Raw genomic sequence first — 46551 nt, forward strand, 5'->3', positions numbered from 1 at the left:
GGTGAGGGCTGATAATCAGTGGGGATGAACACCCCCCCCACTGATTAAAGTTTCACTTTATCTTTGGAAATATAAATTTAATGTAATATTCTCATTGACAATGATAATGATATTCATTATCATTTATTTGTGATTAATTGATAAATGTTATCAATTATGAAAATTATATATGATAGGGGACATTATTTTGAAAAAAAAATATATGAAGGCGTTAGTAGTAGCAACAACATTAGCGATTCCATTTGCTGCATACTCTACTCCAGCATTAGCAGCACTAAAAGCTGAAGCAAATCAGTCGGTCGTAGCAGCGAGTGAACGTTCATACGATACTGAGATTAAAATATATAAGGACCAAAAAGACGAGCCATCTATGGTTTCTCAATATATAAAGGATCCTAAAGTAACGATTGCAGACGGGAAAAAAATTGTTACTGTAACAATGCAAGATAGCGATTATTTTCAATATCTTAGAATAGAAGATAGAAGCCAGCCGGGTGTATTTCATGATGTGAAAGTTTTGTCAGAAGATAAGAGGAAGAATGGAACGAAAGTAGTTCAATTTGAAATTGGCGAGTTTGAGAAGAAGCACAATATGCAAATGCATATACTTATTCCGGCTATTGGATATGATCACAAATATCAAGTTCAATTTGAAATGAAAGATCCAACTGTAGGTGACAAAGAAACAGAGAAACCAGGTGATAACTCTAATTCAGGCAATACGGAAACGGATAATCCAGTTGATAATCAAAATATGATAACAGATAACAAATTAAGAGAACTTGTTAATAAAAAAGTATTTAATAGAAAAGATTTAAATACACCTATTACGAAAGAAGAGTTATTACAAGTAAAGAATTTGTTTTTAAATACGAATGAGATTCTTGATTATAGTGCATTAAAATATATGCCAAATTTAAAATCTTTAACAGTTGCGAATGCGAAGATAAAAGATCCGTCGTTCTTTGCAAACTTAAAGCAATTAAATCATTTAGCTTTGCGTGGTAATGAATTTTCAGATGTAACGCCACTTGTTAAGATGGAGAATTTAGAATCTCTTGATTTAAGTAATAATAAAATTACAAACGTTGCACCATTAGTTGAAATGAAAAATGTAAAAAGTTTATATCTATCAGGCAACCAAATAGAAGATGTAACAGCATTATCGAAAATGGAACAACTAGATTACTTGAATTTAGCAAATAATAAAATTACAAATATTGTTCCATTAAGCGCGTTGAAAAATGTAACATACTTAACTTTAGCGGGTAATCAAATTGAAGATATTAAACCGTTATATTCATTACCTTTAAAGGACTTAGTATTAACGCGTAATAAAGTTAAAGATTTATCGGGTATTGAACAAATGAATCAATTAAATAAATTATTTATCGGGAAAAACAAAATAGAAGATGTGACACCACTTGCTAAAATGGCTCAGCTTACAGAATTAGATTTGCCTAATAATGAGTTAAAGGATATTACGCCATTAGCAAGTCTAGTAAACTTACAAAAGCTTGATTTAGAAGCAAATTATATTTCAGACTTATCGCCAGTTAGTAAGTTGAATAAGTTAGTATATTTAAGTTTTGTTGCAAATGAAATCCGCGATGTTAGACCAGTAATAGAGTTAAGTAAGAAAGCGTATATTAATGTTCAAAACCAAAAAGTCTTTCTAGAGGATACAGAAGTAAATAAAGAAGTGAAAGTACCTGTATATGAAAAAAATGGTAAAATTTCTACAAAAATTCGTTTGAAGAGCGAAGGGGGTACGTATAGTAACGATGCAGTTACGTGGAGTACACCAGGTGAGAAAGTATATGAATTTGGAGTGAAAGACCCATTTGCGGATACAGGAATCTTCTTTACAGGATCGGTAATTCAAAATGTGGTAGAAGGTAAAGAGGGGAATACTACTAAAGAGGATGAAAAAATAGAAGTAGTAGCATTCAAAGATGTACCAAAAGGACATTGGTCAGAAGAAGCAATTCATTATTTAGCGAAAGAGAATATTTTTAAGGGATATGGAAATGGGAAATTTGGATTTGGTGACAATATTACGCGCGGACAAGTTGCGGCTTTAGTACAAAGGTACTTGAAATTAGAAAATAAAGTAGAGCAGAAAGAACGATTTACAGATACGAAAGGGCATATGTTTGAGCAAGATATTGCTACAGTTGCGCAAGCTGGAATTATGCAAGGGGATGGTACTGGGGAGTTTCGTCCAGATGGAATATTAACTCGATACGAAATGTCTGTAGTATTATATAAAGCATTTCAGTTAAAAGAAGATGGAAATAATAAAGAGAGCTTTAAAGATGTACCAACTGGCCATTGGGCAGAAGGATATGTGAAAGCGTTAGCGGATCATAATATATCAAAAGGTGATGGAAACGGAAAGTTTTTAGGTGATGATTTCGTAACACGTGAACAATATGCGCAGTTTTTATATAATGCAATAACTAAATAATTAGTGAAAAAATACGTTATTTTCCATAAGGAGAATAACGTATTTTTTATTGCGAAATCAAGTAAAGAATAGATAGGAGTATTGACATATGAATAGCCTATTTTAAAGAGGAATGATGAAACCATATTGACAAAAAAGCGTTCTCATGTGATAATTCAATTAAATTTTTAGAATAATCAAAAAATATTCCTTTTACATAGAAAGGATTCGAACATTATATGAATATTACGCCGGGGGTGACGAAATGTTATTTTTTCTAAAGAAATGGAATGAATTAAAAGATGTGAAATCTGAATTGGCACTTCGTGATTGGTTTTATGGTACAAAAATTAGTTTATCACTCTGTACGTCAAAAGAGCCGTTAACTTTTTTAGTGAACGTTGAGGGAAGAGATAAAGGGTTATTTTCAGAAGAGGACTTTATTGTTGTAAATTGTATGTGTGAGCCAGTATTTGAAAATGAAGAAAAACCAGCTGCCGAATCATTTATGCATGCGGATATTTATAAAAAAAGTAGTGCAGAATGTATTTTACAAGTGCAAACTGTAGATAGTCATTTAATATCAGAGTTGTATGGAGAAACTGGGGAAGTAACATTTGATAAGCGTAGCGTGGAACGTGTTTTTGGAAAAGAAGGTATAACAGAAATGACCATTCCTATTGTAGAAGACGAGAAAAAATTCGCTAATTTATTAGAAAATAATGTACCTAATTTTATTGAAGGCGGAGGCGTAGTTCTCGTTCATAATTATGGCATGATCGTGTGGGGGAAAACGCCAGAAGAAGCGAAAAAATGGCTAGAGGGTATAGAGTATTTAATGAATTATCATGTGAAATTGTTAATGATAAAAGGTGCTAAGAGCTCTGTTATATAAAATGCTTGTAATGTTGTTACGAGTTAATAAATAAATGAAAGCGTTTTAAAAATAAATTTACTCATAAAATATAGGTCTCCTTATTATATATAGATTACATGTTGACATGTAAGGAGGAACATATTTTGCGAGTTAAATATCATTTTCTGCCAAAACCGCAAGTAACGTTTTGCAAAATGAACGATTCAGGTGAAAAGGCTCTGCAAATTATGAATGAAACGGGATATCGAGCAATCCCAGTATTAGCAGAAGATGAAAAGAAATTCAAAGGGATTATTTATAAAGTAGATCTTCTAGAAAAGAAGTGTAATGGCGGATTAGAGAAATTAAGTATGGATCATATGCTGGAAGATTCCTCTGCTTTTATTTTTGAAAAGGATTCTTTTTTTAGGGCATTTTATGCTATTCGTCGCCTTCCATTTTTAGCTGTGCTAAATGATTATAATGAATTTGTTGGTATCTTAACCCATTCCAATATATTTGATGTTATTGAAGATTCATTCGGTATGCGGACGGGGGGGTATATATTAACAATTGCAACACAAGATTGTAAGGGAACGATTAAAGAACTTGGAACACTGTTGAAAGCATTTCATATCGGTGGACTATTTACGCTAGATAATGGCGATCAATATATTCGCCGCGTTATTGTAAATATAACAGATGAGTTAAATGAAAAAAGATTAAAGCAATTAATCGAAAAAATAGAGAAAAAAGGATTCAGGGTGAGTCATGTAGATTATATTTAAGGTGAAAAGGAAAGGGAGCAATTTGCTATATGCAGATTGCTCCTTTTTTAGTTAGAGTAATGAATCTTATTTTGAAACAGGAGGCGGAGATAATGCTAAATCGGATAAAAAGATAAAATCTGCATGTTGGCGAATTTTAGGAATAGAAGTTTCTATAACACGGGATGTAATTTTACCAGGAGGCCCAACATGTCCGATAGCTACCATAATCGGTTTTTCTTGAAGTTTTTTAATGAGTAATTGGGCTTGTTTTGAAATATGTGCCGCTGTGTATACGTCATCGAAAAATAATTGATTTTCAATAATTGGTACTCCTAATTCTTTCCCGATTTTTGGAACAACACTTTTAGGATTTGTTTTGCTATCTAAATAAAATAAACCATGTTTTTTACAAGCTGCAAGTATAAGTCGTACAATCCTTTCGTCCGCGGTCACTTTCGATCCCATATGATTGTTCATCCCAATTGCATGTGGTACTTCTTGAATCGCTTGTTCGAGTCGGTTATTTATTTCTTCGTCGCTTAAATCAGTTGTAATTGCTTTTGGTCCAAGCCATTCTTTTTTACCTTTAATAGGTTCCATTGGCATATGTATAATAACTTCGTGCCCTTTCTTATGAGCTGCTATTGCATCTTCCTTTGTGGAAGGGAGAAAAGGCATAACGGCAACAGTAAGTGGAATAGGAAGTGATAACATTTTATCAGTCCCCTTCATATTATTGCCGAAGTCATCAATGACAATAGCTACTTTGTTTGTATGAGCCTTTGCTTGAACAGGAAACAACAAGGATGGTAAGAACATAGTAAACATAAGCAATGCAATCGTATATTTGCGCATATAAATATTTCCTTTCTATATTATCAATCACCATTATGTTTTGCGTTTTTGTATAAATTAAACAAAAAATGTCGAAGAAAAGTATAGAGAAAATAGAGAATCCGCTATTTAATTGGTGTTTGTAAAAAAAGAAGATGAAAAAAATGTCTATTATTGCGAATGTATTTACAAAGATAGAATAATTTGTAATAATTCTCAAAGTGAGGGTAAAGATTTGTAAATTACAGGGAGAAAATGTTAAATTTTCTGATTCTTCAAATTCAAATATGATTAAGTAGTTAAAAGGCCAATGGAGAAGTGAAGTAGAGAGCATGGAAGTATAATAAGGGGGATATGAATGTTTACTGTAAAAAGGAAGTACACATTAGAAAAGCTTTCACGTGATATTCATATGAAACGTGAAGAGATGATTCAATTAGGTTTAACGAGCGGATTAAATAGTATGGAGACAATTCAAGTGAGTCAAGAATTGGACAAGCTTATTTTACAGTACCAATGTTATAAAGAAAAACAAACACCAAAATGGTTATCTATTATAAAGGTACCTATTTTTCAAATTGGGTATGAAGGGAAATCGAGTAATTTTTGGCGAATGCTTGTGGCTGGTTTTATGAAATAAGTATAATTACCCTTTTGGGAAAAGGATAATTATACTATGTGTAACGGAATTTCGATATGAACTGTCGTTCCTTCATTTTCTAGACTGTCGATAAAAATATGCCCATTGTACATCTCTACAATTCGTTTACATATGACAAGTCCAAGACCTGTTCCAGTATCTTTATTAGTAAAGAACGGATGAAAGAGGTGTTTTTGAATATGTTTTGGAATCCCTTTACCAGTATCTGTGATTCGCAATTGTGCATGTGTGTCATTGTTTGTTACGAAAATAGTTAGTGCATCACCAGAAGCCATGGCTTCAATTGCATTTTTTGTAATGTTTAAAACCACTTGTTTCATATGGTCTTTTGAGCAACGGATATGAACAGGATGGTCTGGCAAATGTAAATTGAATATAATGTTATGTAGATTCGCCTCAGATTGAATAATTAATGCTACCTCATTTAGAATAGTTCTCACATCATATGTTTGTTCAATGATAGCAGTTGGCTTTCCAAGAATAAGAAATTCGCTGACAATTTCATTAATCCGTTCTACTTCTTGTTCAATGATGGAAAAATAGAACTGATCTTGTTCATCTTTATATTTCTCTTTTAATAGAGCGACAAGCCCTTTAATTCCAGTAAGAGGATTACGGATTTCGTGGGCTGTACTAGCTGCAAAAGTTCCAACTAATTCAATTTTTTGTAGTTCATTTTGTTGTCTTTCCAGTTTTGTTTGCCGTTTTAACAATATATATTGAGCCAGTAAAAATAAAATAGATATTAAAAATAAAGTAGCTATACACTCTATTGCAACCCACTGGTATAAAGTTTTTTGATGGATAGGTAATGGAGAAACAGAGACCTTCCAATTTAACCTTTGGAGTGGGGTAGTAAGCATATTAGAATGCGCATCACTTGTTTCGTTATTATCATCACTTAAAAAAACTACATCATGTTTATCAGTTACTTCAAAATGGTATTGTGGTTTAATGGAATTTAAAGATGATGAAATGTAATCAAAGCGTAAACTTGCTAACAATAAGCCTGATAGCTCCTTCTGTTTATTAAAGATGGGAGAAGCAATCATAATAGCTTGATGTCCAAGAACACGATCTGTAATGACTGATGATACAGTTGTCTTCTTTGTTTGTAACGCCTCTTGAATATATTTACGATCAGAGACATCAACAGGTGGGCGGTCACCTTCGGATGCGATCGTAATGATGCCTTTTGGTGTAGTGTAATATAGACCAGAAAAACGTGCATCGTTTCCATCTGTATCATGTACAATTTCTTTAACTCCATTTATATTTCCAGTCTCGGTTCCTACGACCTTTGAGAGCATTTCTAATGCAGAAATTGCTTCGCCAAGGTGATGATCTAAATAGTCTCTATATAGGAAGAGAACCGTGTGAGCAGATAGTTTGTTTTCCTGTTTCATTTTATACGAATGATATGAATAAAATGTAGCGCCAATCCCTATCGTTGGTAGGATAACAAGTAATATATATAAAACTATGCTGTGGAATTTGACTTTCAAATTTGGTACTCCTTCTTTTTTATTATCATTATATATAAACTATGTTAAAATTGTCATGTTTTTATTCAAGAATCATTCATAATATATTTGGGGAAAGGTAATGAATGAGTGAATACTCATTCGGAATTCACATGAAGTACTATTTTTTTCTTTTTATTACTGAGAATTTAAGTGAAGGGTTGAAAGTTGTATGACATCAAATAATGGACGAGAAGAAATTTCTCAATCTTTAAAAGTATTTATTGCATTATCTCGTGTACATCGTTCTGTTATGGATACTACAAACAAATCTATACAAAGTAACGGGTTAAATCCAACTGAATTTGCTGTATTAGAACTGCTATATCATAAAGGCGGTCAACCACTTCAGCAAATTGGTGAGCGTATTTTAATAGCTAGTGGCAGCATTACATATGTTGTGGATAAGCTAGAGAAAAAGGGACTAGTAAAAAGAATTCCGTGCCCGAATGACAGACGTGTTATTTATGCACAATTAACTGAGGCTGGAGAGAACTTTATTGCTTCTATTTTTCCAGGGCATGAACAAGTTATACATCAGTCTTTTGAAATGTTAACGAAAGAGGAAAAGGACGAATTACTGGATCTATTAAAAAAGATTGGAAAGTATGAAAAGTAATAATATGTTCCAAAGGAGCTTTGGATAAAGAAATCCAAAGCTTTTTTGTTTACATGTAATGATGGCAGTATATGCCGTATTTTGCTGAAGAATAAGAGGAGATTTGTAAGTAAGCATTGAATTATAGTAAGGATGCATATAATGGAGAGGAGGCTCGTTCATGTCATTTAAAGACTATGAATATAAACGGCCAAATATTGAAGAATTAAAAGAGAAGTTTACTGTTGCTTTAGAGAAGTTTGATAACGCGAAAACTGCGGAAGAACAAAAACAAGTTATTCATTCAATTAACGAAATTCGCAACGATTTTGGTACAATGGGGAATCTTTGTTACATTCGTCATTCTGTCGATACGACAGATGCTTTTTATAAGGAAGAACAAGATTTCTTTGATGAATTCTCTCCAGTTGTACAAGGGTATGGTACAAAGTATTATAATGCGTTAATTCATTCTCCATTCCGTGAAGAATTAGAGGCGTATTATGGGAAGCAATTATTTGCTCTTGCGGAGTGTGATTTAAAAACATATTCTGATGAAGTCATGAAAGATTTACAATTAGAGAATAAATTGTCTTCACAATATACACAATTATTAGCATCTGCAAAGATTGACTTTGCAGGGGAAGAAAGAACATTATCACAGCTTATTCCATTTATGCAAGGAAAAGAAAGAAGTGAACGTAAAGCAGCGAGTGAAGCATATTACGGATTTTTAGCTGAGAATGAAGAAGAATTAGATCGTATTTATGACGAGCTTGTTAAAGTGAGAACGAAAATCGCAAAATCTTTAGGTTTCAAAAACTTTGTTGAACTTGGATATGCACGAATGTACCGTACAGATTATAATGCGGAAATGGTGGCGAATTATCGTCAGCAAGTACTAGATTATATCGTTCCTGTTACAACGGAATTAAGAAAACGACAACAAGCACGTATCGGTGTAGAGAAGTTAGCATATTACGACGAAAACTTTGAATTCCCTACAGGTAATCCAACTCCAAAAGGAGATGCGGATTGGATTGTTAATCATGGAAAAACGATGTATAAAGAGTTATCGGCTGAAACAGATGAATTTTTCAATTTCATGTTAGATAATGATTTATTAGATTTAGTTGCGAAAAAAGGAAAAGCTGGCGGTGGATATTGTACATATATTGAGAATTATAAAGCGCCGTTTATCTTCTCGAATTTTAACGGAACGTCTGGTGATATTGACGTATTAACACATGAAGCGGGCCACGCTTTCCAAGTATACGAAAGTCGTAAATTTGAAATTCCAGAATATAATTGGCCAACATATGAAGCGTGTGAAATTCACTCTATGAGTATGGAATTCTTCACATGGCCATGGATGAAGCTATTCTTTGAAGAAGATGCAGATAAATATTACTTCTCTCACTTAAGTTCAGCACTTCTGTTTTTACCGTATGGTGTATCTGTTGATGAGTATCAACATTATGTATATGAAAATCCTGAAGCAACACCAGAAGAGCGTAAGACCGCATGGCGTAATATAGAGAAAAAGTATTTACCGCATCGCGATTATGAAGATAATGATTATTTAGAGCGCGGTGGATTCTGGCAACGTCAAGGGCATATATATAGCTCACCGTTCTACTATATCGACTACACGTTAGCTCAAATCTGTGCACTGCAATTTTGGAAACGTGCAAGAGATAATAGACAAGAGGCGTGGGAAGATTATGTGAACCTGTGCCAACAAGGTGGAAGTAAATCATTCTTGGAATTAGTAGAAGTTGCAAATTTAACATCTCCATTTGCTGAAGGCTGTGTGAAAAGTGTTATTACAGAAATTGAAGCATGGCTACATGCAATTGACGACACAAAATTGTAAAAAACATGCGCTTTTTTTCACATGTTTAACATCGACATAAAGAGAAAATAATGAGATAATAAAAGAAAATTCAGAATACTAAAGAGGTGTTTCTAATAAGGAGCACCTCTTTTCACCAACAAAAAGGGGGGAAAGAAGTATGCTTCAATCTAATATGGATGTGAGTTTAGAAAGTTTGGTGAACTCATTACAGTCTACCCGAAGCACGCTATTATCAGAAATTGAAATGTTAAATGATACAGAAGTGAATGTAAAGCCACGCCGTGATAAATGGAGTATTATTCAAATTTTGCATCACTTGCATTTAGTTGAACAATCTGTCACGTCTGCCCTTGTATATGCTTTACAAAAAAACGAAAGAAACACGACTCCATTTAAAGACCTCCAACTTACACTTGATCGCACACATAAACGAGAAGCTCCTCAGCAGATGAAACCAACAGAAACGTTAATGAAAAAACAGCAAGGAATTCAATTACTAGAACATTCACGACAAGAACTATTACATGCGCTTCATAGTGTGATAGATGAAAAAGATTTATTTGAAAATGGATTAAAGCATCCTATTTTTAATGATTTGAATTTGTATCAGTGGGTTCAATTTCTTGATTTGCATGAACAAAGACATCTTACGCAGTTAAAAGAGGCGAAACATGCAATTTTACAGCGATAATTAGGAAGAAGTGGGAGACCACTTCTTTTTCATATGTGCATAGTTTTTCTTCTTATTTTGGAATACTACAGAGAGAAAGAAAAGAAGGAGTTGAAAAGTATGTCCAAGAAAAAGAAAGAAGAAGAGCGCGCTTGGAAAGCACGTAAAGAAAATCAAAAACCACATGGAAAAGTGAAAGCTTTTGCTGAATTAGTTGAAGGAACAGAAAAAACGTGATGAGTATTTCATCACGTTTTTTGTATGAGTGGAAAAGTTAATAAGAAAGTTGTACCTGTACCTTTTTCACTTATAATATCAATTTTTCCGTTCATAGCTTGCACAACACTGAATACGACCATCATTCCAAGACCAGTACCTTTTTCTTTTGTTGAATAGAAAGGGGATCCAAGGCGTTTTACTTGTTCTTGATCCATGCCAACTCCTGTATCTTTTATATATAATTGAATATGCTTATGATCAGGAACTAATGTGAAATAAAGATCACCGCCTTTTGGCATGGCCTCAATGCAGTTTTTTAAAATATTTAACAAACATTGATTTAGTTTTTGTTTTTCTCCCGCGATAAAAAAAGAAGTGCTTTGCTTTATATAATGTGTACGCACATTTGTTAAATTAGCAAGCGGTGTAATTAACGATAATGCATGCAGTAGTTCTTCTTCTAACTGTAATGTTTGTACTTTTTCAATACTTGGTTTTGCAAAGGTTAAATAATCTGTAAGAACGTGATTTGCTTGTTCGATTCCGTTGATGGCTATGTCGATATATAATTTTCGCTCTTGCTCAGTGCATGTATCTGATTGTAAAAGTTGTAAAAATCCTTTTGTTGAAGTTAATGGATTGCGAATTTCATGAGAGATAGATGCTGCCATTTCGCCAATTAAATGAAATTTTTCAGCATTCATAAGTTCGTTTTGGAGACGAATTTGAGTTTGTAATATGTGTAGTAAATATAAAATAAGAATCGTACCAAGAATCGTACATAACTCATACACAACAATATGTGGTATATAATCAGTCTTATTTGTAACCATTGAAAGGAAGAAAGGTATCCAACTAAATCCGTATGTCAGACTGTAGATAATAGCGAGTATTATTTTTATACGATTAGAAGTTCGATTGAAAAATTTGTATGTAAATAGTAGAACAATAAATAGAAGGATAGAACCGATAAGCGATGGGAAAACACCTATTCCTCCTAATAAGAAGCGATATATATTTAATACAACTAATATTGATCCACCAGCAATAGGACCTCCGGTTAATGTACCGACAACTAATACGATATGGCGCATATCAAATTGAAATCCATAATTTGTTTTTGCTGCGAAAGTGATACATAGTATAGTAACGAGGCAGCATAATACAATAAATATAGCTGAATTTAATTTAGGAGAGCGTTTCCCTTTTTGATTCCAAAATAAATGGTATACGAGCATTGTAACAAGGATGAATAATATATTTAGAAAGAGATAAATAATAAAGGATTTCAGGGGGATGCCTCCTCTCTTCTTATATTAAATTAATCATACTATAAAATGAAAGAAATGAAATGAGAAATAGCGGAAAAATCAGAAATTTTTTCTGGTAGTATACAATATGTTACAATAAGCTTTGTCAATGAAAGAAGGAATTCCGTGCAATGCGCGGGAGAGGTTCGCGAACTCCCTCTATAAAAAACTATGGAAACAACAATATCTTTAGGTATTGTTTTGTTTTTTTATTGTGACAGTTCAAGAACGTTCTTTCTTCTTATTCGTAGTAGAGAAGGAGAATGAGTGAAATGAAAAAAGAAAAGGCAGTTGTTGTTTTTAGTGGAGGACAAGATAGTACGACATGTTTATTTTGGGCAATAGAGCAGTTTGCAGAAGTAGAGGCTGTAACGTTTAATTACAATCAACGTCATAAGCTAGAAATTGATTGTGCAGCGGAAATTGCAAAAGAGCTAGGAATTAAACATACAGTACTAGATATGAGTCTATTAAATCAACTTGCTCCAAATGCGTTAACGAGAACGGATATGGAGATTACACATGAAGAAGGTGAATTGCCATCGACGTTTGTAGATGGACGAAATTTACTATTCTTATCATTTGCTGCTGTATTAGCAAAACAAGTTGGAGCACGTCATATTGTAACGGGTGTATGTGAAACTGATTTTAGTGGTTATCCAGATTGCCGTGACGTGTTTGTGAAATCGTTAAACGTTACTTTAAATTTATCTATGGATTATCCGTTTGTAATTCATACACCACTTATGTGGATTGATAAAGCGGAAACATGGAAATTATCAGATGAACTTGGAGCATTCGAGTTTGTTCGAGAAAAAACATTAACATGTTATAACGGAATCATTGGTGATGGTTGCGGTGAATGTCCAGCATGCCAACTTCGTAAAGCAGGATTAGATACGTATCTACAAGAACGCGAAGGAGCGAGTAACTAATGGAGAATTTCTTTGGATTTCGCATCGTAGAAAATTTGCAAAAAATGGACAAGGATATTCAGCGTAAACAGCTCAAATATCATAATAAACGAGTAATGGTCAGCAAGGAATTTACTTTTGATGCAGCACACCATTTACACTGTTATGAAGGAAAATGTAAAAACTTACATGGTCACACATATAAAGTGGTATTTGGGATTAGTGGATATGTAAATGAAATAGGTCTTGCAATTGACTTTGGAGATATAAAAGAAATTTGGAAGAATGAAATAGAAATTTATTTAGACCATCGTTATTTAAACGAAACGTTACCAGCGATGAATACAACTGCTGAAAATATGGTCGTTTGGATTTATGAAAAGATGGCAGAAGCGTTAACAAAAGATAATCGTGTGAACGAATATAAAGGAGCTCGTGTTGAATTTGTTCGTCTATTTGAGACTCCGACTAGTTATGCAGAAGTAAGACGGGAGTGGATGCTCGATGAGTAAAATCCCTGTCTTAGAAATATTTGGTCCGACTATTCAAGGTGAAGGAATGGTTGTAGGACAAAAGACGATGTTTATCCGTACAGCTGGTTGTGATTATAGCTGCGCTTGGTGTGATTCTGCTTTTACGTGGGATGGATCTGCTAAAGATCAAATTAGACAGATGACAGCAGAAGACGTTTGGAATGAGCTTGTAGAAATTGGTGGCGAAAATTTTTCTCATGTTACGATTTCAGGTGGAAATCCGGCATTGCTGAAAAATATTGAGTTTCTTCTTTCTATATTAAAAGAGAATGGAATGCGAACGGCAATCGAAACGCAAGGGAGCAAATGGCAAGATTGGTTACTTGAAATTGATGAAATAACGATTTCTCCAAAACCACCGAGTTCGACGATGAATACTGATTTTCAGAAGTTAGATGATGTGATTCAGAAGCTAGCAGGAAAAGACATTAGCTTAAAGGTAGTAGTATTTGACGATTATGACTTTGAGTATGCAGTTAAGATGCACGAACGTTATCCAGATGTACCATTTTTCTTACAAGTAGGAAATGATGATACAAAAACTGTGGATGATGCGATGTTGATTAAAAAGCTATTAGATAAGTATGAATGGCTTATTGAAAAAGCGGTTAACTGCAAAGAAATGAATAATGCAAAAGTATTGCCGCAGCTTCATGCGTTAGTATGGGGAAATAAACGCGGAGTATAATGAGAAGGGATGTTTAAAATGGCAGGAAGATTAGATGAAGATTTAAAAGATGTAACATTATTAGGAAATCAAAATACAAAATATTTATTTGAATATAGCCCAGAAATTTTAGAGGTTTTTGATAATAATCATCCAAACCGTGATTATTTTGTAAAATTCAATTGTCCTGAATTTACAAGCTTATGTCCGAAAACAGGCCAACCAGATTTTGCGACAATTTATATTAGCTACATTCCAGAACAAAGAATGGTAGAAAGTAAATCTTTAAAGCTATATTTATTTAGTTTCCGCAATCATGGTGACTTCCACGAAGATTGCATGAACGTTATTATGAATGACTTAATTAAATTAATGGATCCACGTTACATTGAGGTATGGGGTAAATTCACACCACGTGGAGGGATTTCAATTGATCCTTACTGCAACTACGGTCGCCCAGGAACGAAGTATGAACAAATGGCGGACTACCGCATGATGAACCATGATCTATATCCAGAAACAATTGATAATCGTTAATATATAATAGAAAGAAAGGATNNATCCTTTCTTTCTATTATATTATGCATTTTGATTAATGACAGTATAGTTTTTATGACTTACAACTGTAAGAGGTTCCATATCTAGTTCTCTAAAATTTTCCATAATTGTTATATCTACAATAACGGAGTTTTGATTTACTTTTTGAACACGGCCTTGCATTCCACCTTTAAATTCAATGATATCTCCAGTTTCTGCGATCTGCATAAGCAACTCTCCTTGTTACAGTTTTCCCAAAAAAGAATAATTTTGGTTTTTTTATTTCCTCTTATTTTGAACCATATTGTCCACTTTGTAAATGTTTCCAAAGTAAAAAATCGAAAAATATTCACTTTTTGTAAGAAAATATGAAAAAATGTCATGTTATTAGAAAAAAAGGTTTAAATGCAGACATCTTTATATAGGGGTATAATAAAAATGGACAATAACCTACTAAAGTAGGAGAAATTAGAGGCGGTAAAATGATGTTTGAATTTGTGGGGAGTGTTATAGCATTAACTTTATTTGTATTTTCTTATATAAATTTAAAAAAGATTCGTCATCATGAAACGACTACATATTTTGATGGGATGCATGCTTCGATTTCACATGAGATTGACGGGGATATGTAAAGGTGTACACCTTTCTTTTTTGCGTGGTATGATATTAAAAAATAGTACATAATAGAGTTCATAAGTGATGAATGGAGAGTGGAAAGAATGAAGATTTCTTTTATTCGTCATGGTCGCTTAAATCGTACTATAGAACCAATGACGGTTACATCCTTTCATGAATGGATGAAAGGATATGACTTACATACTATAACAGAAAAAGCACCTATACCAATGGAAACAAGAGAAGCGGTTGAGGCAGCAAAATTGATTGTATCAAGTGATCAAAGGTGTGCTATACAATCAGCAGCTGAATTAGTGGATTCTTTATCTTTTATCCAAAATTCTCTTTTTAGGGAAGCTGAAATTCCGACGAGTTTTTATGCTCCAAAATGGTTGAAGTGTAAACCTAACGTATGGATGTTTATCGGACGAACAGTATGGATACTTGGTTACCATAAAGATGTTGAGTCTTATAAGGAAGCAAGAGAGAGGGCAAAGCAAGCGGCTTACGTATTACACCGTTACGCTCTCGTACATGGAAGTGTTGCTCTTGTAGGTCATAATTATGTGAATGTAATGATTGGCGCGGAACTGAGAGCGATAGGATGGTCTGGTACGCCTATTTTGCACAGAGAGCCATGGGGATGTACAACATATACGTTCCACGAAGCGATGAATGGAAATGTATTGAATACGAATTTAACATAAAAGCACACGATTTATATAAATCGTGTGCTTTTTTTAAGATATAGAAATTTTGATGTTTAATGGCTTTATGAGATGTGCATAAGGTTCGCCTACAAGCATGACGATTTGATCTTTTTTATAACCTAGTTTTTCGTATAGTGAATAGGCGCGTTTGTTTTCTAAATTAACAAGTAATGCGATTTTTTCATACTCCTTTTCAGTTGCATGGATTTCAGCAGCTTCAATTAATTTAGAACCAATTCCTTTTCCCCCATGTGCACTTGAAACGGATAAAGTATCAATGTAATATTCATCAAGCTCGGCTTCTTTTTCTAACGTAATCGATTCATCTTTATGTAATTCTCTTAAGTGACGTACAATTGGTTCATCAAGCTTTGTTGCTTCGCTACCGTGATAAGCGACAATAACTCCAACTGCACCCCCGTCTTGCTCATATACAAAACAGTTTTCATAGCTCAGTCGATTTCTCTCTTTTGAGAACCATGTTTCAAGTCCTAGTAATACTTCTGTCTCAACTGTGCTACCTGTAATTTTTTCAGCAATTTCGTGCAGAGCGTTATATAATAAAGGCGCTACTAGCTTCGCGTCTGTCTTTTTTGCTTTCCGAATCATAGTATCCCTCCTAGTTCTATTTATATATTGTAGCATAGTGTTATGGAACTTTGCATAATGGAATGATGAAATGATTGATATAGAGAAGTAGCTATGTTAGTATATGATATTTAGTGGACATATACTAAAGAGATCTTTTTTGAAAAATAATGAAAATGAAATAAAGGTATAGTACCTGGATAATTTTACAGTTGTTGACTTATAAAATATACGATAAAATAAAATATTGCATAGAGGTGAAATACATGGATAAAGAATTAGCAAATACAATTTTGGATCAGCTGAAAAATGGTGAAATAAAGGAGTATGTTGTTACGAAAGATGTATTTTATACGTTCAGAGAAGTTTTAGTAAGTCGAGAAGACTTTAAACATTTCATTGGTAACGCACAGCGCGGCGGACAAGTAATTTATACATATTCAGAAACGCCACGTTCGTAACTAGAAGAATATAGGGAGGAGAATTATGGGCGATTTTAAACAAGGCATATTACCGCATTGGGATTATATGTGGAAAGATAGAGCCGGTAATAGGTTTATGGGGATGGTCATGTATCCAGAGAAACGAAAGTGTTCGGCAAAAATGCTTCAGAAAATAAAAAGAGCATATGAAGAGGCTGTAGAAATTAAAGTAACGGTACAAGTCCAACATACATATCAGTACGTAGAAGGAATGATTGTATACTTTGATGAAGAAGCTCCAGTATGTACAATGATTGATAAAGATGAAAATCCGCATCATATATTTGTAAAAGATATTTTGCGTATTGAGCACTCTGCATAATCTTTTCATAAATAAGTTGAATTTCCATAATAATAATCTTTTTCTATAATAATTATCTTTTAGTATGTAACGCGAACCGAAAGCATATGTATAATATTTAATAAAGTAAAACTGATAAATGTAATCGTTTTTTAGAACAGATTATCGTTTCATGTCTGTTCTTTTTTGCGTGATGCTGGAGAAATATATTCCTCCAGCATTTGCCGTTTTATGACAAAATATATTGTTAACTTTTTTTAAAATAAGGTTAAATTCGTTGACAACTTTTTTGAAAAGCACTTTATTGACATGAGTTTTAGAATGTTGTTTCATAGTCATTGTATTGAAAAAAAACGACTGTCTTGTCGAAAAGTAAAAGTTAAAAAAAGAAAGAATTTATACATATATCTTGTGTCTTATTTTGAAACGTAATACAATATATAGAGAAATCAAGAAACAACATACAGAGAGTATAGATTGAAAAGGGAGGGTCGGAAATGTTAGTTGCATATGATTCTATGACAGGAAACGTGAAGCGTTTCATTCACAAATTAAATATGCCGGCCGTTCAAATTGGTGAAGATCTAGTAATAGATGAAGACTTTATTTTAATTACGTATACAACAGGTTTTGGCAATGTACCAGAACGTGTTTTAGAATTTTTAGAGCGCAATAATGAAAAATTAAAAGGCGTATCTGCAAGCGGCAATCGTAACTGGGGAGACATGTTCGGTGCAAGTGCTGACAAAATTTCTGCTAAATATGAAGTGCCTATTGTATCAAAATTTGAGTTATCAGGAACAAATAACGATGTAGAATATTTTAAGGAAAGGGTGCGGGAGATTGCGACACATTGAACTGAATAATGAAATCACGCAAATGCAGGACGGTTTTTATCAGCTTCATAAAGATAAAGAGGCATTAGAAGTCTTTATGGAAGAAGCTAGAGAGAATACCGTTCATTTTAATAGCGTGGCAGAGCGAATGGAGTATATGAAAGAACATGATTACTATTACAACGTTCTGGACGAGTATAACTTGGAGGAAGTAGAAGAGGTATATAACATCGCTTATGGTGAAAACTTCGAGTTCCAATCTTATATGGCAGCATCTAAGTTCTACAAAGATTATGCGTTAAAAACAAATGATCAAAAACAATACTTAGAAAGCTATGAAGATCGTGTAGCAATTGTGTCATTATACTTAGGACGCGGTGATGTTGCGAAGGCAAAACAATTCGCAAGCATGATTGTCAAACAAAACTACCAACCAGCGACACCAACCTTTTTAAATGCGGGAAGAAGCAGAAGAGGAGAAATGGTGTCTTGTTTCTTGTTAGAGATGGATGATAGCTTAAATTCAATCGGCTTTAACATTAATACTGCAATGCAATTATCGAAAATCGGCGGTGGAGTAGCTTTAAACTTATCTAAGCTACGCGCACGCGGTGAGCAAATTAAAGGTATCGATAATGCAGCAAGTGGTGTAGTACCTGTTATGAAATTACTTGAAGATTCGTTTTCATATGCAAATCAGCTTGGCCAACGAAAAGGTGCCGGCGCAGTATATTTAAACATTTTCCATTGGGATATTATTGAATTCTTGGATTAATTGGTAGTCCCTCTATACAGTAATGTGTATGAGAAAACCTTGTGAACCTAACCAATAGGGTGTCGCATTAGCGGCTAACGGTATCAGTTGAATAAGGGGTAAAAGAAAAAGAACCCGCGAAGAAGCTGACTAAGAGAGCCTACGGTCCATGTATGTGGATAGCAGGTAATACCGTGCCAAGCTTGAAAGAAATGCTATTTGGGTGAAGTGGAATCTTATATTCACCGGAGGCGAGATTCCATGAATTGTGGAATTTATTTGATAATTAATAAGGAAAATAGGAAGTTTTATATTGGCAGTTCTAATAATCTTCCTAATTATCAATACTTTCAAGAAGGTGTAGAGACTATCGAACGCACGTCATTAGACGAAAGCTAGTAGAGTAGGCTGGAAATAGGTACCAGTCGAAGTGCAAGGCAACCAGTTACAGGTTGATGATATAGTCCAACCTTCATAGAAATATGAAGACGAGTTGACCAAAAAAATAAATGCCGACGAGAAGAGCCGTATTCAGTCTCTATCAATCGGAATTATCGTTCCAAGTAAGTTCTTTGAGCTTGCTGAGAAAAACGAACCTTTCCATGTTTTCGCGCCTTATACGGTGTATAAAGAATATGGCAAGCATTTAGATGATATTGATATCGATGAAATGTACGATGAATTAATGAGCAATCCGAAAGTGAAGAAGAAGCCGCTAGATATTAGTGCGCGTGATATGCTTATTAAAATTGCTATGATTCAGCTTGAGTCAGGTTATCCGTACTTAATGTTTAAATCAAATGCAAATAACCAACATCCACTGAAGGATATTGGAACTGTGAAGATGTCGAACTTGTGTACAGAAATCTTCCAGCTACAAGAAACTTCTGAAATAAATGATTACGGTACAGATGACATTATCCGTCGTGATATTAACTGTAACTTAGGATCGTTAAATATCGTAAATGTAATGGAAAACAAAGAAATTCGTGAAGCCGTTCATGCGGGAATGGAAGCTTTAACAGCTGTTTCTGATATGACGATTATTCCGAATGCACCAACTGTAAAAAAAGCTAATGATGAGCTTCATTCAGTTGGACTTGGCGCAATGAACTTACACGGATACTTAGCAAAAAATAAAATCGCTTATGAAAGTGCAGAAGCGAAAGAGTTTGCTCGTACATTCTTTATGATGTTAAATTACTACTCTATTGAGAAAAGTATGGAAATCGCTAAAGAAAAAGGCGAAACATTTAAAGACTTTGATAAGTCTGATTATGCGAACGGCACATACTTTGAAAAGTATGAAACGACAGATTATAGCCCAGTAACTGAAAAAGTTCAGGAATTATTTGAAGGAATTCATATTCCAACAAAAGAAGATTGGACAAGTTTAAAAGAGCAAGTACAGAAGAATGGTTTATACAACTCATATCGTCTTGCTATCGCTCCTACGCAATCAATCAGTTACGTTCAAAATGCAACTTCAAGCGTAATGCCAATCGTAAGTCAAATCGAATCAAGAACATATGCAAATGCGACAACATATTATCCAATGCCGTATTTATCAAAAGATACGTTCTGGTACTATAAATCTTCTTACGATATGAATCAGTTTAAATTAATTGATTTAATTGCAGAAATTCAAGAACATATTGACCAAGGAATTAGTACAATTCTTTACGTTAATAGTGATATTTCAACGCGTGAATTAGCACGTTACTACATCTATGCACATAAAAAAGGCTTAAAGAGTCTGTATTATACGAGAACACGTAAGTTAAGCGTGGAAGAGTGTGTGGCTTGTACCGTTTAATATAAAAAGTAAGACATGATGAGCAGGGTTTTTCTGAACCCTGCTCATGCTCAGTTATTAATTTTTCATGTTTATTTAGAGAAGGGGCGATTGAATGCGTGCGGTAAACTGGAACAAAAAAGAAGATGATTTTAGTTTAATGTTTTGGAAGCAAAACATCGCTCAGTTTTGGACAGAAGAAGAAATCGCAGTGTCTTCTGACAAAAATACTTGGGTGCAATTATCAAAAGAAGAGCAAATTGCTTATAAGCGTGTATTAGGTGGTTTAACACTGTTAGATACGAAACAAGGCGGCGAAGGGATGCCTCTTGTACTTGTTCATCTTGAAAATTTACAAGCGAAAAGTGTATTAGCTTTCATGGGTGCTATGGAAGAAGTACATGCAAAGAGTTACAGTCATATTTTCACAACGTTAGCTACTGAAGAAGAAATCGATGATATTTTTGACTGGGTAGATAATCATCCGTTACTTGAGAAAAAGGCTGGTATTATTACGAGTTACTATCGTCGTTTATTAAAGCCTGAAGTAACGAAAAAAGAGTTATATATGGCAATGGTAGCAAGTGTGTTCCTAGAAAGTTACTTATTCTATAGTGGATTCTTCTATCCGCTTTACTTAGCTGGTCAAGGAAAACTAACAGCAAGTGGTGAGATTATTAACTTAATAATTCGTGATGAGTCAATTCACGGCGTATTCGTCGGTATTTTAGCACAACAAATCTTCGCGGAACTTTCTGCAGAAGATCAACAAGAAGTGCAAAAAGAAACGCAAGAGTTATTAATGGAACTATATGAAATTGAAATGGCATACACAGAAGAAATTTACACTTCTATCGGTCTTGTAGAGGATGTAAATCGTTTCGTTCGTTACAATGCGAATAAAGGACTTATGAACTTAGGACTTGAGCCGAAGTTTGAAGAAGAAGAAATTAACCCAATCGTTTTAAATGGTTTGCGTACAGATACGAAAAACCATGATTTCTTCTCTGTAAAAGGAAATGGTTACGTAAAAGCGACGAATGTTGAAAAGTTATCTGATGATGACTTCGTGTTTAATTTTTAATATATGATCATAAAGAAAAGCTGTCTNNAGACAGCTTTTCTTTATGATTTTGTTTACATAACACTATTATTTTCATATAACGATTTCTGTTTGAAAAATTCTATCCAGCTAACGGATAGAATTTTTTTGTAAGTAAATGGGTATTTACAATCCTTTTGTATCAGTGTATTATTTAACTAGTACACCGATACAAAAGGAGGGAAGAAATGAAAATAGAGTTTTCTCCAAATACACCAATTTACATTCAGGTAATGGAATACATAAAAAAAGAAATCGTAACAGGACATTTATTGCCTGGTGATAAAATTCCCTCTGTACGTGAATTAGCAAGTGAATTACAAGTAAATCCAAATACGATTCAGCGTACATTTCAAGAGCTAGAACGGGATGGAGTTGTTGTAACGCGTAGAGGAATGGGACGATATGTAACGAATGAAGGGGAGAAAATTATGGAGCTGCGAAAAGAGATGGCGAAAGAATTACTTCATTCTTTTATAGATGGAATGGACAATTTAGGTTTTTCAGAAGAAGAAATTCTTACAATCCTTCGTTCTTCATTACATGAGAAGAGGGAGGAGAGCGAATGACAGAGTTATTAAAAATAGAAAACTTATGGAAGAGATATGGGTTAAAAGCAGTGATCCGTGAATTAAACATAGAGATTACGGAAGGGAAAATTATAGGGCTCGCTGGAGATAACGGAAGCGGAAAAACGACGTTATTGAAAATGATTGCCGGTCTGCAGCATCCTTCCGAAGGGAGTATTACAATCGCTGGTAAAAAGATAGGATTAGAAACGAAAGAAATTGTTTCTTTTATGTCGGATAAACCAGTATTTGATGATTGGATGACGGTAAAAGATTCTTTATTTTTCTATAGAGACTTTTATAAAGACTTTGATATGCAAAAAGCGGTAGATACAATCGCCGAATTTAAAATACCGCTAGAAGAAAAAATTACAGCTTTATCAAAAGGTATGGTTGAAAAACTACAAATTATTTTAACGTTTTCTCGGAAAGCGAAGTTATACGTATTAGATGAACCGCTTGGCGGAATTGATCTCGTTTCTAGGGAACACGTACTGGAACTTATTTTACAGTTTTATCGCGAAGATTGTACGATCTTAATTGCAACACATTTAATTGGAGAAGTGGAAAACATTTTTGATGAAGTAATCTTTTTAAAAGATGGTGAAAGTATACTTCATGAAAATGTAGAGGAGTTACGCTTCCAACGAGGAAAAGCTGTTACGGATTTGTTTAAGGAGGTGTTTAGTAGATGAAGGCCAGTTTAATATATATGTACAATGCGAATAAAAAACAAATTTTTATTTCGTTATTGTCATTCATATTTATTGTAGCTGTCGCTTTTGTAAGTATGGGGAATTATATTAAACAAGAATCAGGAGAAGTAAGGCAAATGATTATTATTGCTTTAGTATTCTTAGTTTATATGATTTTTGCAGTATTAGTATTTCTGCAGGCGATATCTGCGTTCGGGAAAATGACCGAAAGTACATTATTTCGATTAACACCGATATCTGGTAAAAAAATTGTTTTAGCAATATTGTCATATGCGGCAATTAGCTTTATGTGTTTTGAAGTAATAGGTACTATGTTTGTCTATAGTATTTCGATGAAAGTAATAAAAGGTACAGAACTCTATGAAATGTTATTTACGGAAAGTACAATTGAGCTAGATATAGTAAAACAATTATTTAGTAGTGTGTTATATGTATTTAATTTATCAAGTATATTGTTAGTTTTACTTTTTACAGTAGCTGGTGTGAAAGTATTTTCTTTGAAAAAGAAAAAAATGGAGTATGTAATTATTTTCTTCCTATTTTTACTAGTAACGAAAGTAATCAATCTGATATATGAAATGCTGGGTCGACTTGCGCCTATACCTAATTTTATTAAAAAAATCGTTTATATAGATGAAACAATGGATATGAATCTTATACTATATCCAGAAAGTTTTATAAATTTATATAGTATTGCTTTTTCAATCAGTATATTTGTTTTACTTGTTTATATAACAGGTTGCATTATTGATAAAAAACTAGAAGTCTAAAGGAGGAATCGGCATTGGGAAACGTAGTAGTAAAGTTAGAGAATGTTCGAAAAAAGATTGGTGGAACGGAAATTATTCGCGGTTTATCATTTGAAGTTCGTGAAGGGGAAGTGTACGGGTTCCTTGGACCGAACGGTAGTGGTAAGACAACAACGATCCGTATGATGACAGGTCTTATATCAATGACAGAGGGCGATATTACAATTTGTGGCCATAGCATTCGCACGGAGCGTGAAAAGGCACTAGAGCAAATTGGAGCGATTGTAGAAAATCCTGAATTATATGATTATATGACTGGAATGCAAAACTTAAAGCATTTTGCGAACATGGCAATTACACCAATTAGTAAAGAGCGCATTGCTGAAATTGTAAAGCTAGTTGAGTTAGAGCATGCGATTCATAAAAAGGTGAAAACATATTCACTTGGTATGAAACAACGTTTAGGAATTGCACAGGCATTACTTCATCAGCCGAAAATCTTAATTTTAGATGAGCCAACAAATGGATTAGATCCAGCTGGTATTCGCCAAATTCGAGATTATTTACAACGTTTAGCGAAAGAAGAGAATATTGCTGTAATCGTATCAAGTCACTTATTAAGTGAAATTGAACTCATGTGTGATCGCGTCGTTATTATTAAGCAAGGTGAGTTTGTACAAGAGTATAACTTGCATGAACAAACAAAACATGATGAGACAGTCGTTGTAGCGTTTGAAGTAGATGAAGTTCAGAAAGCAAATGAAATTATGAAAGGTAAGGCGCAAGGAAATATCATTGTAGTATCTGTAACGAAAGAAGCAATTCCACAACTTGTAAAGAAATTAGTAAATGACGATGTGCTTATATATGGAGTTACTGTTCAAAATAAAACGTTAGAGGATGAGTTCTTAGCGATTACAGGGGGAGTGAAAGCGTAATGTTTAAATTAATTCAAAATGAATTTTTAAAGTTGCATGCGAAAAAGGGTATGTATATTTTAATTGGTGTTATTGCAGTATTGGAGATTTTGGGAGTTTTAGTGATGCTGAAATGGGGAGACGGAACTGAATTTAAAGGATCATATTTAGATTTTGCAAGTTCAGAGATTGGTTTAATTACTTTGTTTGCAACAATTTTTGGCATTACGATTGCTGCTCGTATGATTACAGATGAGTTCCAAAAAGGTACAATTAAGCAATTATTAATCCGTCCAAGAAAACGAATGACAGTTTTATTTTCTAAATATATTACAGTGTTGTTAACGATGGTATTTATTGTATTTGCTAGTACGTTAATTGCTATGATTATTGGATTAATTGTAATGGACGGTAGTAAAACTGAATTAACGTTAGGAATTGTTTTAAAAACAATATTATATCAGTTTTTATCACCGTTCTTCTTTGCGACGCTTGCATTTTTCTTAGCAAACGTATTTAGAAAGTCTGTATTACCATTAATTATCACGATGTTCCTCTTCTTTTTACAAGGACCAATTAATATGGTACTGATGATGTTTGCAAAAGGTGTTGCGAAGTTTGTGGTATTCTTCCATTTGGATTTAAGAGCTTACGACAGCAATAAATTAATTAGCGGCGGAGTAGAACCTACATTTACAGAGTTTACATTTACAACTTCATTATTACTTGTAGCTGCATACTTTGTTGTATTACTTGTAGCATCAGGTGCATTATTCCAGAAACGTGACGTATTATAATAAAAGAAATCCCCGCTTGTAAAAACGGGGATTTTTATTACATAACTTTCTTGTATATTTCAACTGGAAGAAAAGAATGATTACTATATATATTGTTCGAAAGTATTTGAGAAAAATAGGAAGAACTTCAACTATATTCATATTATAATTTAGTTATCACACCATTTACTTTTACTACCTTTGGAGGTGTTCTATGTGCACTATGCATTTTCACGTATAAGACTACGTAGCTTTTTTGGATGGATGATTATAGGATTGTTCCTTACGATGATCCCATTAAGTCTAGCCAATGTTTCTGAGAATACGATGGAGGTTATTTCACAAATAACTTTATTTTTTCTATTTCCGTTATTTTGGTTATACGTAAAAACAAATAAAAATAATATTGTATTTAATAGTTTTTTTGATAAACCAGGACGTTTACCGTGGGGATTAATTGTATTAGCAACGATAATGGGAATGATTTTTTCAGTTGGTATATCTCATATTCAATTTTACATATTAGCACACACGTTACCGAATTTCTTAGTTACTATGTTAGAAGACGGAAATGTTATTAACACGAGTAACGTATTTATGATGATATTTACTTTCATTTCAGCATGTGTATTAGCACCGATTATGGAAGAGGTTATTTTTAGAGGTTTCTTTTTACAGCGAATGGCTTATAAGTGGGGAATTAAAAAAGCTGTCATTATATCTTCACTTATTTTTGGCCTAGGACATTTTGATGTTATTGGTGCGTTCATGTTTGGTGTTGTAATGTGTCTTTTATACATAAAGACAAAAAATATATGGACGAATATCGCTGTGCACGCTCTAAATAATTTCATTGCAACAAGTATGCAATTTGTCGGTGGAGAAGAGGGTAGTGCCATTTCAATTCCTGAATTACAAGCGCAAAGTAATTTATGGATCGGTATCGGTCTTACAGTTGTTGGATTACTTTGGTTAATTCCTTACGTTTGGAAACAATGGCGTACAGTAAAAGAAGTGGGTGTGCCACCAGTGCGCTTTATAAATGAGGAAAAAGTAGTGAGTGCATTACAAGAAAATGAAGAGTATAGTCAAGTGTTCGTAACAGATAGACTGATGGCTGTAGAGCTACCAGATGAGGCTGTGAATAAGCTTCGGTTAGAAGAAAATGATTATGTAACAGTATCTGTAGAAGAGGATAAAATTGTAATAAAGAAAGCACATGATAGATAATTAAAAAGTAGCTCCTTAAGAGCTACTTTTTAATTTGTAATAATTTCTACACGAAAATTATTACCGTTCTTTACATATTTAATATCTGTAACAGTGCGGACTGTTTTTAAAATCTCAACTTTTTCACCAATTCGAGGGATAGTCGGAACATTATCCCAAATGCCAAGCAAGCCATCTAATTGTGCCGTTTTTTCATAAAACCAGATTTTCAATGTAAAGCCCCTTTCTTGAACTTTATGTATTTTAATACATAATATATTATTTTTATTCTTATTGTAAGGGGTTTTTGTATATTTTATGAATAAAAATTAATTAATCTTCTGGGAAGATATGTTCAATATCAGGAGTAAGAGATACTTCTGATAATACGATATGAGAAACAGTCGTTGCATATGAGGAAACATCATTGATAAATTCTTCAAGTTCAACGAGTGAAGGAACAGAAATTTTTACAATGTAGCATAAGCTTCCTGTTACTCGGTAACAAAAACTTGCAGATGGATAGGACTGAATAAATTGTTGCATACGTACTGTGTCCCCATTTTTTAAAGTGATTTCTAAAATACAATCTAAAACAAGTCCTGCTTTTTTATAATCGATATCGATTGTGTACTTTTGGATCACGCCTTCACTTTCGAGTTTACGAACACGTTCTGCAGTAGACGGAGCAGATAAGTTTACTCGTTTCGCCAATTCACGCATGGAAAGGCGACTATCATTATATAATTCATTTAAAATCTTTCGATCAACACGGTCTAGTTGCATTTGTAAATATACCTCCAGTAAAATGATGATTTTTGTAAAGAAAAAATATAAATTAAGATTCATATGAAATGTAAAATGAACTTTATTTATTTTACAATAAAACAGAAGGAAATAGGAGGGGAAATGATGGAGAGAATTTCATTATCAAATATAGGAGATACAAAGTTTCAAAAGTTATTAGGGCATAATCCAGAGTTATTACATTCATGGAGTACGGTAGAGAATACATTGTATAGTAAAGGAACTCTCTCGGCAGAGCTGAAGGAGCAAGTAAGAAGAACATTAGCGTACGGGAATGAATGTCCGTACTGTATGGCAAAGGGAAGGCCTGATGATATGCAAAAGGTAGAAGAAATTGGGGTAGCAGTTACTTTTGCGCATACATTTGTTCATGACAAAAAGGCGATAGATGATAATATGTTCCATGTATTGAAACAATATTGGACGGAAAAAGAAATTGTAGAGCTTTGCGCTTATATTTGTTTTATTACTGCGTCGCAACAACTTGGTTTTCTATTTCAATTACAGCCAAATGAAGGAGAAAATGATAATGAATCAAATAGCACTTATCATAATTGATGTACAAAAGGCGTTTCAATTACCATACTGGGGTGAGAGAAATAATCCTTTTGCTGAAGAAAATATGAGAATTTTGTTAGCAGAATGGAGAAAAAGGAAACGACCAGTTTTTCATATTCAACATGTAAATAAAGAAAATGATCATTCGATGTTTTATGAGGGAGCAGAAACGGTCAACTTTAAAGAAGAAGTGAAACCACTACAAGGTGAAGTGGTTATTCAGAAATCTGTTAACAGCGCGTTCATTGGAACAAATTTAGAATATCAATTAAGAGAGAACAAATGTAATGCAGTAGTGGTTGTAGGATTAACGACAAATCATTGTGTAGAGACTACGACACGAATGGCAGGAAATTTAGGGTTTACAACGTATTTAGTGAGTGATGCAACGGCTACTTTTAACCGTAAAGGTCTAGATGGTAAAGAGTATAATGCAGAGGATATTCACAATATGACACTTGTAAATTTACATGAAGAGTTTGCTACGATTTTAACGACAAAAGAACTATTAAAATTATTTTAAGAAAATAATTGCGAATTGTGTAGAAAAAAATAAGAATATTTCGTATAATCTAAGTACAATCATTTTGAAAATAGGGGTGGCATCATATGGAGCAAGTTCCGGTAAAGAGAATAGAAGAAGTACTTGTTGTAGCAGGGGATAACAAACAAAAGCAAAAGGAATTTTATGAATTGCTCTTATCTACTGAGTTTTATGTTGCTGGCTCACTAGAAGCAGAGGAAGGGGCAACAGAAGGAACACTTCGCTTGCGTCATTTCCAAGGAGAGGGTAGATGGATCGTTCCGTTCTTTACACAAATGGAATTTGTAAAAGACGTGTTGCCAGAAGGAACACCCCTTATTACGATACGTGGGAAAGAATTATTTAGTAGCATTGAGAAAGATGCCACAGCAGTATTAAATGTTGGCACTGATATTAGTAAAACATTTATTCCAGAAGAAATTGCAGATATCGCATCTGGACGAATTTTTAATTATTATAAATAAAAGGAAAAGCTGAATCGCTTTTCCTTTTTTAATTTGAAAACGGAGTGGCTACGCCAGAGGAAATAGAGAGTGTTTTATTATTTGTATTTATTGTCGCTGTAGCTCCAAGAGGAATCCCGATGTTTGGGCTTATATGACCGATCGGCAAACCGAATAGAACAGGTATATGATAGGGTGCGAAATATTCATATAGTATTGTTTGCAACGATTGAGATGGTTTAGAAGGAGTGCAGTCGTGACAACTTGTAAAAATAACACCACTACATTCATTAAACTTTCCAGATAAAAGTAGCTGATTTAACATACGGTCAATGCGATATGGTTCTTCCCCAATGTCTTCAAGCAAAAGAAGTTTATTAGCTGTAATTATCTCATAGGATGAGCCAATTATACTCGTTAATACAGTTAAATTCCCTCCCACTAACGTGCCTGTAACTGCACAGGAAGAGGTGGGCACGATACATTCTGAAGCAGATAAGAAGGTGGAATACGGATGGAATAGTTGATTGAAAGAAGATAAAGAAAGAGAATCTACACCTTTTCCTAACTCTTCAACCATTGGGCCATGAAAAGTAACGAGCTTTGCATAACGTGAAAAGGCAGTATGTAAAGCTGTAATATCGCTATATCCCCAAAAGATTTTAGGATGTTGCCTAATGATTTCATATTGAATGTGAGGGAGGAGACGGGCACTTCCATAACCACCTCGTGCACAGAAAATGGCCTTTACTTCATGATTTGAAAAAGCTTCATGTATATCATCGAGCCGAACTTGATCACTTCCAGCTAAATATCCGTACTTCTCATAAACACTCTTCCCGATTACTACAGATAAACCTATTTCTTGTAGTACGTTTACACCTTTTAATACATTTTCAATTGTTGGTGGGCCGGACGGTGCAATAATCATTACTGTATCACCTTGTTGTAACGCATTTGGATATATCATTGTTTTCAGCCTCCTTCACTTTCAATATATTCGCTTCATAGGAAGTTCAACCCTTGTAAAAGAAGGGGAAAGTTTGTCAAATAAAGAAGATATAAGGGGAATAGGAGGAGAAATGATGTTTACAAGTCGAGTTATAGATACATTACAAATTAAGTATCCAATCATTCAAGCGGGTATGGCAGGTGCAATTACGACGCCTGAGCTTGTTGTAGCTGTAAGTAATAGCGGAGGATTAGGAACGCTTGGAGCGGGCTATATGAGCCCTGAACAAATTCGTGATGCAATTTATAAAATAAGGCAACAAACGGATAAGCCTTTCGGTGTGAATTTACTGTTAACGAAAGAGATACAAATAGAAGAAGAGAAGATAAACTTGGCCAAGGGATTACTTAGCGGAGTGAATAGAGAATTCGGTATAGAGGAAGAAGAGCAGTTAAAGCTTCCAAAAAGTTATAAAGAACAATTACAAGTGTTAGTAGAAGAAAACGTGCCAGTCGTTAGCTTTGCATTTCAAACGTTAGAAAAAGAAGAAATAGATGAATTGAAAAGAAGAGGAATTAAAGTCATCGGAACAGCTACTCATGTGGCAGAGGCGAAAGTACTTGCTGAATTAGGAGTAGACATTATTGTCGGTCAAGGTAGCGAGGCAGGAGGGCATAGAGGAACGTTTATTGGGAAAGAACAGGACGCTATGATTGGGACGTTCGCATTAATTCCGCAGTTAGTAGCAGCTGTCCCTCACATCCCGATTGTTGCAGCAGGTGGTGTAATGAACGGACAAGGGCTTGTTGCGGCATTTACACTGGGAGCAGAAGCTGTTCAAATGGGATCAGCCTTTTTAACGAGTGAAGAAAGTATTACGCATGATGTATATAAACAAGCGGTTTTACGTAGTACAGATACAAGTACAACTGTGACTCGTGCGTTTTCCGGGAAATATGCACGGGGTATTCGTAATGAATTTATAGAGAAGCATGAAGGGAAAGAAGAAGGGCTTCCGATGTATCCAGTGCAAAATGTATTAACCTCTAAAATACGCCAAGAAGCAGCAAAACGTAATAAAGGAGAATATATGTCGCTTTGGGCAGGACAAGCGTCATCATTAGCACGAATAGAATCAGCTCAGCATGTAGTGGAGCGCGTGATGAAAGAAGCAGATAACGTAATCGAACAATTGCAAAATGTATATAGAAAAAGACCACTTGAATAATTCAAGTGGTCTTTTCTTTAGTTTGCTTTATAAAATTGTTGGATGGCTTCATCGATATAAACCCAGCCTTTCCAACCTAAGTGCATGTGATCTTTTAAGAAGTATTTATCATACTCATGATTTGAGAAGTCGGCAATTGGATAGCCAGCTTTCTCAATTTGCTCATGAACTTTCTTATAGTACAATTCTCGGCGTTCTTTCGGGAAGCCAGCGTAATCGTACCAAGGACCTTTTACAGGAACAGAAATGAAGAGTGGTTTTGCACCAGATTGTTTTAATAAATCAAGTACAATTTGTAAATCTTCATATTCTGGCGATTGATCATAAGCATCATTTTTTAAGTAGCCTTCACGTTGCTTTAATTTCTTTTTGATTTTGCTGTTGAAGTAACCATCTTCGATACCATATTCGTTAGATCCAGATTCCGCTGCACCTGTTTGATCTGCATGTTTACGAGCTTCATCCCAGTTCATTTGTTTTAATGAAGGGTCAAGTTTTTCTTTATGCGGTTTAATATCAAACATTGCTGTAAATAAATCTTTGCGATCTAAAATGTTACGATAAATATAAGCGAAAGGTTTAGCAGCAAGTGCTTTTACTTTGTGCTTTGTATCATCGTAAACGATACCTTCAAGCGAAATTTTAAGTAAAGTTTCTTTCTTAACAATCTCAAAGTTTAATAAACGTTTTGCAATTTGCTTTTTCATTTCAGGTTTTACATCATCGTTGAAAATGAAGTGGTAACCTTGTTGTTTTGAAAAATTAGGTGCAAAGTGTGTTTCATCAATACCTTGTGGCACAAACCATTGCGGAGAAAGAACGAATACCATTTTCTTATCCTTCAATTGATCCATTGTAGATGCAAAGTTTAATACATGTACAAGATCTTGTGTTCCACCGCGTCCAAGTAGGAATGGTGTGAAGCCTTCAGGCTTTACTTTGAAATAGTTTGATGGATGGTAGGCATCCATACGTGCGAATTCCGATGATCCATACATCGGAAGGTATTTCGAGTCTGCTAACATCTTTTGCTGTAAAATCATACTTTGAATCTTTTCTTCTTTTAAAGAAGTGGCAGCTTGTTCTACTTTTTCATCACTTAAAAGTGGAAGTAGGAAGCGCGTTGGAATAAGTAAGAATACAGCAAAAAGGGCCAATGCTAAAAGCATCGGACCAAATTTTGCTTTGTTCATCGGATTTCTTCCAACTTCTTAATAACCATGTTTGGAGTAGCCCACTCGTCACGGTCAAAATCAGAAATAGAAACTTCAATATCTAAACGCTCTTGGAATTCAACTAATAAAGATACTACAGCGAAAGAATCAAGAATACCTTCTTCAAATAATTGAACATCTAAGTTTTCTTTCACAATATCGTTTTCACATACTTCTTCTAAAATATCTAATACTTGCTCTTTGAATTCTGCCATTTTTAAAATCTCCTTTATATCCGAAATATATTATATGTGCAACTTCTTACTAGTTATAAGAAGGGTGCATTAAAAGTATCTGTTAAGGTGTCCAGAGAAAATTAGGAAACCGAAACATACAACGTGGAACGTAATTACAATCGCAAGGACGTGTGTAAATTTATTGTTTGGCCAAAACTTATGCTTCTTGTTTTTTCGTTCGAAAATATCGAATAAAATGAACAGTGCGGCATGATATAGACCATAAATAATGTATTGATACACATGCTCACCAGTAATATGCCAAATTCCCATGATGAAAAAGTTCAAAAATGCACCGATATACGAAATAGTGTAACGGTTCTTAATTAACTTTTTCTTCGTTGCAAAAAAGACGAAACGCATGTAAATAAAATCACGGAACCAGAATGATAAACTCATGTGCCAGCGGTTCCAGAAGTCTTTAATATTACGGCTAATGAATGGCTTATTAAAGTTTTCTGGCGTCTTAATTCCCATCATATAACTTACACCAATTACAAATGAGCTATAACCAGCAAAGTCGAAGAATAAATATAAGCTATAGCTATACATGTAAATCATATTAGATAGAATTGTATCCTGCTGTGCAAATGCCGGATCCATAAAATATTGCTTTATTAAGTAAGCGATAATAAATTTATACAAGAAACCTTGGAAAATACGGTTTAATCCTGTATATAGTAAATTTTGATATTCTTCTGCACTAGGTGGCTTTTGAATATCTTTTTGGAATCTACGGTAACGATCGATAGGTCCCGTTGAAATAGCTGGGAAGAATAAAACGAATTCCCAAAAATTAAAGAAGGATAGTTCTTTAATTAAACCATCACGAACTTCAAATACCATTTGTACTGCTCTAAATGTTACATAAGACATACCTAAAAATACAATGAATTTTAGATCTGGTGCAAATGGTGCGATTTTTGCCAAAATAAGTGGCAAAATTGATAAAATAACAGCTATACAAAACGTGAATGTACTATTATTTTGTTTTCTTAAAAGTAAATAGCCTTTAATTAGGGCATATTGCCAAATAATAAATGCGGCTAACATAATCGCTTGCTTCGGTTTATCTGAGAAGATAATAGCAAGCATGACTAATGTTAAAACGGCATTATATTTGCGCAACATTTTACCTTTTAATCCAGCTATGATAGTAGGTATTAATAAAATGCCCACTATAGCGAAAAAATAAAATGATCCATATGCGGTCATGCTGTAACCTCACTCAATAATTTTTTGCGATCTACCTTTCCATTTGGTGTCATTGGAATAGAAGATTGATACATGAATTTACGTGGAATCATGTAGTTTGGTAATCGCTCATTGAGTTCTTTTTTGATTGCAGATGTTAATTTGAATTCTTTTTCAAATGAATGTTCTCCAGGAACAACAACCGCTAATAAATAATCGTATTTTTCACCTTTTTTAATTGGAACGATAACTGCACCTTCTACGTAAGAACACGCACGAAGGTGATGCTCAATTTCTTCTAATTCCATTCGATAACCATGCAGCTTAATTTGGAAATCAAGACGACCATTATAGAATAGAAGACCATTTTCAACATAGCCAGCATCGCCTGTTTTATAGGCGCGCTCACCGTCAATCATAGTAAATGCTTTTTCTGTTAATTCAGGGCTTCCTAAATATCCAACGCTTACGCTTGGACCGACAATTACGATTTCACCTTTTTCACCATCAGGTGCAATCGTTCCATCTTCTTTCATAATAAGAAGGCGGCAGTCTGATTTACAGTAGCCAACTGGAAGTGATTTGTATTGATCAAGCACTTCTTCTGTAACGTGAATACCTGTTACAGCGACAGTAGCTTCTGTTGGACCGTACGTATTCATAATTGTTGCTTTTGGGAAACGCTCAATTAATTTTCTAGCTACTTCATTTGGTAACACTTCACCGCAGAATAAGAATGTTTTCATGTTTGGTAGCATACTCTCAGAGAAAGATGCTTCCATTAAACACATCTCTGCGAAAGATGGTGTGGAAGTCCATACTTGTATATCCGATTGCTCTAAAGAAGCAAACAAGTCTTTTGGACGTGCAATCATATCTTTATCGATTGCCCAAAGTGTACCACCTGTTACTAATGATGGGTAAATATCCATGACAGATAAATCGAATGAGAAAGGTGCTTGGTTTAAGAATACTTGCCCTGTTTGTAAGTTGAAATCTTCTACAGCCCATTTTGTAAAGCTTACAAGGCAGTTATAAGTAATCTGAACCCCTTTCGGATTACCTGTGCTTCCTGAAGTGTAAATAATGTAGAAGTTCTCATCATCTTTTACCGCATGTTCAGGATTTGGAGTGTTCCCTTTATGAGTAAAGAAAATATCTTTTAAGTTGTCCTCACTTACAATGCGAACTGGTAAATCAGTTACAGTTACTGCTGTTGCTGATAAAAGTAGTTTCGCACCAGAATTTTCAGCGATACGTTGTACACGATCAGCTGGGATAGATAAATCTACAGGAATATAAGCATGTCCAGCTTTTACACATCCTAAAAAGTTAATAATCATTTCCGGTTGCATATGGCCATACACCATAATTGGTGAACGATCATCTGGATACTCAGAAGAAATCCAATGTGCTAACGCATCAGAATCTTCCTTTAATTGTTTGTACGTAATTTTCGCATCTCGCCAAACAAAAGCAGTTTGATCAGGCGTTTCAATAGCCCACTTTTCAATTTGTTCTAATAACTTCATAACGTTCCCACCCTAGAATTCATTGTAAATAAATGTACTTGTGTTTGTATCATGGAATCCATACAACCAAAGTAATGCAAATAAAATTGCAAGGTAATAAACCGTCTTTGCAACCCATTGTGTGAGTGGTCGAGACCATATCTCTTTTAATCTTTCCATGTCTTTCCCTCTCTTAATGAAATAATAGCTCTTTGTAGGTATCATGTCCTACATTATTGTGAAAAAAACAAAATTCCACATTTTAGGTAAAAATAAGTCAAAAGGCTCTTTTCTGATATTAGCACTAAATACTAAAAAAGAAAATCCCTAACTTAGCAATTATATTACATTCAGCATCAATTTGTAATGGGTTTGACATGTAAATAGAAAGTGGATTGTGTGAATACATAAAAGTGGACTATAAGAATACGTAAAAATATAGTATTAGTGCTTATTAGTCATTCGAGACGAAATAAACTTTTACAGTTCTAATTCTTTTGAAAAGGGGGAAATTATTATGAATAGAGTGTGGAAAAATCTAATTTCGGAAGAAAATATTGTGAAATGGAGACGACATTTCCACAAGTATCCGGAATTATCATTTCATGAAAAAGAAACTTCGCAATTTATATATGACACGTTATGCTCGTTTTCTTCTTATGAAGTAACGAGACCGACGAAGTATAGTGTACTAGCAATTAAAAGAGGAACCGAACAAGGGAAAGTGATTGCGATTCGAGCTGATATAGATGCTTTGCCAATTCAAGAGGAGACAAGTAAATCTTATACGTCTGTAAATAAAGGGGTGATGCATGCATGTGGGCATGATGCTCACGCCGCTATTTTGTTAAGTACAGCAGAGGCACTAGCAAATATAAAGGAAGATTTTGCAGGTGAAATTCGTCTATTCTTTCAGCACGCGGAAGAGGTGTATCCTGGCGGGGGAAAAGAAATGGTTGAGGCAGGCGTGATGGACGGTGTTGATTATGTAATAGGTTTACATGTTATGTCAGGACTTGAGAGCGGGAAGATTGGAATTGCGTACGGTCCGATGATGGCGGCACCAGACGTATTTACAGTTGAAATTCAAGGGAAAGGGGGACATGCGGCGAGGCCAGAAGAAACGATAGATCCTATTGCTATCGGAGCACAGATTATTACAAATTTACAACATATCGTATCAAGAAATACAAGTGCTTTCATGCAAAGAGTCGTTTCAGTTACGCAGTTTCATGGGGGAATGGCTGATAATATCATCCCTAGTGCAGCAACTTTAATGGGAACTGTTCGTTCATTTAGTCAAGCATTAAGGGTGGAAGCAGAAGAGAAAATTGAGAAAATCGTGAAAGGAATTACAAGAGCACATGGAGGGGAGTATACATATTCGTATCGATATGGATATGATCCGGTCATTAATGATGAATATATGACGAAAGTAGTAGAAGAAAGTGCACTACATTTGTTTGGGAATGAGCGTGTTGTGAAGCTTGAACCTTCTATGGGAGGAGAGGATTTTTCAGCATATTTAAGAAAAGCACCTGGTTGTTTCATTAAATTAGGGACTGGTAATAAAACGATAGATACTTGCTACCCGCATCATCATCCAAAATTTGATGTAGATGAATCAGCGCTAATTTATGGAGTGGAACTATTTTTAGAGACAGCGATAAGACTACTAAAGTCATAGAAAAGTATAAAAAAAGGCAACTGCGCTCTATCGCAGTTGCTTTTATTTCTTTCCGTCAGAGAGGGCTGAGAAAGAACTATGCTCATTTATAGTATATGAATAGCTAACGGACAAGCTTGTACATTTTAATCATTTTTAAAAAAATAGTTGTTGACAGTGATAATCAATGTCAATTAATCTAAAAGTAGTTGAAATTGATAATTATTATCAATGGGATGGATGCGACATGTTAATGAGAAAAAAATTTCACCTTCTGCGGAGGGGATTAAAAGATAAAAATAAAGAAGTTGATCAGCATATGGAATGGCAACGAAATGTAATTCGTTCAGAATATGTAGATGAGAAGAAGAGCATTCAAACAGAAAAAGAGATACAAAGTAAAGGGAGAGGTTCAGTTGAGTAAGTTAGTAATGATTTTTGCAAGTATGAGTGGAAATACAGAGGAAATGGCTGATCATATTGCCGGCGTGATTCGTGAAACAGAAAATGAAATTGAAGTGATTGATATTATGGATTCACCAGAAGCTTCTATACTAGAACAGTATGATGGAATTATTTTAGGTGCATACACTTGGGGAGATGGTGACCTTCCTGATGATTTCTTAGATTTTTATGACGCAATGGATTCTATTGATTTAACTGGGAAAAAAGCGGCAGTCTTCGGATCATGTGATTCGGCTTATCCGAAGTACGGCGTAGCGGTTGACATTTTAATAGAAAAGCTACAAGAACGTGGAGCCACAGTTGTGTTAGAAGGACTAAAAGTAGAATTAACGCCAGAAGATGAAGATATAGAAAAATGTTTACAGTTTGGAGCTGAATTTGTAAAACACCTTTCTTAATGGCAGAAGGGAGATGAAGAGCAAGTGCACGAGAAAATCGCAATCAAAACGATGACAGATTATCATTTGTATGATTTTATGCGTTGTCCGCATAAATTTTATTTTCGTCATATAAAAAGAAGAGAGCCTTCTTCGTTTGAATGGCAACAAATCGCACAAATGATTGTGAATCGAATTATTAACGAATATTACACACTACCTGCGGGCCAACAAACGAAAATTGTACTTTTAATATTAATAGAAAAGTATTGGAAAAAAGTAAGGGTTAATATGTTTGCTTCGAAGGCGGAGTATTATATTGTGTTAGCGAAGCTAACAGATCACTTATTACAGTTTGTTGAAAGAGATGATAGTCAGACACCGCCGTTATTTTTGTATGAAAAATTTCAAACATATATGGAAGAGTTAGGTGTCCATATGTCATTGACATTAGAAGTTGGTGAGTGGAGTACTGAGTCGTTTGTAATTAAAAAGTATGTTGTCGATGCAGATGAGGAAATGCTTGCTCTTTGCCAAAAGTTAATGACAGTATTCAGTTATAAAGCTTTCGGCATTCTTCCAGGAAAAATTGAAGTAATTAATTTAATAGAAGGAACCAAGTATGAGTACATTCCGAAACAGGAAGATATTATAACAGGAATGGCTGATTTATCTAGAATGAAAGAAATGTTGCAGCAACCTGAGCATTATACAGAGCGTCAGTTTCGTTCTGAGTGTATAAGTTGTGCATTTCGTAGCGAATGCCAAGGGGAAGAAGTAAAGAAAGAAGCGGAGCAGAAGAAAAATATCGTACATTAAAGGATGCAATGTTGCATCCTTTTTTTGTATTGACATGAAAAGCTTTTCATCACTTACCGTATATTTGTAGCAGATTTTAATAAAGGGAGGAATAATCAATGAAAGATGAAACGCAAGTATTTCAATGGTTAAAAGAACAGAATGCCCCTTTTGGAATTCAACTGCAAATTTTACAGGCATTTCAACTGTATAAAGTCATTGTTGAAATGGATAAAAGGTTAATGTTGTATGAGGAGAGAGAGCAGAGGGAGAGAATGTAATCTCATCCCTGCAGTATTATTTTCAGTTGTTCTATACCCGATATGAATGCAAGTTCATTCTTATTTTCAAAGTTATAAATTATATTATGTAGTAAAGGGCTGTATTGATAAAAGGTAGTGATGCGGTGAATGAGTAATGGATCATGGTGTGAAATAAGCGTGCTATATTGTTCATATACTGATGTAGTAAATTCATGTCCGAAATCATAATATAGCCCAGCAAAGTCAAAGGCGGGATCTCCCATTTGAGCATCACCAAAATCGATAATCCCTGAAATGGTTTTATTTTGTTTATCAAATAAAATGTGATGATGTGTAAAGTCAGCATGAATAATAGTATTTTGAAAAGTGGATGTATCGATACATGTAAAGAAATTTTCAAATAACCGATTTAAAGATGAATGCTGTAACGAAGTAAGACTGTTAGTAACATACTGATTTAACTTAGTTTGTAGCTCTTTCCAGTAGGTAAGTGTTTTTTCAACAGGGAACCCTAACGTTGTGCCTTGTTTTACAGGAATACTATGTAGAGTTGCAAGGAAGACAGCTAATTGTGTAATAATAGTTTTCAGTTCTTTATCCTCAAGCTTGGTAACTGTGTCTGTTTTTAATGGTTCACCATGAATGAGTGTGTAGTAACTACAAAGTGGAACCGCATCAGCATCATTTCTATATAATAGGTGATAGTGTGGAACCTTAATGTCATGTAGTGAATAAGAGAGAAGCGTGCATAGTTCTTTTTCTACCGGAATGCGCATTGCATATTCTTGTTTTCGCGGGAAACGAAACAGTAGCTCATCATTTACTATAATCGCTACATTATCCCATCCTTCTTCATTTTGTTTATAGAAATGTATAGAAAGATTAGGAAAAGCTTCTTTTATATATTGTTTGTAAGAGTCCATAATTATTCCTCGTTTCTAAGTTAAGTTATTCTAATTTATGATATCAGAATTTTCTTTCTATATGTTAAAATATAACTATCATTATAAAGGAGGGCGGGAGTATTACGAAGAAAAGACTATTAATCACTTCTCTATGTATCGCTTTTGGATTGTTTTGGTCATATAAAGAGGCGGTTTTCGCTAGCTATAAACCGATTGATCAGTACGGATTAAATAAGGGGTTACAGAACAAAAGTATAGGAACTTTAACTCATAATGAAATGAAAAAGGTAGGAGAACATTTTGTGACAGAGCAACTATCAGTGTTTTCGTTTCATAATAAAGAAGATGTGAAACGAAAAGGTGAAGAAATATTTGTAAATAGAGGGTATGAGCAATTAATGAAAAATTATTATCCAAATCGTTTTCAGGATTTAGAGTATAAATTTATAAACGAGGAGATACGTGAAGTGATGGATGAAGGTTTTCTCTATAAAACTGTAGCATACGTTGCGGGTACTGAAAATGGTAAGAGAAGCGAAATGAAATTGAATTATGAAATGGAAATCGTAAAGGTTAATAATATATTTAAAGTGTTAGAACAAAAACAGTACGTACAATAAAGGGAAACATGAACCAGTACCATAAATAGCGGTATAAAAAAATCCCCCAGTTCTTTGAGGGATTCTAAAGGTTTTCATTTTGTTGACCAATTTCTTTTTGAGCAATATATAAATTTCCTTGCTCGACTTGTTTCTGAGTAAGAACAGAATCACCTGCATACCCTTTTTCTGTTTTTACAGTTCTTTTTGAACGATTGGAATCTTGTTTCTTCATATAATAAATCACCTTCCATCAAAAATAAACGAAAATGATAAGTACGAGTAATACAGCAGCAAAAATGGTAATACCCATTAAAAACGAAGTGTTTTTATATTTAGGTGGCTTATGTACATCTTGCCGATATCCAGGTGAAATTTCAGGGGCGAATTCTTCATCGAATGCTCGCTTTTTTTCTTGTTCGTCCATATGTATCCACCTTTCTTTTTCATTATGTTATACGTTTAAAGAAAAAATATGCATAAAGAAAACCGCCCTCTATCGTGAGCGGCGGTTTTCTATTGTATATTTTCTTTGCACTTGAAAGAGACGGATAAGAAGGAAGATGGCGCCAAATGCTAGACCGATAATAAGACCAATCCAATATCCTTTTGCTGCCCAGTCCGTATACGTTGCTAATACATAACCTAGAGGGAGACCAATTACCCAATAAGCGATTAATGTCATAATTAAGGAAACGTTTACGTCTTTATAACCACGTAGTGCCCCTTGTACAGGAGTTGCAATCGCATCTGAAATTTGAAATAAAATCGCAAATATAAGAAATTCTTTTGCTAAATGATGAACTTGTACATCTGTCGTATAAATAGAAGCAATTTCATCATCAAAGAAGTAAAGAAGAATGGAATATAATAGGGCGAATGCAAGTGCTAAGCCAATCCCAATAAACCCATATTGTTTTGCGTTATTATATCGTTTCGCTCCAACTTCGAATCCAACAGCAATAGTCATTGCCATTGCTAAACTTAAAGGAGTCATATAGAGCAAGGAAGCGAAATTCATAGCTGCTTGATGAGCTGCGATTGTTGTTGTGCTAAAATTACTCATCATAAGTGTTACTGCAGCAAAAATACTCGTTTCAAAAAAGATAGCAAATCCGATAGGGACGCCAAGTTTTAAGAATTCTTTCCAACTAGAAAGAGAAGGGCGATATAATTGTTTAAAGATATGGAAAGATGCAAAAGGCTCTTTCGTACGAATAATCATAACGGTAATAATTAAAATGCACCAATAAGTTGCTGCAGAAGCAATTGCTGCTCCGACACCACCGAGTTTTGGAAAACCGAAATGACCGAAAATTAATACATAGTTTAATACTACGTTAATAGGTAATGACAGTAACGTAATAATCATCGTTGTGCGAGTTTTTCCTAATGCATCAATAAATCCACGTAAAACAGTGTAAGTAAATAAAGGAATAATTCCAATTGCGATAATACTTAAAAATTGTGCTGCAATACGTTCTACCGGTTCTTCTAATCGCATGCCATTTAAAATGGGTGTAACAGCGAAGAATCCAATAAGGATAACGACGAAGCTAGCACAAATTGCTAAATAGACTGCCTGTATGACGACTTGGGGAACATCTTCTTTTTTCTTGGATCCAACGAGCTGCGCAACAATTGGAGTAGTAGCCATCAAAATTCCTGTTAATCCGGTACTAACTGGAATCCATATACTCGTTCCAATAGCGACACCTGCTAAATCAATAGGACTTGCATGCCCTGACATTGTTGTATCAAAAAAGCTCATTGCAAATAATGACATTTGCGTTACGAAAATCGGAAAAAATAGTAATACAAATTGCTTTAATTTTTGTGAGAATGTAATAGTTTCTTTCATAAAATCTCCTTTCTACGTAAAAAAGAAAACTCTTACTATCATACAATTTAATCAAAAAATAGAAAAGGAATAAGCTTATTAAAACTACGGTTTGACTATAAAAAAGGATGCACTTTGAAAGGGGATAAGGTATTATGGTAAGGTATGAAAAAATTACATATTATTAGTTATTAAGGAGGCACTACTCGTGGCTGATTGGTTAATTGGAATAATCATGGGTGCTGTTGAAGGTTTAACAGAGTTTTTACCAGTATCATCAACAGGACATATGATTTTAACAGGTCATTTACTTGGATTTGACGACGAGAGAGCGAAAGTTTTCGAAGTTGTTATTCAATTGGGATCGATTTTAGCAGTTGTCGTTATATTTTGGAAACGTTTATGGTCTTTAGTAGGTATAGGGAAAGTAACAGATGGACCATCGTTAAATTTATTACATATTATTATCGGGATGATTCCTGCCGGCGTACTTGGCGTATTATTCCATAGTGCGATTAAAGAAGTTTTATTTGGGCCAGGCCCAGTTGTTATTAGCTTAGTGGCTGGTGGTATTTTAATGATTGTTGCTGAGAAGTTTTCGAAACCAAGTACAGCAAGAACATTAGATGAAATCACATATAAGCAAGCATTTACAATTGGAATGTTCCAATGTTTAGCACTTTGGCCAGGATTTTCTCGTTCTGGATCTACAATAAGTGGTGGTTTATTAGCTCGCGTGTCACATACAGCGGCAGCTGAATATACATTCATTTTAGCAGTACCAATGATGGTAGCTGCAAGTGGTTTAGATTTAATTAAAAGCTGGGATATATTAAGTGCGGCTGATCTACCGTTATTTGCAACAGGATTTATTACAGCATTCGTTGTTGCGATGCTTGCAATTGTTTCATTCTTAAAATTATTATCTCGTGTAAAACTAACACCGTTTGCTTACTATCGTTTCATTTTAGCTGCGGTATTCTATTTCTTCATTATGTAATAAAAAAACTGCCGGGTTCGGCAGTTTTTTTTATTTTACTACTTTTTCCATCATGCTTTCCATTACGTGTTCCCAAAGAGAGGTATCATCCGCTAATGTAGCACGGAAATTAGCGTACATTTCTTTTTGTTTCTCTTCGAATGTTGGATCTTCTTTTTCAGGCAATGTAGCGCGCATTGAAGTTATTAATTCTTGTACTTTTGGAGCGCGTGGTCCCCAAACAGCTTGTTCATTTCCATCTTTATCAATGAAAATAAAGATTGGAATCGCACGTGCTGTTCCATTTGTTAAATATTGATCCATTAATTCTAAGTTTTCATCGCGAATTAATAATGACATATCAATATTTGCAACTTCAGAAATTCGTTTCATAACAGGTACGCATAAAAGAGCGTCACCACACCAATCAGCTGTTAATACGATAACACGCCAACCATCATTTTGACGTTCTTCTAATACAGGAAGTAATTCATTTGGAATTAAAAAGTTATTGTAAATGTGCAGTAGCTCGTATTGATTTACTTTCATTTCATTTACATATGTATCAAAGGACATACCTTTATCAGCCCATTGTTGTAAGTTCATAAGTAACACCTCTTTAGTATGATTTGTTTTCATTGTACCAATTTTTATATAGAAAAGCTTGTATTCTTACCCTTTCTTGTCACTTAATAATTTATTTAATAGGAAAAGGAATAGTACGACACATAATTCAGCTATGTTGGACAGTTGTACGCTCTCTATCCAGTCGTCAGCGGTATGAATGACGAACCAATCTAGCGTAATTTCAATGATCGCGAAAAGGGTAATAGAAAGCCAATTTGGCATGTTTTGTTTCATTGGATATAGCAGTGCCTTGAAGAAACTGAAGATGAAAAATATAATACCGTCTAAGAAAGTAATTAATAAAAAAAATAGAAGTAAGGCAGTGCGCGACCTATACTCTACACCAGTAATATGAAAGATTCCTACATATACAAAAAATATAAATGCAAAAATTATAATAAGGAACAGAATAATAAAACCAATAATCAAAGTTTTATCTTTTAGATTGAAATTAGAAAATTTGTCTTCTTCACCCACTATTCCAACTCCTTTTTTTGGAGAATCAACTTCATTTTATCATGAAATGTCTATTAAAAAACTACGAATTATGGGGAAATAAGATGACAAAAAGTAAGATTTCATGTAAGATTATTAATAAGGTTTTTATTTAACTAAATGAAATAAAAGGAGCTGTCAAAGTTGTCTCAAAATCGAGAGCAATTAATGGAAGAACTATCGACAAATGTTTTTGCTATGTTCCGCACGTTGCGTAATGATATTGGAAAAATATTTGGTGGTTACATACCATGGAATGAGTTCATCGTCCTTAGAATATTGAATCGCACGAATAAAGAAATGGTATCACGTGTAGCGAATGAGTTAAATGTGTCGAATAGTCATATTACAGCTGTTACAGAAAAATTAATTAATAAAGGTTTTGTAACTCGTTCACGTTCTACGTCAGATCGCCGAGTTGTATATTTAGAAATCACAGAACAAGGCAAAGATTTAGTTGCGAAAATGGAAGGCGCGAAAAAACAATATTTACAAGAAAGATTCTCTATGCTTTCAGAAGAAGAAATGAATATAATGATATCTATTTCTAAAAAACTTATTTAATTCATTATAAGTAAGAAAACGCTTACGTATTAAAGGAGAAGCCCTTCCTTATATGAGGAAGGGCTTCTTTCGTATGTAAAAGATTATAAAAAAGAAAATATGTAACATACTACTAGTAAAGGAAGGGGGCAGAAATATGACTAATCGAAATGGTAGTAAAGGAAGCGGAAATCAAGGCTCACCGAAATCAGGTCAATTTCAGCAAGAGTTTAGCACTGAATTTGAGACTGGTAATGATAACAAAGGAAAAGAATATCGTTCGAAAAAAGGAAGTAAATCAAAAAAGGAGTGAAATAATTCACTCCTTTTTTGATTTAAGATGCTGCAGATTGATCTGTATTATATTTTTCTTCTGATTTTGCAACAATCATTGCGCAAATTGCATCACCAGAAATGTTTACAGCTGTTCGTGACATATCTAGAATACGGTCAATACCGATAATTAAGGCAATGCCTTCTACTGGTAGATTTACTTGATTTAAAACCATCGTCAGCATTACGAGTCCAACACCTGGTACACCAGCAGTGCCGATACTAGCTAGTACAGCAGTTAATACGACGACAGCTAATTGGGAAATAGTAAGCTCGACCCCGTATACTTGAGCGATAAACACAGTTGCTACGCCTTGCATAATGGCAGTACCATCCATATTAATCGTTGCACCTAGTGGTTGTACAAAAGAACTTATCGCTTTTGGAACGCCAAGTTTTTCTTGTGCGGTTTTCATTGCAAATGGAAGAGATGCGTTAGAGCTAGATGTACTAAATCCGATTGCCATGACCGGTCCGAAATGTTTAAAGAAACGGACAATACTTTCTTTTGCTAATACCTTTAATAATCCACCATAGACGAAGACGCCGTGAATAATAAGTACTAGCATAACGACAATCATATACTTGAACATCGCAGCGACGCCAGCAAGACCCATTTTACCAACGGACGAAGCAAGCAACCCGAATGTTCCAATTGGAGCTAATTTCATAACGAGATTCACGAGATACATCATTAATTCGTTGCCCTGTTCAAGTAATGAATGAATACCTTGGACACGTTTTCCTAAAATAGCTATACCAAGTCCAATTAATACGGCAAAGGCAATAATTTGTAACATGTTTCCGTCAGCCATCGCTTTTGCTGGGTTATCTGGTACGATATTTAGCAATGTATCGACGAAAGATGTTTCGGTTTTTGCACCTTCATATTTAAGCCCTTCGGTTTTAAAGTTTCCGCCAGAGCCTGGTTGTATAATAAGTGCGAATGTAACTGCAATGGAAATCGCAACAGCTGTAGTTACAAGAAAGAATGAAATTGATTTTAAGCCGATTCTTCCAAGTTGCTTCGGGTCTCCAAGCCCAGCAGCTCCAAGTACGATAGATATAAATACAACGGGAACAACTAGCATTTTAATGAGGCGAATAAATAATTGACCAAGTGGATTGAACACATATTGATTTAATGGTTCAAAAATGGATGGCGCAGCTAAATTTAAAGTGAGTCCGACAACTAAACCGAGAAATAATGCAATTAAAATTGCTTTTGTTTGTTTCAATATACCCCCCCTTATTTTTGTGAAATTACTTTCTACATTAATTGTACCGAAAAACTACCTATTTTGACAATATTTTCTGAATATTTTGCATAAAATTATCTATTTACATATAGATTGTTTTTACTAAAGTAAGCAGAGAAAGTTAAATAATCTATTTAAAAAACAAAATAGACCATCACATAGGATGGTCTAGGGAAGGGGGACAATTTATGTCAATT

58 protein-coding genes, 2 pseudogenes and 1 riboswitch are annotated in these 46551 nt (G+C 34.4%); of the genes and pseudogenes, 40 read left to right on the top strand and 20 right to left on the bottom strand.

The window, feature by feature from the left end; translation table 11 throughout:
• The first annotated feature begins 187 nt into the window (after positions 1-187).
• The 3 genes from COL05_RS20065 (at position 188) to cbpA (ending at position 4093) form a co-directional block, all read left to right on the top strand.
• Positions 188-2470, top strand: a complete 2283-nt coding sequence (locus tag COL05_RS20065; RefSeq protein WP_142337583.1) for an NEAT domain-containing leucine-rich repeat protein — start codon at positions 188-190, stop codon at positions 2468-2470.
• Between the two features lie 244 nt (positions 2471-2714).
• Entirely contained in the window at positions 2715-3344 is a 630-nt protein-coding gene (locus tag COL05_RS20070; protein WP_000895998.1) for a class II aldolase/adducin family protein, read from the top strand.
• Positions 3345-3469: 125 nt separating this feature from the next.
• Positions 3470-4093, top strand: a complete 624-nt coding sequence (gene cbpA / locus COL05_RS20075) for a cyclic di-AMP binding protein CbpA (protein ID WP_098669884.1) — start codon at positions 3470-3472, stop codon at positions 4091-4093.
• Between the two features lie 66 nt (positions 4094-4159).
• Here the strand turns inward: cbpA and COL05_RS20080 are convergent, their stop codons facing one another.
• A complete protein-coding gene (locus COL05_RS20080; protein WP_098669885.1) occupies positions 4160-4930 on the bottom strand; it encodes a divergent polysaccharide deacetylase family protein in 771 nt (256 codons plus the stop codon).
• Between the two features lie 337 nt (positions 4931-5267).
• Between COL05_RS20080 and COL05_RS20085 the strand changes: the two genes are divergently transcribed.
• Entirely contained in the window at positions 5268-5549 is a 282-nt protein-coding gene (locus COL05_RS20085) for an aspartyl-phosphate phosphatase Spo0E family protein (RefSeq protein WP_000495532.1), read from the top strand.
• A 29-nt stretch (positions 5550-5578) separates the two neighbouring features.
• Here COL05_RS20085 and COL05_RS20090 read toward each other — a convergent pair whose 3' ends face one another.
• Positions 5579-7075 (bottom strand): DUF3149 domain-containing protein, encoded by a 1497-nt coding sequence (locus COL05_RS20090; RefSeq protein ID WP_098669886.1) that lies wholly within the window; start codon positions 7073-7075, stop codon positions 5579-5581.
• Between the two features lie 190 nt (positions 7076-7265).
• Between COL05_RS20090 and COL05_RS20095 the strand changes: the two genes are divergently transcribed.
• The 4 genes from COL05_RS20095 to COL05_RS31975 all read left to right on the top strand — a co-directional run bounded on the left by COL05_RS20095 (position 7266) and on the right by COL05_RS31975 (position 10456).
• Complete coding sequence (locus tag COL05_RS20095; RefSeq protein ID WP_048526808.1) at positions 7266-7712, top strand: MarR family winged helix-turn-helix transcriptional regulator; 447 nt, start codon at positions 7266-7268, stop codon at positions 7710-7712.
• Between the two features lie 160 nt (positions 7713-7872).
• Positions 7873-9567: a M3 family oligoendopeptidase gene (locus COL05_RS20100; protein ID WP_098669887.1), complete on the top strand. Its 1695-nt coding sequence runs from the start codon at positions 7873-7875 to the stop codon at positions 9565-9567.
• A 139-nt stretch (positions 9568-9706) separates the two neighbouring features.
• A complete protein-coding gene (locus tag COL05_RS20105) occupies positions 9707-10240 on the top strand; it encodes a DinB family protein (protein WP_098669888.1) in 534 nt (177 codons plus the stop codon).
• 99 nt (positions 10241-10339) lie between these two features.
• Complete coding sequence (locus COL05_RS31975; protein ID WP_000038254.1) at positions 10340-10456, top strand: DUF6254 family protein; 117 nt, start codon at positions 10340-10342, stop codon at positions 10454-10456.
• A gap of 11 nt (positions 10457-10467) precedes the next feature.
• Here the strand turns inward: COL05_RS31975 and kinB are convergent, their stop codons facing one another.
• Positions 10468-11676 carry a sporulation sensor histidine kinase KinB gene (gene kinB / locus COL05_RS20115; RefSeq protein ID WP_098669889.1) on the bottom strand — a complete coding sequence of 403 codons (1209 nt, stop codon included), beginning with the start codon at positions 11674-11676 and terminating at the stop codon, positions 10468-10470.
• Positions 11677-11883: 207 nt separating this feature from the next.
• Positions 11884-11927, top strand: a riboswitch (PreQ1 riboswitch).
• A gap of 93 nt (positions 11928-12020) precedes the next feature.
• Between kinB and queC the strand changes: the two genes are divergently transcribed.
• From queC to queF, 4 genes are read left to right on the top strand one after another with little or no spacing between them, the layout of a single operon-like run.
• Positions 12021-12683 carry a 7-cyano-7-deazaguanine synthase QueC gene (gene queC / locus COL05_RS20120; protein ID WP_000711596.1) on the top strand — a complete coding sequence of 221 codons (663 nt, stop codon included), beginning with the start codon at positions 12021-12023 and terminating at the stop codon, positions 12681-12683.
• On the top strand, positions 12683-13174 hold the full coding sequence (gene queD / locus COL05_RS20125; protein ID WP_098669890.1) for a 6-carboxytetrahydropterin synthase QueD: 492 nt from the start codon (positions 12683-12685) through the stop codon (positions 13172-13174). The genes queC and queD overlap by 1 nt, the downstream gene beginning before the upstream one ends.
• Complete coding sequence (gene queE / locus COL05_RS20130) at positions 13167-13883, top strand: 7-carboxy-7-deazaguanine synthase QueE (RefSeq protein ID WP_098669891.1); 717 nt, start codon at positions 13167-13169, stop codon at positions 13881-13883. The genes queD and queE overlap by 8 nt, the downstream gene beginning before the upstream one ends.
• An 18-nt stretch (positions 13884-13901) precedes the next feature.
• Positions 13902-14399, top strand: coding sequence for a preQ(1) synthase (gene queF / locus COL05_RS20135; protein WP_000918895.1), 498 nt, complete (start codon positions 13902-13904; stop codon positions 14397-14399).
• A 42-nt stretch (positions 14400-14441) separates the two neighbouring features.
• Here the strand turns inward: queF and COL05_RS20140 are convergent, their stop codons facing one another.
• Complete coding sequence (locus COL05_RS20140) at positions 14442-14627, bottom strand: YkvS family protein (protein WP_001165081.1); 186 nt, start codon at positions 14625-14627, stop codon at positions 14442-14444.
• Between the two features lie 257 nt (positions 14628-14884).
• Here COL05_RS20140 and COL05_RS31465 point away from each other — a divergent pair, with 257 nt between their 5' ends.
• Positions 14885-15031, top strand: a complete 147-nt coding sequence (locus COL05_RS31465) for a hypothetical protein (protein WP_098669919.1) — start codon at positions 14885-14887, stop codon at positions 15029-15031.
• A gap of 87 nt (positions 15032-15118) precedes the next feature.
• On the top strand, positions 15119-15721 hold the full coding sequence (locus COL05_RS20155) for a histidine phosphatase family protein (protein ID WP_098669893.1): 603 nt from the start codon (positions 15119-15121) through the stop codon (positions 15719-15721).
• Positions 15722-15754: 33 nt separating this feature from the next.
• Here the strand turns inward: COL05_RS20155 and COL05_RS20160 are convergent, their stop codons facing one another.
• Positions 15755-16333: a GNAT family N-acetyltransferase gene (locus COL05_RS20160; RefSeq protein WP_098669894.1), complete on the bottom strand. Its 579-nt coding sequence runs from the start codon at positions 16331-16333 to the stop codon at positions 15755-15757.
• Between the two features lie 245 nt (positions 16334-16578).
• On the opposite strand from COL05_RS20160, the gene COL05_RS20165 reads away from it, so the two are divergent.
• The 13 genes and pseudogenes from COL05_RS20165 (at position 16579) to COL05_RS20230 (ending at position 26539) form a co-directional block, all read left to right on the top strand.
• Positions 16579-16773, top strand: coding sequence for an abortive phage infection protein (locus COL05_RS20165; RefSeq protein WP_071758925.1), 195 nt, complete (start codon positions 16579-16581; stop codon positions 16771-16773).
• Between the two features lie 25 nt (positions 16774-16798).
• A complete protein-coding gene (locus COL05_RS20170) occupies positions 16799-17116 on the top strand; it encodes a hypothetical protein (protein ID WP_098344482.1) in 318 nt (105 codons plus the stop codon).
• A gap of 476 nt (positions 17117-17592) precedes the next feature.
• Complete coding sequence (gene nrdI, locus COL05_RS20180; RefSeq protein WP_000959450.1) at positions 17593-17952, top strand: class Ib ribonucleoside-diphosphate reductase assembly flavoprotein NrdI; 360 nt, start codon at positions 17593-17595, stop codon at positions 17950-17952.
• Positions 17939-18703, top strand: a pseudogene (locus tag COL05_RS20185) (ribonucleoside-diphosphate reductase subunit alpha); the annotation flags it as partial. The gene nrdI and the pseudogene COL05_RS20185, both read left to right, overlap by 14 nt.
• Before the next feature lie 243 nt (positions 18704-18946).
• A complete protein-coding gene (locus COL05_RS31015) occupies positions 18947-19084 on the top strand; it encodes a GIY-YIG nuclease family protein (protein WP_180233472.1) in 138 nt (45 codons plus the stop codon).
• A 97-nt stretch (positions 19085-19181) separates the two neighbouring features.
• Positions 19182-20501 (top strand): annotated as a pseudogene (locus COL05_RS20195) (ribonucleoside-diphosphate reductase subunit alpha); the annotation flags it as partial.
• A gap of 94 nt (positions 20502-20595) precedes the next feature.
• Complete coding sequence (gene nrdF / locus COL05_RS20200) at positions 20596-21564, top strand: class 1b ribonucleoside-diphosphate reductase subunit beta (RefSeq protein WP_048526819.1); 969 nt, start codon at positions 20596-20598, stop codon at positions 21562-21564.
• Positions 21565-21770: 206 nt separating this feature from the next.
• Complete coding sequence (locus COL05_RS20205) at positions 21771-22151, top strand: GntR family transcriptional regulator (RefSeq protein WP_000687513.1); 381 nt, start codon at positions 21771-21773, stop codon at positions 22149-22151.
• Positions 22148-22846: an ABC transporter ATP-binding protein gene (locus COL05_RS20210; RefSeq protein ID WP_098669895.1), complete on the top strand. Its 699-nt coding sequence runs from the start codon at positions 22148-22150 to the stop codon at positions 22844-22846. Before COL05_RS20205 ends, COL05_RS20210 begins: the two co-directional genes overlap by 4 nt.
• Positions 22843-23637 carry an ABC transporter permease gene (locus COL05_RS20215; protein WP_098669896.1) on the top strand — a complete coding sequence of 265 codons (795 nt, stop codon included), beginning with the start codon at positions 22843-22845 and terminating at the stop codon, positions 23635-23637. The genes COL05_RS20210 and COL05_RS20215 overlap by 4 nt, the downstream gene beginning before the upstream one ends.
• Positions 23638-23651: 14 nt before the next feature.
• Entirely contained in the window at positions 23652-24554 is a 903-nt protein-coding gene (locus COL05_RS20220; RefSeq protein WP_098669897.1) for an ABC transporter ATP-binding protein, read from the top strand.
• Positions 24554-25330 carry an ABC transporter permease gene (locus tag COL05_RS20225; RefSeq protein ID WP_098669898.1) on the top strand — a complete coding sequence of 259 codons (777 nt, stop codon included), beginning with the start codon at positions 24554-24556 and terminating at the stop codon, positions 25328-25330. The genes COL05_RS20220 and COL05_RS20225 overlap by 1 nt, the downstream gene beginning before the upstream one ends.
• A gap of 195 nt (positions 25331-25525) precedes the next feature.
• The gene (locus COL05_RS20230) at positions 25526-26539 is read left to right on the top strand and encodes a CPBP family intramembrane glutamic endopeptidase (RefSeq protein ID WP_098669899.1); all 1014 of its coding nucleotides are present in this window, start codon (positions 25526-25528) and stop codon (positions 26537-26539) included.
• A gap of 29 nt (positions 26540-26568) precedes the next feature.
• Here the strand turns inward: COL05_RS20230 and COL05_RS20235 are convergent, their stop codons facing one another.
• Both COL05_RS20235 and COL05_RS20240 read right to left on the bottom strand, forming a co-directional pair.
• A complete protein-coding gene (locus tag COL05_RS20235; RefSeq protein WP_000707111.1) occupies positions 26569-26751 on the bottom strand; it encodes a DUF3913 family protein in 183 nt (60 codons plus the stop codon).
• 100 nt (positions 26752-26851) lie between these two features.
• On the bottom strand, positions 26852-27304 hold the full coding sequence (locus tag COL05_RS20240) for an Lrp/AsnC family transcriptional regulator (RefSeq protein WP_098669900.1): 453 nt from the start codon (positions 27302-27304) through the stop codon (positions 26852-26854).
• 63 nt (positions 27305-27367) lie between these two features.
• Here COL05_RS20240 and COL05_RS20245 point away from each other — a divergent pair, with 63 nt between their 5' ends.
• The 3 genes from COL05_RS20245 to COL05_RS20255 all read left to right on the top strand — a co-directional run bounded on the left by COL05_RS20245 (position 27368) and on the right by COL05_RS20255 (position 28891).
• A complete protein-coding gene (locus tag COL05_RS20245; RefSeq protein WP_142337584.1) occupies positions 27368-27883 on the top strand; it encodes a carboxymuconolactone decarboxylase family protein in 516 nt (171 codons plus the stop codon).
• Positions 27852-28406 (top strand): cysteine hydrolase family protein, encoded by a 555-nt coding sequence (locus COL05_RS20250; RefSeq protein ID WP_142337590.1) that lies wholly within the window; start codon positions 27852-27854, stop codon positions 28404-28406. The genes COL05_RS20245 and COL05_RS20250 overlap by 32 nt, the downstream gene beginning before the upstream one ends.
• Before the next feature lie 86 nt (positions 28407-28492).
• Entirely contained in the window at positions 28493-28891 is a 399-nt protein-coding gene (locus tag COL05_RS20255) for an SseB family protein (RefSeq protein WP_098669903.1), read from the top strand.
• A 28-nt stretch (positions 28892-28919) separates the two neighbouring features.
• On the opposite strand, the gene COL05_RS20260 is transcribed toward COL05_RS20255, so the two are convergent.
• A complete protein-coding gene (locus tag COL05_RS20260) occupies positions 28920-29840 on the bottom strand; it encodes a S66 peptidase family protein (protein WP_098669904.1) in 921 nt (306 codons plus the stop codon).
• A 115-nt stretch (positions 29841-29955) separates the two neighbouring features.
• Between COL05_RS20260 and COL05_RS20265 the strand changes: the two genes are divergently transcribed.
• On the top strand, positions 29956-31050 hold the full coding sequence (locus COL05_RS20265) for an NAD(P)H-dependent flavin oxidoreductase (RefSeq protein ID WP_098669905.1): 1095 nt from the start codon (positions 29956-29958) through the stop codon (positions 31048-31050).
• 17 nt (positions 31051-31067) lie between these two features.
• Here COL05_RS20265 and dltD read toward each other — a convergent pair whose 3' ends face one another.
• The 5 genes from dltD to COL05_RS20290 all read right to left on the bottom strand — a co-directional run bounded on the left by dltD (position 31068) and on the right by COL05_RS20290 (position 35385).
• Complete coding sequence (gene dltD, locus COL05_RS20270) at positions 31068-32243, bottom strand: D-alanyl-lipoteichoic acid biosynthesis protein DltD (RefSeq protein WP_098669906.1); 1176 nt, start codon at positions 32241-32243, stop codon at positions 31068-31070.
• Positions 32240-32479 carry a D-alanine--poly(phosphoribitol) ligase subunit DltC gene (gene dltC / locus COL05_RS20275; RefSeq protein WP_000807310.1) on the bottom strand — a complete coding sequence of 80 codons (240 nt, stop codon included), beginning with the start codon at positions 32477-32479 and terminating at the stop codon, positions 32240-32242. The genes dltD and dltC overlap by 4 nt, the downstream gene beginning before the upstream one ends.
• Before the next feature lie 69 nt (positions 32480-32548).
• Positions 32549-33715, bottom strand: coding sequence for a D-alanyl-lipoteichoic acid biosynthesis protein DltB (gene dltB, locus COL05_RS20280; RefSeq protein ID WP_000127947.1), 1167 nt, complete (start codon positions 33713-33715; stop codon positions 32549-32551).
• A complete protein-coding gene (gene dltA, locus COL05_RS20285) occupies positions 33712-35226 on the bottom strand; it encodes a D-alanine--poly(phosphoribitol) ligase subunit DltA (RefSeq protein WP_098669907.1) in 1515 nt (504 codons plus the stop codon). Before dltA ends, dltB begins: the two co-directional genes overlap by 4 nt.
• Before the next feature lie 12 nt (positions 35227-35238).
• Positions 35239-35385: a teichoic acid D-Ala incorporation-associated protein DltX gene (locus COL05_RS20290; RefSeq protein ID WP_000440293.1), complete on the bottom strand. Its 147-nt coding sequence runs from the start codon at positions 35383-35385 to the stop codon at positions 35239-35241.
• A 337-nt stretch (positions 35386-35722) separates the two neighbouring features.
• Here COL05_RS20290 and amaA point away from each other — a divergent pair, with 337 nt between their 5' ends.
• The 5 genes from amaA (at position 35723) to COL05_RS31470 (ending at position 38792) form a co-directional block, all read left to right on the top strand.
• On the top strand, positions 35723-36892 hold the full coding sequence (gene amaA, locus COL05_RS20295; RefSeq protein WP_098669908.1) for an N-acyl-aliphatic-L-amino acid amidohydrolase: 1170 nt from the start codon (positions 35723-35725) through the stop codon (positions 36890-36892).
• Positions 36893-37058: 166 nt separating this feature from the next.
• On the top strand, positions 37059-37295 hold the full coding sequence (locus COL05_RS20300) for a hypothetical protein (RefSeq protein ID WP_142337586.1): 237 nt from the start codon (positions 37059-37061) through the stop codon (positions 37293-37295).
• Positions 37288-37734 (top strand): flavodoxin, encoded by a 447-nt coding sequence (locus COL05_RS20305; RefSeq protein ID WP_098669909.1) that lies wholly within the window; start codon positions 37288-37290, stop codon positions 37732-37734. The genes COL05_RS20300 and COL05_RS20305 overlap by 8 nt, the downstream gene beginning before the upstream one ends.
• 24 nt (positions 37735-37758) lie before the next feature.
• Positions 37759-38532, top strand: a complete 774-nt coding sequence (locus tag COL05_RS20310) for a hypothetical protein (protein WP_098669910.1) — start codon at positions 37759-37761, stop codon at positions 38530-38532.
• A 98-nt stretch (positions 38533-38630) separates the two neighbouring features.
• Complete coding sequence (locus COL05_RS31470; RefSeq protein WP_098669911.1) at positions 38631-38792, top strand: hypothetical protein; 162 nt, start codon at positions 38631-38633, stop codon at positions 38790-38792.
• Positions 38793-38794: 2 nt separating this feature from the next.
• Here the strand turns inward: COL05_RS31470 and COL05_RS20320 are convergent, their stop codons facing one another.
• Complete coding sequence (locus COL05_RS20320) at positions 38795-39697, bottom strand: aminoglycoside phosphotransferase family protein (RefSeq protein WP_098669912.1); 903 nt, start codon at positions 39695-39697, stop codon at positions 38795-38797.
• Positions 39698-39780: 83 nt separating this feature from the next.
• On the opposite strand from COL05_RS20320, the gene COL05_RS20325 reads away from it, so the two are divergent.
• Positions 39781-40299, top strand: a complete 519-nt coding sequence (locus COL05_RS20325) for a biotin transporter BioY (RefSeq protein ID WP_098669913.1) — start codon at positions 39781-39783, stop codon at positions 40297-40299.
• A gap of 64 nt (positions 40300-40363) precedes the next feature.
• Here COL05_RS20325 and COL05_RS31475 read toward each other — a convergent pair whose 3' ends face one another.
• From COL05_RS31475 to COL05_RS20345, 3 genes are all read right to left on the bottom strand, one after another.
• On the bottom strand, positions 40364-40513 hold the full coding sequence (locus tag COL05_RS31475; RefSeq protein WP_000743738.1) for a hypothetical protein: 150 nt from the start codon (positions 40511-40513) through the stop codon (positions 40364-40366).
• Between the two features lie 18 nt (positions 40514-40531).
• Positions 40532-40705 carry a 2-isopropylmalate synthase gene (locus tag COL05_RS20335; protein WP_098669914.1) on the bottom strand — a complete coding sequence of 58 codons (174 nt, stop codon included), beginning with the start codon at positions 40703-40705 and terminating at the stop codon, positions 40532-40534.
• Between the two features lie 69 nt (positions 40706-40774).
• On the bottom strand, positions 40775-42139 hold the full coding sequence (locus tag COL05_RS20345; RefSeq protein ID WP_098669915.1) for an MATE family efflux transporter: 1365 nt from the start codon (positions 42137-42139) through the stop codon (positions 40775-40777).
• A 187-nt stretch (positions 42140-42326) separates the two neighbouring features.
• On the opposite strand from COL05_RS20345, the gene uppP reads away from it, so the two are divergent.
• Positions 42327-43118: a bacitracin resistance undecaprenyl-diphosphatase gene (uppP, locus tag COL05_RS20350; protein WP_000796249.1), complete on the top strand. Its 792-nt coding sequence runs from the start codon at positions 42327-42329 to the stop codon at positions 43116-43118.
• Positions 43119-43148: 30 nt separating this feature from the next.
• Here the strand turns inward: uppP and COL05_RS20355 are convergent, their stop codons facing one another.
• Together COL05_RS20355 and COL05_RS20360 are read right to left on the bottom strand one after the other, a co-directional pair.
• A complete protein-coding gene (locus tag COL05_RS20355; RefSeq protein ID WP_142337587.1) occupies positions 43149-43736 on the bottom strand; it encodes a thioredoxin family protein in 588 nt (195 codons plus the stop codon).
• Between the two features lie 33 nt (positions 43737-43769).
• Positions 43770-44201 carry a YrvL family regulatory protein gene (locus COL05_RS20360; RefSeq protein WP_098669917.1) on the bottom strand — a complete coding sequence of 144 codons (432 nt, stop codon included), beginning with the start codon at positions 44199-44201 and terminating at the stop codon, positions 43770-43772.
• Positions 44202-44363: 162 nt separating this feature from the next.
• Here COL05_RS20360 and COL05_RS20365 point away from each other — a divergent pair, with 162 nt between their 5' ends.
• A complete protein-coding gene (locus COL05_RS20365) occupies positions 44364-44783 on the top strand; it encodes a MarR family winged helix-turn-helix transcriptional regulator (RefSeq protein WP_127813637.1) in 420 nt (139 codons plus the stop codon).
• A gap of 136 nt (positions 44784-44919) precedes the next feature.
• Entirely contained in the window at positions 44920-45075 is a 156-nt protein-coding gene (locus COL05_RS20370) for a hypothetical protein (RefSeq protein WP_000184933.1), read from the top strand.
• A 22-nt stretch (positions 45076-45097) separates the two neighbouring features.
• On the opposite strand, the gene COL05_RS20375 is transcribed toward COL05_RS20370, so the two are convergent.
• Positions 45098-46333: a dicarboxylate/amino acid:cation symporter gene (locus COL05_RS20375; protein WP_000814817.1), complete on the bottom strand. Its 1236-nt coding sequence runs from the start codon at positions 46331-46333 to the stop codon at positions 45098-45100.
• Positions 46334-46551: the final 218 nt, after the last annotated feature.

Source organism: Bacillus sp. AFS059628, from assembly GCF_002571225.1.
Taxonomy (GTDB): Bacteria; Bacillota; Bacilli; order Bacillales; family Bacillaceae_G; genus Bacillus_A.

Bases quoted from the DNA above. Each gene is read 5' to 3' on its own strand.
- kinB (WP_098669889.1), bottom strand. From the start codon at position 11,676: ATGCTCGTATACCATTTATTTTGGAATCAAAAAGGGAAACGCTCTCCT.
- queC (WP_000711596.1), top strand. From the start codon at position 12,021: ATGAAAAAAGAAAAGGCAGTTGTTGTTTTTAGTGGAGGACAAGATAGT.
- COL05_RS20225 (WP_098669898.1), top strand. From the start codon at position 24,554: ATGTTTAAATTAATTCAAAATGAATTTTTAAAGTTGCATGCGAAAAAG.
- queF (WP_000918895.1), top strand. From the start codon at position 13,902: ATGGCAGGAAGATTAGATGAAGATTTAAAAGATGTAACATTATTAGGA.
- COL05_RS20265 (WP_098669905.1), top strand. From the start codon at position 29,956: ATGTTTACAAGTCGAGTTATAGATACATTACAAATTAAGTATCCAATC.
- queE (WP_098669891.1), top strand. From the start codon at position 13,167: ATGAGTAAAATCCCTGTCTTAGAAATATTTGGTCCGACTATTCAAGGT.
- COL05_RS20300 (WP_142337586.1), top strand. From the start codon at position 37,059: ATGTCAATTAATCTAAAAGTAGTTGAAATTGATAATTATTATCAATGG.
- dltD (WP_098669906.1), bottom strand. From the start codon at position 32,243: ATGAACAAAGCAAAATTTGGTCCGATGCTTTTAGCATTGGCCCTTTTT.
- COL05_RS20345 (WP_098669915.1), bottom strand. From the start codon at position 42,139: ATGAAAGAAACTATTACATTCTCACAAAAATTAAAGCAATTTGTATTA.
- dltB (WP_000127947.1), bottom strand. From the start codon at position 33,715: ATGACCGCATATGGATCATTTTATTTTTTCGCTATAGTGGGCATTTTA.
- queD (WP_098669890.1), top strand. From the start codon at position 12,683: ATGGAGAATTTCTTTGGATTTCGCATCGTAGAAAATTTGCAAAAAATG.
- COL05_RS20240 (WP_098669900.1), bottom strand. From the start codon at position 27,304: ATGCAACTAGACCGTGTTGATCGAAAGATTTTAAATGAATTATATAAT.
- COL05_RS20100 (WP_098669887.1), top strand. From the start codon at position 7,873: ATGTCATTTAAAGACTATGAATATAAACGGCCAAATATTGAAGAATTA.
- dltC (WP_000807310.1), bottom strand. From the start codon at position 32,479: ATGGCAGAATTCAAAGAGCAAGTATTAGATATTTTAGAAGAAGTATGT.
- COL05_RS20290 (WP_000440293.1), bottom strand. From the start codon at position 35,385: ATGGAAAGATTAAAAGAGATATGGTCTCGACCACTCACACAATGGGTT.
- COL05_RS20320 (WP_098669912.1), bottom strand. From the start codon at position 39,697: ATGGACTCTTACAAACAATATATAAAAGAAGCTTTTCCTAATCTTTCT.
- COL05_RS31475 (WP_000743738.1), bottom strand. From the start codon at position 40,513: ATGAAGAAACAAGATTCCAATCGTTCAAAAAGAACTGTAAAAACAGAA.
- COL05_RS31015 (WP_180233472.1), top strand. From the start codon at position 18,947: ATGAATTGTGGAATTTATTTGATAATTAATAAGGAAAATAGGAAGTTT.
- COL05_RS20085 (WP_000495532.1), top strand. From the start codon at position 5,268: ATGTTTACTGTAAAAAGGAAGTACACATTAGAAAAGCTTTCACGTGAT.
- COL05_RS20210 (WP_098669895.1), top strand. From the start codon at position 22,148: ATGACAGAGTTATTAAAAATAGAAAACTTATGGAAGAGATATGGGTTA.
- COL05_RS20155 (WP_098669893.1), top strand. From the start codon at position 15,119: ATGAAGATTTCTTTTATTCGTCATGGTCGCTTAAATCGTACTATAGAA.
- dltA (WP_098669907.1), bottom strand. From the start codon at position 35,226: ATGAAGTTATTAGAACAAATTGAAAAGTGGGCTATTGAAACGCCTGAT.
- nrdF (WP_048526819.1), top strand. From the start codon at position 20,596: ATGCGTGCGGTAAACTGGAACAAAAAAGAAGATGATTTTAGTTTAATG.
- COL05_RS20095 (WP_048526808.1), top strand. From the start codon at position 7,266: ATGACATCAAATAATGGACGAGAAGAAATTTCTCAATCTTTAAAAGTA.
- COL05_RS20105 (WP_098669888.1), top strand. From the start codon at position 9,707: ATGCTTCAATCTAATATGGATGTGAGTTTAGAAAGTTTGGTGAACTCA.
- COL05_RS20260 (WP_098669904.1), bottom strand. From the start codon at position 29,840: ATGATATATCCAAATGCGTTACAACAAGGTGATACAGTAATGATTATT.
- COL05_RS20165 (WP_071758925.1), top strand. From the start codon at position 16,579: ATGGATAAAGAATTAGCAAATACAATTTTGGATCAGCTGAAAAATGGT.
- COL05_RS20205 (WP_000687513.1), top strand. From the start codon at position 21,771: ATGAAAATAGAGTTTTCTCCAAATACACCAATTTACATTCAGGTAATG.
- COL05_RS31465 (WP_098669919.1), top strand. From the start codon at position 14,885: ATGTTTGAATTTGTGGGGAGTGTTATAGCATTAACTTTATTTGTATTT.
- COL05_RS31470 (WP_098669911.1), top strand. From the start codon at position 38,631: ATGAAAGATGAAACGCAAGTATTTCAATGGTTAAAAGAACAGAATGCC.
- COL05_RS20370 (WP_000184933.1), top strand. From the start codon at position 44,920: ATGACTAATCGAAATGGTAGTAAAGGAAGCGGAAATCAAGGCTCACCG.
- COL05_RS20335 (WP_098669914.1), bottom strand. From the start codon at position 40,705: ATGGACGAACAAGAAAAAAAGCGAGCATTCGATGAAGAATTCGCCCCT.
- amaA (WP_098669908.1), top strand. From the start codon at position 35,723: ATGAATAGAGTGTGGAAAAATCTAATTTCGGAAGAAAATATTGTGAAA.
- COL05_RS31975 (WP_000038254.1), top strand. From the start codon at position 10,340: ATGTCCAAGAAAAAGAAAGAAGAAGAGCGCGCTTGGAAAGCACGTAAA.
- COL05_RS20160 (WP_098669894.1), bottom strand. From the start codon at position 16,333: ATGATTCGGAAAGCAAAAAAGACAGACGCGAAGCTAGTAGCGCCTTTA.
- COL05_RS20080 (WP_098669885.1), bottom strand. From the start codon at position 4,930: ATGCGCAAATATACGATTGCATTGCTTATGTTTACTATGTTCTTACCA.
- COL05_RS20140 (WP_001165081.1), bottom strand. From the start codon at position 14,627: ATGCAGATCGCAGAAACTGGAGATATCATTGAATTTAAAGGTGGAATG.
- COL05_RS20170 (WP_098344482.1), top strand. From the start codon at position 16,799: ATGGGCGATTTTAAACAAGGCATATTACCGCATTGGGATTATATGTGG.
- COL05_RS20070 (WP_000895998.1), top strand. From the start codon at position 2,715: ATGTTATTTTTTCTAAAGAAATGGAATGAATTAAAAGATGTGAAATCT.
- COL05_RS20355 (WP_142337587.1), bottom strand. From the start codon at position 43,736: ATGAAAACAAATCATACTAAAGAGGTGTTACTTATGAACTTACAACAA.
- COL05_RS20215 (WP_098669896.1), top strand. From the start codon at position 22,843: ATGAAGGCCAGTTTAATATATATGTACAATGCGAATAAAAAACAAATT.
- COL05_RS20255 (WP_098669903.1), top strand. From the start codon at position 28,493: ATGGAGCAAGTTCCGGTAAAGAGAATAGAAGAAGTACTTGTTGTAGCA.
- COL05_RS20245 (WP_142337584.1), top strand. From the start codon at position 27,368: ATGAAATGTAAAATGAACTTTATTTATTTTACAATAAAACAGAAGGAA.
- nrdI (WP_000959450.1), top strand. From the start codon at position 17,593: ATGTTAGTTGCATATGATTCTATGACAGGAAACGTGAAGCGTTTCATT.